The sequence below is a fragment of the Methanolobus chelungpuianus genome, from assembly GCF_024500045.1.
Classification (GTDB): domain Archaea; phylum Halobacteriota; class Methanosarcinia; order Methanosarcinales; family Methanosarcinaceae; genus Methanolobus; species Methanolobus chelungpuianus.
Map to the genome: position 1 here is coordinate 288,357 of NZ_JTEO01000006.1, position 57,671 is coordinate 346,027.

Annotated in this window: 45 protein-coding genes and 2 tRNA genes (1 of these 47 only partly in view); 31 read left to right on the forward strand and 16 right to left on the reverse strand. The window is 40.3% G+C overall.

From position 1 onward, the window contains the following. Window positions 1–21: 21 nt before the first annotated feature. Window positions 22–94, reverse strand: a tRNA-Cys gene (locus PV02_RS11725). Between the two features lie 109 nt (window positions 95–203). Next, the gene (locus tag PV02_RS11730) at window positions 204–518 is read right to left on the reverse strand and encodes a transcriptional regulator (protein ID WP_256623600.1); all 315 of its coding nucleotides are present in this window, start codon (window positions 516–518) and stop codon (window positions 204–206) included. A gap of 508 nt (window positions 519–1,026) precedes the next feature. Here PV02_RS11730 and pth2 point away from each other — a divergent pair. Then, window positions 1,027–1,395 (forward strand): aminoacyl-tRNA hydrolase, encoded by a 369-nt coding sequence (gene pth2, locus PV02_RS11735; RefSeq protein ID WP_256623601.1) that lies wholly within the window; start codon window positions 1,027–1,029, stop codon window positions 1,393–1,395. A 274-nt stretch (window positions 1,396–1,669) separates the two neighbouring features. Here pth2 and PV02_RS11740 read toward each other — a convergent pair whose 3' ends face one another. The 3 genes from PV02_RS11740 to PV02_RS11750 form a co-directional block, all read right to left on the reverse strand. After that, entirely contained in the window at window positions 1,670–2,044 is a 375-nt protein-coding gene (locus tag PV02_RS11740) for a B12-binding domain-containing protein (protein ID WP_256623602.1), read from the reverse strand. A 125-nt stretch (window positions 2,045–2,169) separates the two neighbouring features. Continuing rightward, a tRNA-Cys gene (locus PV02_RS11745) sits at window positions 2,170–2,242 on the reverse strand. A 130-nt stretch (window positions 2,243–2,372) separates the two neighbouring features. Next, complete coding sequence (locus PV02_RS11750; protein WP_256623603.1) at window positions 2,373–3,035, reverse strand: ABC transporter permease; 663 nt, start codon at window positions 3,033–3,035, stop codon at window positions 2,373–2,375. On the opposite strand from PV02_RS11750, the gene PV02_RS11755 reads away from it, so the two are divergent. Then, entirely contained in the window at window positions 3,034–3,342 is a 309-nt protein-coding gene (locus tag PV02_RS11755) for a hypothetical protein (protein WP_256623604.1), read from the forward strand. The genes PV02_RS11750 and PV02_RS11755 overlap by 2 nt on opposite strands. On the opposite strand, the gene PV02_RS11760 is transcribed toward PV02_RS11755, so the two are convergent. Together PV02_RS11760 and larE are read right to left on the reverse strand one after the other, a co-directional pair. Then, complete coding sequence (locus PV02_RS11760; RefSeq protein ID WP_256623605.1) at window positions 3,337–4,152, reverse strand: ABC transporter ATP-binding protein; 816 nt, start codon at window positions 4,150–4,152, stop codon at window positions 3,337–3,339. The two genes, PV02_RS11755 and PV02_RS11760, sit on opposite strands and share 6 nt — an antisense overlap. Before the next feature lie 257 nt (window positions 4,153–4,409). Continuing rightward, window positions 4,410–5,207: an ATP-dependent sacrificial sulfur transferase LarE gene (larE, locus tag PV02_RS11765; RefSeq protein ID WP_256623606.1), complete on the reverse strand. Its 798-nt coding sequence runs from the start codon at window positions 5,205–5,207 to the stop codon at window positions 4,410–4,412. A gap of 194 nt (window positions 5,208–5,401) precedes the next feature. On the opposite strand from larE, the gene nifS reads away from it, so the two are divergent. From nifS to PV02_RS11785, 4 genes are read left to right on the forward strand one after another with little or no spacing between them, the layout of a single operon-like run. Then, entirely contained in the window at window positions 5,402–6,574 is a 1,173-nt protein-coding gene (gene nifS, locus PV02_RS11770) for a cysteine desulfurase NifS (RefSeq protein WP_256623607.1), read from the forward strand. 43 nt (window positions 6,575–6,617) lie between these two features. Beyond that, window positions 6,618–7,421, forward strand: coding sequence for a HesA/MoeB/ThiF family protein (locus tag PV02_RS11775; protein WP_256623608.1), 804 nt, complete (start codon window positions 6,618–6,620; stop codon window positions 7,419–7,421). After that, window positions 7,412–7,687 carry a MoaD/ThiS family protein gene (locus PV02_RS11780; RefSeq protein WP_256623609.1) on the forward strand — a complete coding sequence of 92 codons (276 nt, stop codon included), beginning with the start codon at window positions 7,412–7,414 and terminating at the stop codon, window positions 7,685–7,687. The genes PV02_RS11775 and PV02_RS11780 overlap by 10 nt, the downstream gene beginning before the upstream one ends. 28 nt (window positions 7,688–7,715) lie before the next feature. Then, window positions 7,716–8,093: a molybdenum cofactor biosynthesis protein MoaE gene (locus tag PV02_RS11785; RefSeq protein ID WP_256623656.1), complete on the forward strand. Its 378-nt coding sequence runs from the start codon at window positions 7,716–7,718 to the stop codon at window positions 8,091–8,093. Window positions 8,094–8,356: 263 nt separating this feature from the next. Here the strand turns inward: PV02_RS11785 and PV02_RS11790 are convergent, their stop codons facing one another. Then, window positions 8,357–8,635: a MarR family transcriptional regulator gene (locus PV02_RS11790; RefSeq protein ID WP_342765645.1), complete on the reverse strand. Its 279-nt coding sequence runs from the start codon at window positions 8,633–8,635 to the stop codon at window positions 8,357–8,359. Window positions 8,636–11,034: 2,399 nt separating this feature from the next. Between PV02_RS11790 and PV02_RS11795 the strand changes: the two genes are divergently transcribed. The 8 genes from PV02_RS11795 to PV02_RS11830 are packed head-to-tail and all read left to right on the forward strand — an operon-like array spanning window position 11,035 to window position 20,462. After that, window positions 11,035–11,952 (forward strand): rhodanese-like domain-containing protein, encoded by a 918-nt coding sequence (locus PV02_RS11795; RefSeq protein WP_256623610.1) that lies wholly within the window; start codon window positions 11,035–11,037, stop codon window positions 11,950–11,952. A 9-nt stretch (window positions 11,953–11,961) separates the two neighbouring features. Beyond that, window positions 11,962–12,729, forward strand: coding sequence for an NYN domain-containing protein (locus PV02_RS11800; RefSeq protein WP_256623611.1), 768 nt, complete (start codon window positions 11,962–11,964; stop codon window positions 12,727–12,729). Then, the gene (locus PV02_RS11805; protein ID WP_256623612.1) at window positions 12,726–13,712 is read left to right on the forward strand and encodes an NAD-dependent epimerase/dehydratase family protein; all 987 of its coding nucleotides are present in this window, start codon (window positions 12,726–12,728) and stop codon (window positions 13,710–13,712) included. Before PV02_RS11800 ends, PV02_RS11805 begins: the two co-directional genes overlap by 4 nt. Next, entirely contained in the window at window positions 13,709–15,031 is a 1,323-nt protein-coding gene (locus PV02_RS11810; RefSeq protein WP_256623613.1) for a glycosyltransferase family 4 protein, read from the forward strand. The genes PV02_RS11805 and PV02_RS11810 overlap by 4 nt, the downstream gene beginning before the upstream one ends. Then, window positions 15,021–16,046 carry a radical SAM protein gene (locus tag PV02_RS11815; protein WP_256623614.1) on the forward strand — a complete coding sequence of 342 codons (1,026 nt, stop codon included), beginning with the start codon at window positions 15,021–15,023 and terminating at the stop codon, window positions 16,044–16,046. Before PV02_RS11810 ends, PV02_RS11815 begins: the two co-directional genes overlap by 11 nt. 13 nt (window positions 16,047–16,059) lie before the next feature. Beyond that, the gene (locus PV02_RS11820) at window positions 16,060–17,376 is read left to right on the forward strand and encodes a WG repeat-containing protein (protein ID WP_256623615.1); all 1,317 of its coding nucleotides are present in this window, start codon (window positions 16,060–16,062) and stop codon (window positions 17,374–17,376) included. 20 nt (window positions 17,377–17,396) lie between these two features. Then, window positions 17,397–18,782: a tyrosine-protein phosphatase gene (locus PV02_RS11825; protein WP_256623616.1), complete on the forward strand. Its 1,386-nt coding sequence runs from the start codon at window positions 17,397–17,399 to the stop codon at window positions 18,780–18,782. A 15-nt stretch (window positions 18,783–18,797) separates the two neighbouring features. Continuing rightward, on the forward strand, window positions 18,798–20,462 hold the full coding sequence (locus tag PV02_RS11830; protein WP_256623617.1) for a carbamoyltransferase C-terminal domain-containing protein: 1,665 nt from the start codon (window positions 18,798–18,800) through the stop codon (window positions 20,460–20,462). A 155-nt stretch (window positions 20,463–20,617) separates the two neighbouring features. Here the strand turns inward: PV02_RS11830 and PV02_RS11835 are convergent, their stop codons facing one another. Beyond that, complete coding sequence (locus tag PV02_RS11835; RefSeq protein WP_256623618.1) at window positions 20,618–21,118, reverse strand: hypothetical protein; 501 nt, start codon at window positions 21,116–21,118, stop codon at window positions 20,618–20,620. 89 nt (window positions 21,119–21,207) lie between these two features. Beyond that, window positions 21,208–21,879, reverse strand: a complete 672-nt coding sequence (locus PV02_RS11840; RefSeq protein ID WP_256623619.1) for a hypothetical protein — start codon at window positions 21,877–21,879, stop codon at window positions 21,208–21,210. Window positions 21,880–21,980: 101 nt separating this feature from the next. Between PV02_RS11840 and PV02_RS11845 the strand changes: the two genes are divergently transcribed. From PV02_RS11845 to PV02_RS11895, 11 genes are all read left to right on the forward strand, one after another. Next, entirely contained in the window at window positions 21,981–22,739 is a 759-nt protein-coding gene (locus PV02_RS11845; RefSeq protein WP_256623620.1) for a uracil-DNA glycosylase family protein, read from the forward strand. 361 nt (window positions 22,740–23,100) lie between these two features. Next, complete coding sequence (locus PV02_RS11850; protein ID WP_256623621.1) at window positions 23,101–25,662, forward strand: AAA family ATPase; 2,562 nt, start codon at window positions 23,101–23,103, stop codon at window positions 25,660–25,662. Between the two features lie 4 nt (window positions 25,663–25,666). Then, window positions 25,667–26,701 carry a 5-methylcytosine-specific restriction endonuclease system specificity protein McrC gene (gene mcrC / locus PV02_RS11855; RefSeq protein ID WP_256623622.1) on the forward strand — a complete coding sequence of 345 codons (1,035 nt, stop codon included), beginning with the start codon at window positions 25,667–25,669 and terminating at the stop codon, window positions 26,699–26,701. Between the two features lie 44 nt (window positions 26,702–26,745). Further along, window positions 26,746–27,576 (forward strand): DUF429 domain-containing protein, encoded by an 831-nt coding sequence (locus tag PV02_RS11860; RefSeq protein WP_256623623.1) that lies wholly within the window; start codon window positions 26,746–26,748, stop codon window positions 27,574–27,576. A gap of 41 nt (window positions 27,577–27,617) precedes the next feature. Beyond that, window positions 27,618–28,304, forward strand: a complete 687-nt coding sequence (locus PV02_RS11865) for a DUF7662 domain-containing protein (RefSeq protein ID WP_256623624.1) — start codon at window positions 27,618–27,620, stop codon at window positions 28,302–28,304. 58 nt (window positions 28,305–28,362) lie between these two features. Continuing rightward, window positions 28,363–28,950 (forward strand): DUF1788 domain-containing protein, encoded by a 588-nt coding sequence (locus PV02_RS11870; RefSeq protein ID WP_256623625.1) that lies wholly within the window; start codon window positions 28,363–28,365, stop codon window positions 28,948–28,950. 12 nt (window positions 28,951–28,962) lie between these two features. Next, entirely contained in the window at window positions 28,963–32,520 is a 3,558-nt protein-coding gene (gene brxC / locus PV02_RS11875; protein ID WP_256623626.1) for a BREX system P-loop protein BrxC, read from the forward strand. Window positions 32,521–32,522: 2 nt separating this feature from the next. Next, window positions 32,523–34,379 carry a BREX-1 system adenine-specific DNA-methyltransferase PglX gene (pglX, locus tag PV02_RS11880; protein WP_256623627.1) on the forward strand — a complete coding sequence of 619 codons (1,857 nt, stop codon included), beginning with the start codon at window positions 32,523–32,525 and terminating at the stop codon, window positions 34,377–34,379. Next, the gene (locus PV02_RS11885) at window positions 34,376–35,860 is read left to right on the forward strand and encodes an AlbA family DNA-binding domain-containing protein (RefSeq protein ID WP_256623628.1); all 1,485 of its coding nucleotides are present in this window, start codon (window positions 34,376–34,378) and stop codon (window positions 35,858–35,860) included. Before pglX (PV02_RS11880) ends, PV02_RS11885 begins: the two co-directional genes overlap by 4 nt. A gap of 373 nt (window positions 35,861–36,233) precedes the next feature. Next, window positions 36,234–37,910 (forward strand): BREX-1 system adenine-specific DNA-methyltransferase PglX, encoded by a 1,677-nt coding sequence (gene pglX, locus PV02_RS11890; protein ID WP_256623629.1) that lies wholly within the window; start codon window positions 36,234–36,236, stop codon window positions 37,908–37,910. Further along, a complete protein-coding gene (locus tag PV02_RS11895; RefSeq protein ID WP_256623630.1) occupies window positions 37,907–40,105 on the forward strand; it encodes an AAA family ATPase in 2,199 nt (732 codons plus the stop codon). The genes pglX (PV02_RS11890) and PV02_RS11895 overlap by 4 nt, the downstream gene beginning before the upstream one ends. A 123-nt stretch (window positions 40,106–40,228) precedes the next feature. Here the strand turns inward: PV02_RS11895 and PV02_RS11900 are convergent, their stop codons facing one another. Next, window positions 40,229–40,546, reverse strand: a complete 318-nt coding sequence (locus tag PV02_RS11900) for a hypothetical protein (protein WP_256623631.1) — start codon at window positions 40,544–40,546, stop codon at window positions 40,229–40,231. A 114-nt stretch (window positions 40,547–40,660) separates the two neighbouring features. Between PV02_RS11900 and PV02_RS11905 the strand changes: the two genes are divergently transcribed. From PV02_RS11905 to brxL, 6 genes are all read left to right on the forward strand, one after another. After that, on the forward strand, window positions 40,661–41,206 hold the full coding sequence (locus PV02_RS11905) for a winged helix-turn-helix domain-containing protein (RefSeq protein ID WP_256623632.1): 546 nt from the start codon (window positions 40,661–40,663) through the stop codon (window positions 41,204–41,206). A gap of 8 nt (window positions 41,207–41,214) precedes the next feature. Beyond that, entirely contained in the window at window positions 41,215–41,517 is a 303-nt protein-coding gene (locus PV02_RS11910; RefSeq protein ID WP_256623633.1) for a DUF3467 domain-containing protein, read from the forward strand. A gap of 215 nt (window positions 41,518–41,732) precedes the next feature. Then, entirely contained in the window at window positions 41,733–42,995 is a 1,263-nt protein-coding gene (locus PV02_RS11915) for an AAA family ATPase (protein ID WP_256623634.1), read from the forward strand. Between the two features lie 12 nt (window positions 42,996–43,007). Further along, complete coding sequence (locus PV02_RS11920) at window positions 43,008–43,622, forward strand: RloB family protein (protein ID WP_256623635.1); 615 nt, start codon at window positions 43,008–43,010, stop codon at window positions 43,620–43,622. A gap of 34 nt (window positions 43,623–43,656) precedes the next feature. After that, window positions 43,657–46,278: a BREX-1 system phosphatase PglZ type A gene (pglZ, locus tag PV02_RS11925; RefSeq protein ID WP_256623636.1), complete on the forward strand. Its 2,622-nt coding sequence runs from the start codon at window positions 43,657–43,659 to the stop codon at window positions 46,276–46,278. A gap of 19 nt (window positions 46,279–46,297) precedes the next feature. Continuing rightward, a complete protein-coding gene (gene brxL / locus PV02_RS11930) occupies window positions 46,298–48,340 on the forward strand; it encodes a protease Lon-related BREX system protein BrxL (protein ID WP_256623637.1) in 2,043 nt (680 codons plus the stop codon). A 58-nt stretch (window positions 48,341–48,398) separates the two neighbouring features. Here brxL and PV02_RS13315 read toward each other — a convergent pair whose 3' ends face one another. The 5 genes in view from PV02_RS13315 to PV02_RS11955 are tightly spaced (at most 56 nt apart) and all read right to left on the reverse strand, a layout consistent with a single transcriptional unit that may run on beyond the window. Next, on the reverse strand, window positions 48,399–49,577 hold the full coding sequence (locus PV02_RS13315; RefSeq protein ID WP_256623638.1) for a Wadjet anti-phage system protein JetD domain-containing protein: 1,179 nt from the start codon (window positions 49,575–49,577) through the stop codon (window positions 48,399–48,401). Continuing rightward, complete coding sequence (locus PV02_RS11940; RefSeq protein ID WP_256623639.1) at window positions 49,574–52,933, reverse strand: ATP-binding protein; 3,360 nt, start codon at window positions 52,931–52,933, stop codon at window positions 49,574–49,576. The genes PV02_RS13315 and PV02_RS11940 overlap by 4 nt, the downstream gene beginning before the upstream one ends. Beyond that, window positions 52,911–53,546 (reverse strand): DUF4194 domain-containing protein, encoded by a 636-nt coding sequence (locus tag PV02_RS11945; protein WP_256623640.1) that lies wholly within the window; start codon window positions 53,544–53,546, stop codon window positions 52,911–52,913. The genes PV02_RS11940 and PV02_RS11945 overlap by 23 nt, the downstream gene beginning before the upstream one ends. 2 nt (window positions 53,547–53,548) lie before the next feature. Then, window positions 53,549–54,973: a DUF3375 domain-containing protein gene (locus PV02_RS11950; RefSeq protein WP_256623641.1), complete on the reverse strand. Its 1,425-nt coding sequence runs from the start codon at window positions 54,971–54,973 to the stop codon at window positions 53,549–53,551. A gap of 56 nt (window positions 54,974–55,029) precedes the next feature. Further along, window positions 55,030–57,671: the 3' portion of an ATP-dependent helicase gene (locus tag PV02_RS11955; RefSeq protein ID WP_256623642.1), read on the reverse strand. 412 nt of this gene lie beyond the right edge of the window; the window shows 2,642 of its 3,054 coding nt (coding positions 413–3,054); its start codon lies off the right edge, out of view; the stop codon is at window positions 55,030–55,032.

Below are 57,671 nucleotides of genomic sequence, written 5' to 3' on the forward strand. Positions count from 1 at the left end.
GTATCCATAAGGCACCCTCCAAGCCAGAACCCGGAATCGAACCGGGATAAAATCGCTCTGCAGGCGATTGCGTTAGCCTTTCCGCCATCCTGGCAAGTCGATTTGCATATGGAATCTGACAATACCTTATACTCAAAGTCGATATTTAAACATCGATTTACAGGCAAAAAATGCTCAAAACAGCGATTTATTAACTCGAGCAGTTAGCAGTTATATTTACAGCCAGAATCATGATCCTGCAACATTGTGCAAATATTGCATATACACAAAGAGATGTCTTTGACTTCGCCTTTGCTCAGGTCTTGTGCAATGGACTGAATGGCTTTTTTCACATCAGCTTCAAACTCGATTTTATATCCTCTCTTTTTAGAAAGGTACTGCGAAATTGCAGATGGGGTCGTGTCCAATAAACGAGCAGTCTCTTGCTGAGTCAGCCCAAGATTCACTAGCTCCTCTGCTATTGCTGCTCTTATTGCAGGTAGCACATCCCAAACGATTGTCTGACAAGGTAATTTCATTAAACTGAATTTAGCATTACAACATTAAATCATTATGCCTATAAAATATCCTCATATTGCTTATTTACTGTAGCTATGACCGTGAGTAAGACATTTGAGAGAGGGATTCACACTTACTGCAGTATCAAGCTGAAACTTGAAAGGTTGTTCTGCATGATTTACTTTCAGGGATGCATGTATCTACCTCTTTCGGCATGGTCCTTTATTTGATTCCCATAGCCTCATGAATAGGTCATTCTTCAAAACTTATGGAAAGGTCATACGGTAGCATAGAGAGTAATTTCCTCCTCCAGAATAAGCAAGTAAGCTTCATAATCAAAATTATATATAATTTTGTTATAATATGTCTAACTAAACTTATTATTTAAATCTAGTTTTCAAGGCAAAAAGCGCCCATTAACAAACATCTATTTCACTTCAGTGACATATTGCATCATAATTCCTGTATTCTTATGGCGCAAACTACATCGTGGTTTGAAGAACATTACGCTTGTAAAGGTGGTTTTCAATGTGGGATTATAAACAGGTAATCGTTGTGAGAAAGGACATTGAGATGTCACCTGCTAAACTGGCAGTGCAGGTAGCACATGCATCAATTGGAGGGTTTATAGAATGTGTTGAGCCTGGTGACCGTGGAATAATTATGCATGAATGGTACAAGGACAGCTACCAAAAGAAAGTTGTTCTTCAGGTTCGCGATATAAACGCACTTGAAGAGTTTATTCAATTGGCACACAATCTTGGATACAGGCTTTTTCAGGTAAGAGACGCAGGAAAGACCGAGCTCGCACCTGATACCTTGACCTGCGTTGGATTTGCGCCAATGAACAATGAAAGTATTGATATTCTGACCGGGAATTTAAAGATTTACAGATGATACCTGATTATCTATCAGCTTTCTCAGACAATTGCTCTATTTTTGTTTTGCCGAGAAAGCGCATTTTACCTCCGAGCGGGGGCCACAGAGAACACAGAAAATGGGATTGCTGGGGGCAGCAAGAAGAGCACATGAAAAGAAAGCCTGTAGGTCTGTGTTCTCTGGAGTTGTATCATTATACCTGTGCTCTTTACGATGTTCCTGCAGGGTCATTTTCGATGACAGGGATTATTATGGCAAAAATTGTAAGGGAGGGAAGTCTGTACAAATTCAATCAACAACAGTAGGAAGAAGGCAATGCATCGATCATGTGTGAGATCAAAGGATATGTCGATGTGCCATCAGATGCCACGATGAGATTACCATAAGACAATGCGCTTTTATGGGAGCCGGTTATCGTTGGTCTGAGCACGTTGATTCCCAGTTCCACAACCTGATATGCTTTGAATATCTGTGATAACTGGACTTCGCCTGCTTCAAATGTGGAGCTCAGTTCTTTCATGCCTTCGATAAACCCATGTTCAACCAGGTCAAGCGGGTTGATACCGGCATCAAGAGCTTCCCGAGCTATTTTTCCAACGGCCTGTTCATCAAGATCAATGACTGCATGCCTCGCATAGTCAAAGATCTCTTTAGTTGCTGAATTCATGCTGATACCTGCTTTAATTTGCTTCTTATCTTTTCCTTTAGATAGTTTTCATCTTCTGCTCTTCCAGAGGGCTGAAGACATATAACCAAAGAGCATTTTTTGTTCTTCTTGTATATAGCCCCCGAAGCCAGAACCCGGAATCGAACCGGGATAAAATCGCTCTGCAGGCGATTGCGTTAGCCTTTCCGCCATCCTGGCAAAGTCTTATTCACATATGTGATTCGACAAGAACCTATACTCAATGAAGTTATTTAAATCTCAATTTTGAGGCAAAAAGCGCCTCAAACAAAAAGATAAGTGGCTTCGACAAGAAATCCAAGGTCTTTAGTCATGTTATGGGAGAGGAAGCGGAATCTGCCGCCTCCCCATGCACCGGATGCCAGCGCAGGAAGTACTTCTGGACACGGTCAAACAGGTACATAACTGCTATAACAATCACTGTCATCAGGATCATGCCTGCGATAACTCTGTCGTAGTTTGCAAACTGGTGGTAATACTGGATATACCAGCCAATGCCAGATGTCGCCGCAACCATTTCCGCAACAGTCAGCGTTATGAAGGATAGTATGAGTGATATCATTGCACCCGATAAAATAGACGGCATTGCTGCAGGCAGCAGTATCCTCCTTATCATCTGATAGTCCGACAGTCCCAGAGAGCGTGCGGAGTTAATCAGTCTGGAATCCACCGAGAACACACCATACACACAGCCCACAAGTATTGGCCAGAATGCTCCGATGAAGATCAGGAATACTGAAGATGCCTTGAATGTAGGAAGAAGCACAATGGAATAAGGCATATATACTGTTGCAGGTATGGGAGACAGTGTTTTAGCAACTGGGTAAGCTACATTATATATCCTTTTTTTCCAGCCCGCATAAAGCCCGATAGGAATGGCAAAGACAAGAGCAAGAGAATATCCTGCTGCAAGGATACCCAGAGAACTGACAATACCTCTTAACATCTGTTCCCAGTCTGTCCCGAATACCATGAAAACCTTTGCAGCACCCGGAAAGATAAATGAATCCAGCAGTGCCAGTTTACCAAAGAGCAGTTCCCAGAGAAATATTACTGAAGACAAGATAAGAAAGATATCAGTAGTTGCAACTACTTTCTCTCTATTAAAATGGAGCCTTGCCCCATATATGGCAATGAGCAGAAGGATAACGGCAACAAACACACTCTTATCAGTTGCTATCTGCGTGGGGGAATCCGGAACTGCCAGCGTAAGGATAATTGTGGCAATTAAAATGGAAAAAACAATCCCTGCCCTGAAACGTGAACTTGCCAAATTATGACCCCTTTGGTTTATTTTCCAGCCCTTGTGTGTCTCCAGAAGACTCTCCGTGTAATATTGAAAGCATATAAGCCTTCAGGTCAGTGTAATCCCTGCTGACACTGAGATCTTTGCGGCGTCTTGGACGGGAGAAAGGCACATCGATAATCTCTTGTATCCTTCCCGGAGAAGGCGACATCACAGCTATGCGGTCTGAAAGCAGAAGTGCCTCATCCACATCGTGTGTGACAAAAAGGACTGTCTTGTGCTGCCCTCCAGCTGACCAGAGGCGCAGAAGAAGGTCCTGCATATTGCTCCTGTTAAGCGAATCAAGCGCTCCGAACGGCTCATCCATGATAAACACTTTAGGATCGATCGAGAACATCCTTGCTATTGCAGCACGCTGGCGCATTCCTCCCGACAGGTTGTTAGGATAAGTATCTTTGAACTTCTCAAGCCCGACAAGCTCCAGGAAGCTATGTGCCTTCTCATCTATACTTTTGCGGTCCTTTGTTGTCTTTGTATGTTCGATGGCAAAGGAAATGTTCTCAAATGTGGTCATCCATGGAAAGAGCGAATAATCCTGGAACACTATACCACGGTCAGTCCCGGGTCCGTCCACCGGAACCCCGTCTACCAGAACAGAACCATATGTTGGAGATTTTAATCCTGAGAGCACATCGATTATTGTGCTTTTCCCACATCCTGAGGGGCCAATGAGCGAAACGAACTCTCCGTCCTCAATACTGAGATTCACACCTGAGAGCGCCTGATGGGCTGTACCGTTGTTCCCGTAGGAAAGGGAAATATCCTTAAGATCAATTGTTGCCATTCTCAACACCCCTCAAGATACTGAACTCAAATCCGGGGGAGATATCCGGCAAATCCTTTTCCGAGTAAGTATATATTTTATAAATATTCATTGAATACACCGGTATACAAATGGACAGAATGGATATTATATGCTGGCAACTAAGCAATAATTAGTATATTCATCCGGATTTTGATATTTCAGCGGCAAAGATAGCAAAAAACAGAAAATGAATGGAGTTAACAGGAAACAACTTTAAGACAGTAAAAAGATGAAGACTACAATACTTCATCCATGCTTCCGCTTCTGTATCCTTTGAGATCCAGGGTGATGTAGGAAAAACCATAACTTTGTAGTGACTCTACAATCCTTTCACGGACAAGAATAGCTATTTCGAGTTCATTGGCAACCAGTTCGATACGGGCTATCTTATCATGAAGACGCACTCTGAACTGGGAGAAACCCAGATCCTGCATGAAATCCTCAGCTTTCTCTATCATTTGAAGTTTTTCAATAGTTATTTCCTCACCATAGGGAAAACGTGATGAAAGGCATGCAGACGAAGGCTTGTTCCAGATGGGAATCCCACAGTCTTTAGATATTCTCCTTATGTTATCCTTCTCAAGACCTGCTGTTAGTAAAGGATGGATCAGTCCCTCTTCCTCACTTGCTTTAAGTCCCGGGCGATATTCCCTTAGGTCTGAAGCGTTAATGCCATCGGCAATATTTGAAATCCCCATTTCCTCCGCATGAGCTTTCAGGACCCTTGCTGATGCTTTTTTGCAAAGATAGCAGCGATTTACCGGGTTTTTTCGGAATTCCTCATTTTCCATAATATTAAAAGGTATGATATCACAGGACAAGCCTAGTTCCTCTGCGGTTTTCATTGCTTCCCTGACAGCTCTTCTGGGAACTATGGGCGCATCAAGGAGTATGCATCTGGTGTTTCCTGGAAGTGCTCTTTGTGCTAAGACCGCAAGCAGGGTACTGTCGATACCTCCGGAATACGAAATAAGCATATCATTATTTCCTGCAAGCTCTTTTATTAATGCATCAATCTGATTCTTCTTTTCCATGAACATCTACCAGCCGTTTATGATTTGTAATTTTATTCATGCAGTTTATCTGATGTAACCAAAAACTTTAAACTTGAAAATGTCCTTCACAATTGTGAATAAAGCCACAAAAGGCTCAATTGGTAAAATACCTTGTGCCTGCTGAAGAGTTTCAGCAAGAGCAATGCAGGATAAACGTTTAAAAGAGGAAAAGAATGACAGAAGGAAACAGAAGAGCCGTGTACGCAGATCACGCAGCAACCACTCCAACTCATCCGGATGTTCTGGAAAAGATGATGCCCTATTACTCTGTGATTTTTGGAAATCCTTCGTCGCTTTATGAACTCTCCAATGCATCCCAGCAGGCAATCGGAGAAGCCAGGAAGAATGTAGCAAAAGCGCTCGGAGCTCTGCCGGAGGAAATCTTTTTCACGTCAGGAGGAACAGAATCTGACAATTGGGCTATCAAGGGAGTCGCATATGCCAATATTGAAAGAGGCAACCATATCATAACCTCACAGATTGAGCACCATGCGGTCCTTCATACATGTGAGTATCTGGAAGAACACGGATTCTTAGTCACCTACCTTCCTGTTGACAGATACGGCCGCGTCAGCCCTGCAGACGTTGAAACTGCAATCACTGATAAGACCACACTTATCACAATAATGACCGCAAATAACGAAATAGGCACTATCCAGCCAATACGGGAGATAGGAGAGATAGCACGCAGACACAACGTGTATTTCCATACAGATGCCGTACAGGCTATTGGCGCAGTTCCAATTGATGTAGTATCGATGAACGTAGACCTTCTGTCATTATCTGGCCATAAATTCTATGGTCCGAAAGGCATTGGTGCACTGTTCATAAAAAACGGTGTCAATATCGATTCGTTCCACCACGGTGGCTCTCAGGAGAGAAAAAGAAGAGCCGGTACAGAGAATGTGCCAGGCATCGTAGGTCTGGGGAAAGCTATAGAAATGGCAACAAATGACATTGAATCCCGGAACAGGCATCTCCGAAGGCTTCAGAGCCGCCTCATAGAAAGACTGCTTTCCATCCCGCATACGATACTGAATGGTCACCCTTCGGAGCGCCTTCCAAACAATGTGAATGTCATTTTCGAATATATTGAAGGAGAATCGATCATACTGCTGCTGGATAATTACGGCATTTATGCATCCACAGGCAGTGCCTGTGCATCAGCTTCAGTGGATCCCTCGCATGTACTCCTTGCCTGTGGGTTGCCTCAAGAGATTGCACATGGTTCATTACGACTGACACTGGGAGAGGAGAATACGGATGATGATGTGGATTATCTACTTGAGGTCATTCCTATTGTTGTTGAGCAGCTTAGAAGTATGTCCCCGTTGGCAGCAAAGTAAGTGAAATCCGCATATATATCACGATTTTTTCAGCCGGTTTGAAATGAAGGACTCGAATAATGAATTTGCCAAGAAGTGTGAAACAGTGTTCAATGAAAATGAGTTGCAAAGATATCAGCGTCAGATGATGATATTTGACAGAGATGGTCAGGAACGGTTGAAACAGTCTAGGGTTTTTATCGCAGGCGCTGGGGGTCTGGGTTGTCCCATAGCCCTATATCTTGCAGCTGCCGGTGTGGGACATATCTATATCGCGGACAAGGATGTCATCGAGCAAACCAATCTGAACAGGCAGGTGCTGCACTGGGAAAAAGATGTCGGACGAACAAAAGCATCGTCCATTGAAGAAAAACTCCGAGAAATCAATCCTTATATCAATGTTATTGCCCAAAGCCTGACCATTGACGAGAAAAACATAATGGACCTTGCCAAAGATGCAGATGTAATCGTGGATGCAATGGATAGTTACAATATCAGGTATCTTCTCAATCAGGCAGCTCTCAGGGCAGGAGTACCTCTTGTCCATGGGGCCATAAGAGGCTTTGACGGCCAGGTTACCACCGTCATCCCTGGAAAGACAGCCTGCCTGAAGTGCATTTTTACCCTGGCTCCACCCCAGGAGATCTTCCCGGTGATAGGTGTGGCTCCCGGTATAATCGGACTCATCCAGGCTAACGAGGTGATCAAATGTCTGCTCAGGATAGGTGAACCCCTTGCAAACAGGCTGCTCGTATGGGACGGACTCAATGCTAACATGGAAACATTTACAGTGAAAAGACGTGATAATTGCGAAGCATGTGGTGACATGAGCGATTTAACTAAAGAGATTGGAGAATCATGCAAATAAGATTAAGGACTTTTGCTCAGGTAAAGGAGATATTAGGTGCAGACAGAATGATCGAATGTCCCTATGGAAGCTCTGTGAGATGGCTGCTCAATACGATACGCCAGAGCAGCGCTGAAGCTGATATCCTCTTTGCGGAAAATGGTGACCTGAAGGGTCATTTGATCCGGATGCTAAATAGCATAAGGATTGACAGAGAATATTTTGATAATCTCATTCTTTCAGAAGGGGATGAACTAGCACTCTTCCCGCCTGTATCCGGCGGCTGACTATCGAGGGGAAGATACTTTGATCAGCGTGACGAAGGATGATTTTGATGTTGCTTCCATGATCGAGCAGGCTAAAAAGCCGGCATCTGGAGCGATTGTGACTTTCCTTGGAATAGTCAGGGATGATGATATCGAGCGGATAGAGCTTGAAGTGTATGAGGAAGCTGCCCTTAAGTTCTTGGAGGAGATCAAGGATGTTGCAATGCAGGACTATGCCATCGAATCTGTAGATATAGTCCATCGGTATGGCCCTTTGAATATAGGGGATAACATAGTGCTAATCACTGTCAGCGCCGGGCACAGGAGGGAGGCTTTTTCGGCATGTGAGTTCATAATAGAGCAGATCAAGGAGAAAGTACCTATCTGGAAAAAGGAGGTTGGGAAAGACTTTGAGCGATGGAAATAGGACTGTCTCTAGTTATTCGTGACAAGCTTCCGGATTGAAGTTCAAATCTCCAAACGTGGTTTAAGCTATTTACGTAAATGTTTTGTTTTTATAGATCTTGTAAAGAGCTAGAATGCTGATTATTGTTCATATAAGGATCCCACACAGATTGTTAATCTATATTGCATTCCAAAAAAAGAAGAAATTAACTCCTTTACAAAGAGGAGTTAGTCACCAATGAATACACTGAAGTTTCATCCTTTTTTCAATGAGGGGTCTACACTTTATACTGCAGGAACCTCGCTTGAATAATTATTGATTTCATAAAAACTCTGTCTGGAGTCTATGAAATTGAATCTTTCCATTAATATCTGCTCATCCTTGAGCCGGCTTATCGCATATCGGACAGTTCGTGAAGGAAGTACTGTTTCACGGATTATGTCTTTCTGCGTCATCTGTCCGTTTGCTTTCAGGACATTAAAAACCAGTTTAGCCGACGGTGGCAGCTTTTCAAGCTTAATGTGTTTTATCTCAATTCCATGTGTACTATCAACAAAAACGATTCCTCATTTTGTATCTCCTTGTGTATATAATGTTCTTATTGAACTTAGTCCGCATTAAAACGGACAGTTCACGATTGTGAACTATGAGCATAAAGGAGTATAAGCAATTAAGTCTTTTGGTATTTGATTTACACATTATTTTCCGTTTAAAGTTTCGATTTTCCCGTTTCTGTAGAAAACCTGTTTCGCTCAAAAGAGGACTCTGATAACAGGGTATGGTAACTCAATCCATGCAGTTACCTGCTATTTAATTCCTTCAAAAGTTGAAAAATTGTTCATGCAGACTATTTTTAGAAACAAGGTCAGTTTGAATATGCATATTGAAGTTTTCAAATTTGGAAAAATAAGTTTAACCATAATGGGAATGAATAAATTTATGAGTAAACAATATATGGAAGCATGAGGTGAAGTTGGTGAAAAATATTACATAATGGAATCTCTCGGCAAATTAATTTACAATCAATCTTTATCATGTAACTGCTTTACGGTCAGAAAATATCTAATCTACGATTCTCATCTGCTTTCATATAGTGTTTCCCTACATTGCGTGACATTCGGGTAGAATAAGAAACCTACGATGTAAGTATCAACCTAGCTCTGCTCCAAAAATTGATTTCCTCCTCAAGAGCCCCTTTTATAATATAGGGGAAATGAAATCCGATTAAATAATGCATCAAAAGCAAATAGAGAATTCTGCAAACAGTAGATAACTATCCTTTATGCGGCAGAAATCTCTAGCATCTGCTCACTACGGAAATACTTGGGGTAGTATGATGAACTTCTGTCATTAAGATATCTCTTTCAAACAGGTGTGCCTTAAATATGAGTGCTGGCATGCAGATTTATCATATGATTTGCAAAAATCATGTGTTTCAACATCTCTATAGTCTGTTGGAATGCCCATAACTCCAGTGTTTCTGATCATCTTTTTTCATGTCCTTTCTTAAACAGTTAATGAGCCAACATCAATTACTACATCAATGCACCATCACCTCCATTCTTTATGTTCATTCGTCACCGTGACCGTGCCGAAGGCACAAACGCCTGACAATAAGCAATAGGAAAAACCGGCTTTGGATCAGAGCCAATTTAATAAAAAAGTAGTGTAATTGGGCTGTATTGACAAGAAGGAGTTAATAAGGAGTTTCCTAACTCTTTTATTATCTCCTTAATGGTGTCCAGCATTTCTTCCTTCAATAACAAACATCCATTCTTTTTGTTCTCTTCCTCACTAGGTGCCGAAGACACACATCTGCTGGCAGTAAGAATCAGGAAATTTTATTTTTATGGTTAGAGTGGCTCTATAGGAAATCTAATTTGAATAACTAATTCCTTTTTGAGAATTTGTGGTTGGTTAACATAGAACTAACCATAGCAAATTCTACAAAACTATCATTGAACCCATATCAAAATTATAAATACTATTTCTTCTAACGGTCTTATGGGGAGTTGATGGAATTCGGAGAACTCTCTGATGAACAATGGAAGTTTATAAAGCACACTTACCGCCACAACCTATTTCGGTAGAAGGAGAGTTGATGACCTTAAGGTCGCCAACGACATTCTCTTTGTCCTGATAACTGGTCGCAGGTGAGGAGATATGCCTGGTTGTTACGGTTCTCACTCAATTGCATGGGGAAGTTAAAAAGTGGTCAGAAGATGCAATCTGATATAGAATCGTGAAATCCCTTCGGGATTCCGCTTACAATGAGGGTAAGTTCTCTATGGACATTGTATGTGTTGATAGTACTTTCGTCGAAACAAAAAAGGGAGAAGATTCTGCATACAGCGGCCATAGAATAGGAAAGGTTTAAAGATCCATGCTTGTGCACGCTGTGAAGGATTTCCTTTGACCATTCGTGATTAGAAGCAACATTCCAACCAATATTAGCAATAAGAGAAAAAGGAAAAGAAGCAAATATGCAAGGTTTAACCATGAAACTTATGTTAAAAGATGAGCAATAGAAAGGTTCTTTGCATGGTTAAAGATAGGGTTTAGAAAGTTGGTAAGTAGATATGAAAGATTTGGTGTAGTGTTTAAAGGCCTATTAGATATTGCATGTTTCATGATGTTCTGGAAATAGTTCAAGCAGAATGTTGACACAGACTCTAATACACACATGTCTAAATCAATTTGTAGGTACGTGTTATTGTATGTACATTCCGTTAATAATCAGCATTTCTTTTTATAACTTATAAGAACATTCTGGATTTCTGATTGGTACGAGTCAACGATTGATACTGTAACAAGTTTTATATCTGATAAATACGTTTACCCTTTTGCATGCATATGCATGCATATGATAATACATGCGCATGCGTGAACATATAAATAGGGGTGTAGAATATGTCTAAGAAATCTCAAATGACTTCGAAGGATGCTGCAAGGATACAATCTCATGCAGATAGTACTGGAAAAAATCAAGGCTTCAAAGCAAGAGCACAATCTGCAGCATCTAAACAAAATAAATGAAGGCGGGTTTAAGAACCCACTTTCATCTTTAGAAGGGGACATTATGGACAGTAAGAAAAGAAGCTCGATTGCTATTGAAAGTGATGTTAAGGTAGTATTTGATTGGTCTATGGAAAAATTTGATTCAAAGACAACATCTAAGCATGTACAAAAACTATTGGAAATGGCTCACGATGATAGCTGGTCAAAGCTTATTGAGAAAGCGCAAAAGGCAAAACTGGTCTGCGAAAAGCACAATCTGCCATATGTGACAATATGTGTGGACTGTGACAAGCCTATGTGTCCTAAATGTGATGTAACAGCTCATATTGAGATGGGACATCGTGTCAATAGATTTTGCCGAAAACACGAAGTTGGTTATCACACAGTTTGTTTATTGTGTGAATCAGAAAAATGGACTGATGTCATCAATGTTCCTTTCATAAAACCCGTGGGCTTGAAAGAAAAATTAGAAATTGATGCTGAAAAACTTGTATTAATTGATACAAGAGGAGATTCTGAGTGGTATGAGGGTTATCTTCCAGGTTCAAAACATATCAAATGGTCGGATTTTAGAGACGAAAAGTCTGAAGGATATAATGAATTAAAGGAAATTGTAAAACAAAATCGTGACAAGCAGTTCGTTCTTATAAGCCAGGGCTACCCCAAAAAGAAAAAAGATGAAGTGAAAGGTTCTGCACGGGGATTTCTGGCAGCTGTTGAGCTGAAGACTTTCCATGGAGTTGAAGATGTTGTTGTCCTTGACGGCGGATGGACAGCATTCCATGCCTTATATCCCGAAATTGTTGAAGGGCATAAACAAAATGGAAAGTGTGGAATATGTGCTTATTATAAAAGAAGTTGAGGGTGAACAATGAGTTTTGATGTTATTATTGATGGTGCTAATATTTCCCACGTTACTTCCACAAAGATTGTGGCTGCACGTATAGAACATGCAATCGATGGACTTTCAACATTTGGGCTTGAAGCACATGCAATTCTTCCTCAGTATATGTATAATGGAAAGAACAAAAACAAAAATGTAACAGATGTTTCAGTAATCGATAGACTTCTTTCTGCAAAAAAAATAAGTTTAGTAAACGTAGATGACGATAATATTCTTATATCTGCGGCATTTGATGCAGATTCATTGATTCTTAGTAACGATTCTTTTAGTGACCACATCTCTAAGAGCTGGTGTACTCTTGAATTACGTGATTTTATTAAAGACAGAAGATTATCTTTTTGTTTTGTTGAAGACCGTTTCATCATTCCCCTTTCTGACAGGTGTAAGATAAACAAATATCATATTGAGAAGAAAGGGCATATTCTTGAACAAAATACTGAAACAAAAGTCGTGGATATACCTAACTTCAAAGAGCTTGTCGTAAAAAACCCTACTTGTTCAAGTATTCCTACAGAAAAACTTCCTGAGCCAGTCACTAAGCTACTAGGAATAGTTTCGGATAGCAAAAAGCACAGATTATCGGATGTATCTTCAAAGCTAAAGAAAGAAGCAGGTTTCTCAATAAATGATATTTTTGGCAACACAAAGCGTGCCTCCCTGTTTTTAGAAATACGTGGATTTGAGATAACAGTGAAGAACGATCAATGTTACGTAACCAGGAGTGCAACAGCATGAGAATACTTGTAACTGGCAGCAGTGGTCTGATTGGCACGAAACTTTGCGAACAACTTGAAAGATTAGGCCACTTGGTAAGGAGGTTTGACATCAATCCTTCTTTGTCTACATATTCTGCTCCTGAGGATATCCTTGATGCAGCAGCAAGAAAAGAAGCAATCAATAACATTGATGGTGTAATACATCTTGCAGCAGTGTCCAGAGTAATTGACGCAGAACTTGATTCGGAGAGATGTATCAAGGTAAATGTCAATGGAACTCAAGCACTCATAAGTGATCTGGTCAAGTCTGGTGAATATCCATGGCTCATATATGGGAGTAGCCGAGAAGTTTATGGCATTCCTGAAAAGATACCTGCAGATGAGAATTTGGAGCCCAAACCTGTTAATGTGTATGGTGAATCAAAAGTTGCTGCTGAAAGCTCTGTCAGAGAGTACAACGAGTCTACAGGAGCAACTTCTATTATTTTCCGTTTTTCAAACGTATATGGATCGGTAAACGATCATGCTACAAGAGTCATCCCAGCTTTCATTCGTTCTGCTTTGATTGAAGAGAATATACGCATAGATGGGAATGACCATGTTTTTGACTTTACCCATGTCGATGATACTGTCAACGCAATTATCAAAGCTGTTAGTATGATCGAAATGGGAGTACTCTTAGGATGTCATACACTAAATGTTTGCACAGAAAGAGGTACAAATCTGGGTGAACTTGTGAACATCATTGTTTCAATAACGCATACAAAGCCATCTATTATCCAAGGAGAGCCTCGAAAGTACGATGTCCCATATTTTATTGGCAGTTCCACAAAGTTGTCTCATGTCCTTGGAGTTAATTGCAAGATTGCACTTGAAGATGGTATTACTTTGCTTGTAGAGGATTTCAAGCAGCATTTAGAATCCAGTTCTGCAAAAGGTGTCTCTTCCAGTTCGAGTAGTGAATTGTCAACCAATTGTCCAGCTGAGGAGGGAGTGAATTGAAAATACTTGAGGTGATACATGGATATCCTCCACTTTACAATGCAGGATCTGAGATATATACTCAGACAATTTCGAGAGGGTTTATAGAAAAAGGGCATGATGTTGCGGTATTCACAAGAGAAGAAAACCCTTACAAAAAGGATTTTGACATCAGAGTCGGACATGACCAAGTTGAACCCCTTATTCGACTTTATTTTGTAAACCATGCACGTTCACGAGACAGGTATAGAAATGAAAAGATGGATGCTGCTTTTGCACAGGTGGTGGATATAGAGAAACCCGATATTGTTCACATCGGCCATCTAAATCACCTCTCTACAGGAATACCTGAGATTGCAGGTAAGCGGAGTATACCTGTTGTATTTACACTCCATGATTTTTGGCTTGCCTGTCCCAGAGGACAATTCCTCCAAATGTGTCTCGGTGAAGAGGAAACATGGAGGTTGTGTCCGGGTCAAGATAACAAAAGGTGTGCTGTTCATTGCATGTCTCGGATATGGGGTGGAGTTCCTGCCAATGAAGACGAGGACATTAAGCAGTGGACACGATGGATCGAACAAAGGATGGAACAGATACAAAGGCAGATTAATTTCATTGATCTTTTCATAGCTCCTTCCCAGCATATTATGCAGAGAATGATAGATGAGCTAAATATAGACAAAAAAAAGATTATTTTTGAACCATATGGTTTTGACCTTGGAAGACTTGAAAATAGAGTAAGGACCAAAGAGACAGATTTCTGTTTTGGATACATTGGAAGGATTGCACCTGCTAAAGGAGTAGACCTTTTGATTAAAGCCTTTGGAAAGACAAAGGGAAATGCTCAGCTTAGAATATGGGGTAGAGAGACTGCAGATGTGAAGTATCTTAAAATGATGGTAGAAGACCTGCCAGATAATAGGAAAGAGAAAGTTCAATGGATGCCTGAATACAGAAATGAAGAAATTGTAATCTCTGTATTCAATAATGTTGATGCAATCGTTGTTCCTTCCATATGGGATGAGAATTCACCTCTTGTGATTCAAGAAGCACAGCAAGCGAAAGTTCCGGTGATAACTGCTAACCATGCTGGGATGAGTGAACTTGTAAAACATGAGATAAACGGCCTTCTTTTCAAACATCGGGATGTGGAGGACCTTGCATTAAAGCTCCAATCTGCCATAGACAAATCAGAAGAATTAGTCGAAATGGGCAATTCAGGATATATCAATTCTCAGGACGGAACTATCCATTCAATTGAAAAACATATCAACATATTGAACGACCTGTTTGCCAATCTGGTAAAGACAAGATCAGAGGTGTGTTCGCATGGAGAATGATAATTCAGGTCCATGGCGAATCACTTTTGATATGAATCCTGATGATTGCAATCTCAACTGCATAATGTGTGAGGAACATAGTTCCTTCAACAAGGCTAAGAACAGTTCTATGAAAAGAAGGATGGATATTGATGTTATTCGAAAGACGGTTGTACAGTTATCAAAAAGAGGCTTGATCGAAATAATCCCCTCAACAATGGGAGAGCCATTACTTTATCGACATTTTGATGAGATAATCAAAATTGCCCGTGAGAATGAAGTTATGATCAATCTCACAACAAATGGTACATGGCCAGGAAAAGGAGCCGAAATATGGGCCAGAGAATTGTGTCCAGTATGTAGTGACATTAAGGTTTCATGGAATGGAGCTACTCGGGAAACCCAGGAGTCAATTATGAAGGGATCAAACTTTTATAAAGGACTCGAAGAACTTAGATCTTTCATAAAAATAAGGGATGATATCGCGGAATCAGGGGATAATAGATGTCGATTAACACTACAATGCACATTTATGGAAGCAAATCTGATTGAACTCCCGGCACTTGTTAAGATGGCTGCAGAACTTGGAATAGATAGGGTAAAAGGTCACCATATATGGGTGCATTATCCAGAGACAAGTAAATTGGATTTGCGTAGATCAAAAGAATCTCGCCTGCGATGGAATAAAATTGTAGACAAATGTGTGGAGGTATCTGAAAGATACAATCTTCCAAGTGGGAAACATGTAATTCTTGAGAACTTTGTACATTTGCCTGAAGCCGAAGATTCAACCTTGCCAACTGAATGGAATTGCCCATTTTTAGGGAAAGAAGCTTGGGTTAATCATGAAGGAAGATTTGACCCATGCTGTGCCCCAGACCCAGAAAGGAAGAAACTTGGTGAATTCGGTTTTGTAACCCAGAAAGGTGGTTTGGAATATATTTGGCATGGTCCAAAATATACCGAATTGGTAACGGGATACAAAACTTATCCTGTATGTGAGATATGCAACATGCGAAGACCTGCAACAATATGAAGGAGGAGTAATTGTGCAAAAATCGAATTCACGGTCAAGTTTGAAAGATTCTTGTAAACCCAATACTGTTGAATCATGGAAAAATTCACGCATATCTATCGACCGTACGCATCATGTTTTAGCAAAAAGTTCTCTGTACGATGCTAGATTTGACGAAGTACTTGCATTCCATCCTCCCGGATTTGCTCCTGTTAGAAAAGCAGAGGAATGGTTTTACATAAACCCTAATGGAGAAACGGTCTTTGGTAGGAAGTTCACAAGAGCATTCGGTTTTTATGAAGGCAGAGCTAGTGTAAAAATGGATAATGATTGGTACCATATCGATGAAAACGGTAATCCTGCATATGAGAGAAAATTTGCTTGGTGTGGGAATTTTCAATATGGACGTTGTACCGTTAGAGAAAATGATCTCATATATCACCACATAACTGTAGATGGCGATGATGCTTATCCCGAAAGATATTGTTACGCAGGAGATTTTAGGGAAGGTTCAGCTGCAGTTAAGCTGGCTAATGGCCTTTGTACTCATATTGATGAAGATGGGAAGACCATTCATGGAGAGTACTATCTTGAACTTGATGTCTATCACAAAGGATTTGCCAGAGCACGGGACGAAAAAGGGTGGTGTCACGTTGATTATTCAGGTAAGCCTGTATATCAAAGACGATTCCAATCAGTTGAACCCTTTTATAATGGTCAGTCTCTATGCAAAGACAGCAATGGTAAATTTGTTATCATTGATGAGAATGGTTCAGAAATCATGGAGCTTCCTTCCGAATCATCAAAATCAAAACTTAGTGGTCCAAAGATATTAATCATTGGAACTCTTGGTGCTGGCAAGACCACTATTGCAAAAATGATGGCTGAACACGTGGGATTGTCTTTTGTTAGTATAGATGGTTTCAGGCAATTATTTGGAGACGGAACTGTTACAGGAGAATATAAAGCATGGGAAAGTTTCATTGAAACATGTGAAAGGCCTGAAGGATCTGTTCTTGAATTCTCAGGTGCAGGACCTCATACTTACGCCGTGCGTGAAGCACTTTTGAATTCAGGAATGCCTGTTATTTTGATCTGGCTTGACACTCCTCCGAAGATTAGTACCATGAGGATTTTAGATCGAACCAATAAGGTTCCGACACCTTTCCCATGGGGCGACCTCCATGAATCTGCAGATTCCATCTACAAAGGAATTGAAATGACATGGTCAGAAATATGGACTGCAAAAAAAGAGATACAGGCAGCTATATTTGAAAATGATGGTACAAAGTCAATTGAAAGCATCTATGATGAATTGGTGGGATTTGTGGATGGTGAACTGAAATGTTAACTCACGATGTAATCAATCATATGAAAGAATTCGCCAGGAATAATGATGATATTGAAGGTCTTGCAATCTTGGGTTCCCATGCAAGAGGGGATGCCGGACCAAAAGCTGATATTGATCTTGTTCTTTTTGTCCCCAAAGCAATGCCTGAAAAGATTCTGAGTGAGGCTATGGATTTTCTCTTTCCATTTAATGAATTTGTTATTAAACCCGATACTAAAAAATGGATAATCTTTCTTGGAAGTGAATTCCTGAGGGTTGATTTGAATGCAATTCAGGAAATTTCAGATATCAAAGTGATGTATCAAGGTTCACTAATAGACAATCCTGATAAAGCAGTCCTGATAGATAAAAAAGGATTTTTGATCAATACTTTCAGGGAATGGAAAGATGAAACAATTAAAGGAAAAATTGACCTTTTCTCTCTTGTAAATGTAGAAGTAGAGAAGTTTTTGGATGCTTTTGAAACCGCATCAAGATATGCTAACCAAGGCGACGTCTTCAGATTTTACTTTAGTTATAACCTGGCATTTACAAGATATGCTCGCCTTGTGCAACTAGAAAAAGGGAATGATTCATTTTTATACACACCAAGAAGATTCCTGGAAGACATGAGTACTGATCGGCAAAGATCCACAGAAAGACTTGCTTCTACATTGAAACTATCAGACATCCCTCCCAAATTGGAGCATATGACCGCAGAATTCTTACTGACCTATGGTCATCTTTACGCAAAATATCCCGAACTTCCAAGAAATCCACGAGAAATATTCACATTCATAAGAAGTGTCCTAAACAGGGATATGGTGTGGAATTTAAGGGATGTAGCTTGGGTAGCTCCTGATATCTTACAGAAAGGAAAACTATATCGATCATCCACACTTTCCAGGTTTGAATCAAGAAGGGAGTATGAGTTATTGATCAAGCAGCTGGGAATTGAAAGGATTGTAGATCTTCGTCTTGAGCATGAAATTTCCCGGTATCCCTATACAAAATATACCTATGAACTGCTTGATGTCCAGCATTTAGGTATGAATACAAAATTAAGCGCTCCTTTCGTTTTTGGACCATTGACAAGTTCTTTACATGCAGACCTACTGAACAACACGGATGTGATTAAGCAATTCTTTGCATTTCTTGCGAAGAAAGTCCCAACTCTCGTGCACTGCCATTCCGGTAAAGATAGAACTGGTGTGTTGATTGCTCTTGCAGAACTTATTGCAGGGGTTCCTGAGGAATTAGCAAAAAAGGATTTTCTAGCAACAGGAATGGATTTGAAAGTAAAGGATGCAGATAATCTGTTTGGAAGAATAGAAGAACTTGGCGGGGTTCATAGCATACTGCAACAAATCGGAGTGCCTCAGGAACATGTCATGGCTGTAAGGCAATGGCTCGGAAATGAATGCTAAACTACAGAGGATAAAATGCTTACGATTGGCATATACGGAATCACTGACACTACCTACTACGAAGAAAGACCTACTTATGCACATGACCATTCCATTGTGATTATGAAGAATGGAGAAGTTGTAAGTGCGGTTCAACTGGAAAGGTACACAGGAATTAAACATGATAACAAATTATCTCTAAGCATAACATCAATCATTGAAAAATATGCTGATATTAGTGAAGATATCAGAATAGTATCTGTGAATTCATTTTTGGGTAATTCTTTTATTTCTTCCGATGGCAATCTGAGAATTGAACCTCTTTCAAAGATGAATGTAGAGGACATCATTGTACCTGCATATTGCAAATACTATTTTGATGGCCTGAATGAAAAAAAGGTAAAAGCATATGTGATGTGTCATGAATTTGCCCACGTTGCATCATGCCTGCCTTTTATCGGAAAATTGAAGAGTAATAGTCTGATGGTCCATATAGATGGAGGAGCCTATAATTCCAGCTCTTCTGTTTGGTACTATGATGGTAAATGCATTCAATGCTTGGATTACAATTGGAATGAACTAAAAGATGTGATGAATAATTTTAATTCAAATCCACTTGTATGCTTTATTCTAGGGCATGAACTCAAAGACCATCTATCAATTCCAGGGAAGCTGATGGGATACAGCTCATATGGAGAAGCAAATCCAGAAATTATGGACTGGCTTCAGGAAAACTCTTTCTTTTTAGATTTTCAAGGAAACGAAGATGAATTGCTTGATATTATAAACATACATTTCAAGACCGATTTTAAACGATTCGACATTCACAATTTATTTTTCATGGATATTGCTGCATGTATCCAAAAGGATTTCCAGGAAAAGATATTTACCTTTATTGAAAAATGGTCCAACAAAACAGGAGTTGAATACCTTTACTATTCCGGAGGTGCAGCACTCAATATTATAACGAATTCAATGATTGAAGGTAGTGGTTTGTTCAAGGAAATATTTGTACCTCCAGCTGCAAGTGACTGTGGTCTAGCATTGGGGGCAGCGGCATATCTGGAATACCTTGATCATAGTGAAATAAAAAAGCAATCACCGTTTTTAAATAATTTTGACGTACCTTCATATTCAGAACTGTCGGAAATCGATCTTGAAGAAGTGGCAGAACATCTCCAGGAAGGAAAAATCATAGGGATATGTATGGGAGCAAGTGAGATAGGTCCCAGGGCCCTTGGTCATCGAAGCATAATTGCAAGAGCTGATGATATTGGAATCCGAAAAAAAGTAAGTGAGGATATTAAGAAACGTGAATGGTATAGACCTATAGCTCCTATTGTAGCAGATTTTGTTGCTAAGGAAATTTTCACCAGGGACATTTGTGAAAGCAATCTAGCAGCCTATATGCTTGGACAATATATCGTGAAGGAAGAATATAGGTCCTATCTTAAAGGGGTAATTCATGTAGATGGGAGTGTAAGGGTGCAGGTAATAAAAGCAGGTGATGAAGGAAACAAGAACCTTTATTGTCTGCTAGAATTAATGTACCAGAAATTCGGAACTTTGGGTTTGATCAATACTTCTTTCAACGTAAATGGAAGCCCAATTGTACACTTTCATGAAGATGCCTATTCATCTGCAAAAAAAATGGGACTCGATGGAGTTGTGGTTAGTGATCGTTTTTATAAGTTTGAATAGAGCAACATTGCGTTCGTAATAGTTTGTGTTCAGAAGGTTGAATTTTTGTATCCATTGCTTTAATTCTTACATATTTGAGTTACTCATCAACCCTGCAAGAATAGATACATCTGCTTTATTGAATCTACATAGACTTAACTAATGCATAATATGAACTATTTGCTATGTCGAGCATACAATAAATCTGACAACTGATGTTTGAAGTCAGGATCGTATTTGGAAGAATTTTCCTGCTCAAATTTTTTAGCTAGCAGAATTAGGAATTCTTTAAAAACCGATGCTGGGATATTTGACTTAATTTGATTTACGATATTTAAGCAAACTGCAAGCTCCTCTCCTTTTATACCGTAGCCATATGATGGATTCAAATGATCAAAAGTCAAATCAAAAGCGTGCCATAAACCACTGTTATCAGACTTAAATCCTGTCTCTACATCGCAAGGAACTCCTGTATAATAGCAAAGAAAGTGATGATTTCCAGTTGGATCAATGAATGATGCTTTTTTTAATGCTTTTTTCACTTCTCTAGAATTGAAGTTCTTTTTTTTCTTATTAAGATCGACTATTTCTTTACATCTTCTACAAAGTATGTCATCACCAGATTTAGGTAATTCTTCTGAAAAAGAGACTCCACAAATACTACATGGTTTTTCCACATTGTCACCTATCTCAAAATTAAATGTTGGTATTTTCGACTGATTGGCACCTCATCTTAAGGATTAATCTTTTTTGTTTAATCTCAATCTTATACTGAATCGAAAAACTTCACCGCAAAATTACAAAAATCAATTATAACATCTTTATCTAATTCGAATTCCTCTCTATTACCTAGATAATTATGGCATGTTGGAGTAATCTCTTTGCCATTTTTAAGTTCTTCATATGAAATGCATTTTATGTGCTTTTTTGACACGATAACGAAATAACAATTTTCATATGGATAATCTTCAGGTAGCTCCTCGAACTTAAACTCTTCACTTTTTCTGAATTTGACTTCAATAAAAAAGACTTTGTCGTTTTTTTGAATTACAAAATCTGGCATGCGCCTTATATTAGTTGCCACATCACTTCTTACTCCTTTTAAAAGCTTCATTATTCCTGGAACTGTGTTTTCCATGCCATACCTGAAAACAGAATAATCAAGAGATAAAAAGAGTTCTTCAACTAAAGTTTCAGCAATCCTGCCTTTAATCATGCTTTCTTTGTAGTAATGTTCTCTTTTTGATAAACCATTCTGAGAATTTCTTTCAAAATCTTTTGTATTGCTTGAATCATCATCGGGTTTTTTAATTTGACTGTTGGAAGCTATGAAATCCTTTTGGTGTTTTCGGCATAAGGCACAATTGTAATTATTCATTGAATAATCATATTCTCTTGGAGTAATCACTTCTTTGCATTTGGAACAAAAATAATCCATAAATTCACCTATAATTGCTTTATTCTATATAATTAGCAATTATATTTAAATTGAATGAATAACTTTAGTTAAGTGAGAATATCTGTTGTGAGAAGGATAATATGAAAGGTGACACTAAGTACACTAAAGATTCTCTTAAAAATGAAGCAATGCAAGATATAATAAAAGAAATCAGAACCTGTGATCTTGCCTGCTACACAGACAGATACACCTTTCCATTAAATAGTCGTATAAACGGAAAGCAGCGCCAGATCAGCGTTGATGAATTGATAAATGGCAGTCCCTTGGTTGATGATTGGAGAGGTCAACCTGTACTATTCGTTTCGCAGGCACCATCCAAGCAAGCCTGGGTAGATAATGAACTAAGCTCCCAAAATAACTCGTTCCTAACCGATTTTCTACTTCCTAAGATATATCCTAATCAGAATTTGAGTGAAGCACTTGAACACTGGAAACAATTGGTCTTCTGGGTGCACACTGCGAACTGTTATCCTTTTGTGCACACCACTGGTAGAAGCAAGGGCAGGGACAAGGCCCCTGATTTAAGGTGTGCCAACAAATATCTTGACCGTGTGGTCAATAACATGAAACCTGAATTGATCATCCTGATGGGTGGAAGTTCAACCAAGTTCTTCTCAAGTTCAATACGATTGCTTACCGAGAATCGAAAGCATTACCCTCCTCTAAAAGATGTCTTGGAATGGCAATATTCCAACGGAAACAAACTGATGATAAGTTCTAAAAATGGAAGCAAAGAATACAGGTCGATTGTTATTCCACATGCTGCTAATTGGGACCAGTTGAATGAGAACGAGAAGTACGCTTATGATCTGGTGTTCCAATCTTTGAAGGATATTTAAAAACAATTTTAAGACTACGAGTGTTTTTATTAACACATGTTCAGAATTTGAGATTCAATTTAAGAAAAGTGCAGATAATCTATTAACCTAACCTTTAGAAAGAGTATTCTGGATTCATCCCCTGTCAACCAGCAGTAGCAGTGGTCAGAGAAATAGTGGCGGTTCGTATATACAAACAATCTACGACAGGTTATCCATGAAATAGATAACAAAGGAACTGATGAAATCAGCAGTGAATATTTTATCCAAAAGTATTTGTCTTATTAAACTAATATATATATATATACAAAAAATAAAATATTTATATAAGTCATATTAATAATTAAAATTACTTCGTCAACTTTTTAGTGTAGGTGTAAGAATGCAAGAATCTATCAACCTTATCCAAGCACATGCTACTAAACTAAGAAAACTGGAAGAAAATGAAAAATCTCTTTTTGAACAATTAAACAACCTCGACGCTGAGACTATAAGCAAGCTAATCGATATTTTTGAAATTCAATACTTTCAGCCAGTTAATCTCCTGCGCTTTGAAATATTGCAACATATAAAAGATAAAAAGGTAGTGACACCTAAATTAGTCGAAGAGATTAAGGATAAGATAGTAGCAAAAGATAAAGTTTATTTTTCAAAATATGGTGATGAATTAGTAGATGGGTTGTTGAATTATCCTGAGAAAAAGAAGACACCCTTTGTGAACTGGAAAAAATATTTCAGTGTATGCTTCCCCTTCTTTTATCTTCCAAAGGATAAAATAGAAGTTGATAGTGCTCTTGCGAAAATTGCAAATAATCTAATTAAGACTTTAGAGTTAAAGCAATACAAAACTCATATAATAGGATTTGAAGGAGCCCAAAATTATGGTGCTTCATTTTGCTGGATTGCTCTATTTCCAAATAAAAGAGTATCTCATAGAAAAGCCTACCAGTTGTTTTTACGTATAAATAGTCTGACAATGGAAGCTGGCATTGTTCCTGGTTGGGATATAAATGATCCATCCTCGAATAGTGTTGATGAGTTTAATAACGTAGAAGAGGTTCTTGAAAAACTTCGAAATTCAAGAGAAATTACTCAAAGTAAAAATGATTCACTTATTGATTATTGGAAATTTGCGCCTGGAGAAAATGGCAATCATTGGGATGATTTTTACAATGAAGGTATAATGGCCATGGGTTGGGATAATTTAGATAACTTCAATAATTATACAACCGAAGAACTTGCTGATGTCTTGAATGTTACTAACTCCTCCACTTCTAATTACATTTCGAATATTGAAAATTTTAGAGATGCCAGTATTGGCGATGTAGTTATCGCAAATAAGGGAAGAAGTAAGTGCTTGGGGATTGGTGTAATTGAAGGAGAATATATCTTTGACGGCAAGAGAACCGAATTTAAGCATGTTAGAAAGATAAAGTGGCTTATAAACGAACTTATTGACTTTGAAAAGCCTATTTTTAGACCAGATACTTTTTCACCAACTCTAAAATGGGAATATATTAAAGAAAAATACATCACTGCTAAGAGTTCGTATGAAAGATTATTCTCCAATCTTGAGGCTGAGAAAGTTGTTTTGCCTCCTGCAAAAGTGCTGCCAAATGATTCTGGAGCACAAAACTATTGGTGGTTGAATGCAAATCCAAAGATATGGAGAGTTGACAGTTTTGAGTTAGGCGATATTCAGTCATACACATCCCATAATGCTAAAGGAAATAAAAGACGCGTATACAAGTATTTTGAAAAAGTAAAGCCCGGAGATCTGGTAATTGGCTACGAAAGTACTCCTGTTAAACAAATAAAAGGAATATTTGAAATCACAGAAGAATTACACTATGATGATTCTGAAGGAGAGACCATTAGTTTTGAAATAAAGGAGCTGATTAAGAGCACTATTACATGGGATGACCTGAAAGAAACTAAAGGTTTAGAAAACTGTGAAGTATTCGTCAACAATCAGGGCAGTTTATTCAAATTGACTTCTGAAGAGTTCGAAATAATAAGAGATCTTATTGACGAACGGAATATAATTGATGAAAAGGAAAAAGCAGAGCTGAACATCAAAGAATACTCCTTTTTTTCAGATAAAGATAAACCCTTTATTGAGGAATCTGAGCTAATCGATATAATAGATTCTCTCGAAGCCAAAAAGAACGTTGTATTACAAGGTCCTCCAGGCGTAGGAAAAACGTTTGTTGCGAAAAAAATAGCTTATGAAATGATGAAGAAGAACGACGATACAAAGATAGAAATGGTCCAGTTCCATCAATCTTATTCATATGAAGATTTTATCCAGGGCATTAGGCCATCTGATGAATCATTTAAGGTGAAAAGCGGCATTTTTTATAATTTCTGCAGAAACGCGGAATCAGATCCTGAAAATAAATACTTTTTCATAATTGACGAGATCAACAGAGGCAATCTCAGCAAAATTTTTGGAGAGCTGATGATGTTGATAGAAACTGATAAACGGGGAAAATACAAAGTGCATCTTACTTATTCTGAAAAAGATGATTCTCCCTTCTCTGTTCCGGCAAATCTCTATTTGATTGGTACGATGAACACTGCTGATCGTTCATTGGCTATAGTCGATTATGCTTTGAGAAGAAGGTTCAGGTTCATCCCATTAAAACCAAAGTTCAATGGAAAATTTGTTGAACTATTAAGTTCACAGGGTTTTTCAAATGATTTTATACATGGTATAATCGCCAAAATCAGTTCATTGAACGACAAAATAGAGTCAGATAAGAACCTTGGTAAAGGTTTCCAGATCGGTCATAGCTTTTTCTGTGCAAACAAGAAAAGTAAACCTGAAAAAGAATGGTTTGAGGATATTGTAAAATATGAAATTGCACCTCTTTTAGAGGAGTATTGGTTTGATGACATAGAAAAATCTCAAACTGAAGTAAAACTGCTATTATCTGAGTAAATCCATGTCAATTCCAATTCAAAATATATACTATCTTTTGTGCTATGCTTGGAACAAGCTTGATGAAAGCGATATTGTAGATGTCAGAGCTATTAGTATTACTGAGTTTGTTGATCTATTTGCAAAAATATTAGCAAATAGTACCTCCAGATTGTTAAAACAAGGTTTGGATCGCTATTATGTTGAACATGAATACGTTGTTAATGGAATTAAGGGAAAACTAGACCTTACTGCTTCTGTAAAAAGGAATCTTCTTCTTTCAAATAGAACTGCTTGCCTTTACGATGAATTTGATTATGATATTTTACATAATCAAATTTTGAAAACAACAATTTTCAAACTTATTAGGACGAATGGCCTTAATTCTGAGTTAAGAGATGAACTACACCGAATCTTAATAAAACTCCCCCCTATTTCTGAAATTTCTGTTCGACAATCTAATTTTAAACAAATTAGGTTACACAGGAATAATTACAATTATGATTTCCCATTAAAAGTATGCCAAATAATCAATGAAAATCTCTTTATTGATGAATCTTCAGGACAATACAAGTTCAAGGATTTCTTACGTGAAGAAAAAGCAATGGCAAGATTATTTGAGGCATTTGTTAGAAACTTCTATAAAATTGAGCAGTCAGAATTTAAAGTGGGAAGAGAAGATATAAATTGGAAGTTTGAAGCTAACAATGAAATGTCTATGTCGATGTTGCCTATCATGTCCACTGATATTTCTCTGCAATCGCCCACAAGGAAAATAATAATCGATACTAAATTCTACAAAGAAGCCTTTAAGGCAAGATTTGACAAGGATAAAATAAATTCCAACAATCTATACCAATTATTTTCTTATTTAATAAATCAGGAATCAGAAATGGACGCCAAAACCCACAGCTGTGAAGGAATCTTATTATACCCTGCTGTTGAAAAAGGTTTTGATTACTGTTATAAATTTAAAAATCATAAAGTTCGGGTAATGTCACTAAACCTTAATCAAGAGTGGTATGATATCAGAAAGGATTTGCTGCAAATATTAACATGAGAAAAAACAAATAAATTTATACATAAAATACACTTCTGTTTTTTATGAAAACTTCTTTTGGATTGGATTTGGCTGGATATTCTACAGGAAAATCTGGATTTGCCCGTGCAGATTTAGATGAAGATTCAATAGAAATCACTGTATATCAAAACCATGTCTTTTCAAAGAAACATTGTGCAAGTATGCCAATTTCAGAAATCATAGGACAAGAAGTGGATATCTTCAAAGCTTGTTGTAGAAATTCGTTTTTGTTTGTTGATGTCCCTATTGATTTGCAAAATTTACCTTTCATAAAGAATGCTGTGTATTCGTGGCAACTTTCAAAGAGACCTGTAGATTATGCTTTTAATGCCTTGCCTCCTTTTGCAGATCGTATTGGAGCAACAGTTGTTAGATTCTCTAACATAAATTCCATTATTAATGACGATATTGGAAACCAATGTGGAACCAGAATATTTGAGACATATCCTGCCGCTTCCTTGAAGCAAATAGGACTTAATAATTCAAATTATAAAAACTCGATAATCTCTTTTGAAGATAATGAATGGAAAGGAGACATAAAACTAGCAGCAATTGCTCAAGGTTTAGGTTTTGTATCAAATAAACAAATTTCACTTAATGATGATGAAATAGATGCTTCAATCTGTGCATTGACAGGTGTTCTAAGTAGTATTAATCTACTCAAAGACAATGAACTAGGAATAAAGATTAAAACTGAAATCGAGACGAAGATTGGAAGTAATCCTTTTGAAAATACCAATTTTGAACCTCCTAAGGGTTATGTCTTAATAAAAAGTCTACCTGAAGTTGAAATTACTTTGAAAAAGAAAGTGTGCACTTCGCACAAAAATATGCTTCAAGAAATACTAAGGTAACTCTCAAAGTTAAATACCGTCTACATAAAGAGGTTTTAGATATGGGTAAGTACAGCAAGTTAGGCGACTATCTAAAAAGCAACAGTTCAAACAAGTTGACTTTAAGATTCACAGATGTCGAGAGCATTCTGGGCTTCTCTCTCCCTAAATCAGCAAGGGAATATCAAGCATGGTGGGCAAATAATGGCGATTCACATACACATGCAGTAGATGGTTGGTTAGCCATGGGATGGCGAACAGAGGTTGATTTAAGTAACCAAGTAGTTGTTTTAGCTCGAAGAGAGCATCTTGAAAAAACACAATCAAATGAAGTTAATACATCATCTGGAACAGCAGATAATGCTTCAGAATTTGAAGAAAAAGCCCGCACCTTCATGTCAAAATACTATTCAACACCCTTATATGCTGGCAAGCATCCGACTGTTCTTAAAATCTTCGATATGACATCTGACAACTATGAGATTGTGGGAGATGCCAAATATTATACAATGGTGCGTGGAGAGTCCTTGCCACCAGCAAAGTTCGCGATCATCGCAGAACACGTATGGCTTTTAGAGAAAACAGGAGCCAAGCACAAGTTCCTGATATTTGGCAACGATAAGCGTGTTCCACAAGAATGGCTGAAGAGGTATGGTGAGCTTGTGGATGGAGTTGACTTCTTTTTCTATGAGATTGGTGAGGATAAGATTGAACGCCTGAATACACCTGCAAACAAAGATTATTTTTGAAGCCCTCCAAATAAAAAGACCATCTTTAAATAATTCAAGAGATTATTAGTTGACAACTATGAAACTCGAAGAGAGACTGGAGCTTTTAAAAGAGGAACTGCAAAAAGAGGAATTCTTGAAGTCAAAGGGCCTTGGTAATGAGGTTCCCTTCTGGATATTTGACTATCCTCCTGAAAAAGAATTACTCGTCCGAGATGCTATCACTAAGATAATACCGGCTTTAGAAAAAAGATCAATTCAAGTTCTGGAGATCGATCTTTATGAGGTATGCCTTGAGATAATAGAAAAGAAAATATCTGCAGAAAAGATCAGTGCTTTTGAAGAGAGCAAAGGCTCAGACGAGTTGCTTAAAAAGCTGAAGCTTATGTTAAAGTCAGACATTTTGAAAAACGCCATCCAGCAAAAAATGAACGAGAATGGTGGTTTCCAGCTGATCTTTTTAACCGGGGTTGGTAAAGCATGGCCAATGGTTCGCTCTCACAGTATTCTAAATAACTTGCAGCCTCTTCTTGGCAATATACCTCTTGTTACGTTCTATCCCGGCAGGTACAGTGGTTTTGATCTGAGTCTCTTCGGGAAATTCAGAGATGCAAACTACTATCGTGCTTTCAGGTTAATCAATACGGATAATGCTTCTCAAAGTTAAGGGTTTGAGCAAATGACGAATGAAATAAAAATTAAGGACCTCTTTCTGAAGGACATAAAAAGGGAGATCAATGGGGTCATCAAGGTCGATCAGGAAGACGAAGAGAACGTATATACTGAACTTGATGAGTATGTGGTCACCAGAGAAACACTAAAACATCTGGACCTTTTCTTTGAAAGATATTCTAACGCCCTGGAAAACCCTACTGATAAGGTAGGTGTCTGGGTATCTGGCTTCTTTGGTTCGGGTAAGTCTCATTTCATCAAGATGTTATCCTATCTCTTGGCGAACAGGGTCGTGAGGGGGAAATCGGCACTCGAGTTCTTCAGGGAAAAAATAGATGACACACAGTTATTTGCTACAATTGAGAAAGCTGTCAATTTTGGGACGAGGGATGTCATTCTTTTTAACATCGACTCAAAATCGAATACCTTAAACCGCAGTGATGAACTCATAGTGAATATCCTGATGAGGGTTTTCAATGAGAATAGGGGGTTTTTCGGGGATGTTCTCTGGCTTGCTGAGATGGAAGAAGATCTGGTTAACAAAGGCCTTTATGAGAAATTCAAGGAAGAGTTCAGGCGCATCAATGGGGATTCCTGGGAAGAGAAAAGGAATACTTATGCTTTTGAGCAGGATAATATTATTGATGCTCTTGCAAACTGTGAGTACCAGAGCAGGGAGTCTCTTGCAAGGCTGTTCGAAACCGACGGAAGCAGCTATCACTTCAGCGTTGAGAAGTTTTCCGAAAAAGTGAAGAAGTACTGTGATTCAAAGGGTAAAGATCACCAGGTAATATTCCTTATTGATGAGGTCGGTCAGTATATTGGTGAGAATAGCGATCTGATGCTCAACCTCCAGACGGTTGTTGAGGAACTGGGGACAAAGCTTGCAGGCAAGGCTTGGGTCGTTGTTACATCACAGGCAGATATTGACACGGTCACGAAAGACCAGGTCAAAGGATACGACTTCTCCAAGATTCAGGGGCGTTTCGATACGCGTTTGAGCCTTTCCAGCGCCAATGTCGATGAGGTTATCAAGAAAAGGATACTGGCAAAGAAACAAGTGTATGTGGAGTCACTGACGTCGTACTATTCAGACAAAAAGACGATACTGAAAAACCTGTTGACCTTCTCTCCGGGGGGTGCTGAGATGAAGTTGTACAAAGGTGATGAGGATTTCGTTAATGTGTATCCCTTTGTGCCTTACCAGTTCTTTGTGCTGCAGAAGGTATTTGATAAGATAAGGCAGACTGGTTTTACAGGGAAGCACCTTGCAAAGGGTGAGCGTTCCATGCTCAGTGCTTTTAAGGAGGCGACCGAGAAGTATGCCGAAGACGAGCTTGGTGTGCTTGTGCCGTTCTCTACGTTCTATAACACAATAGAGAGCTTCCTTGACCCTATTATTACTCGCACCATTGAGCAGGCAAAGGATAACGGTCTTCTTGAGGATGAGGATTGTGAGGTACTAAAGATACTTTTCATGATTCGGCATGTGAGTGTGCTGCAACCAAGCCTGGATAACCTTGTGGTGCTTTCCATATCCAATGTCGATGAAGATAAGAGAAAGCTGAAAGAAAGGGTTGCTGCTTCACTGCAGCGTCTTGAGGCACAGACACTTATCCAGAAGTCAGGGGACAAGTACTATTTCCTGACCAATGAGGAACAGGAGATCAACCGCGAGATAAAGAGCATCATGATCGAGAAGCACAGGATACTCGATGAGATGTTCTCTTATATCTTTGATGAGGTTTGTCCCGCTAAGTACAAAGATTATAAGTTCCACAAATCCATTGACGATAAGAACAAGCCTACTGCAGGCGCGGATCTGACCATCAAGTTCCTGACGCCTCTGTCTGATGATATTGTCAGAGGAAGCGGGCAGAGGTCACTGAATGGGGAGAACCTGAGCAATGTGGATTCAACCGATACCCTCCTTTTCGTTTTCCCGCAGGATGCTGAGTTTGTTGAGCATATACGCAATTACCTGAGGATAAACAAATATCTGACACAGAACACTTCCAACACGAATATTGGAGAGGTCAAGGAGATCCTCAGCGCTAAAAGGACCGATGAGGAAAGGTACAGGGAAGCTGCAAAGAAGTCTATGGAAGAGGGAGTTTCCGAAGCCAGAGTATTCGTTGACGGAAAAGAAGTCACAAGCATCGAAAAGAAGAATCCGAAGGAAAGGATCAAGGATGGTCTGGACCTCCTTTTTGAGAATGTCTATAAGAAAGCCGGCTATGTGACCATGGATTTTGCCAGTGACAGCGATATCCTGAGGATACTCAAGGCAGATGACCTTGAGAGGTTTGGTGCTGGGGCATCACAGACCAACCAGCTTGCACTTAGAGAAATAATGGACTATCTGAACATAAAGCACCAGAAGAATGATGTTGTAGTGCTCCAGGAGATCAAGGACAGGTTCAGACGTAAACCATATGGCTGGAACGAAATGACGATATCCGGTCTAGTAGCTACGCTCTTTGCAAAGGATGAGATCAAGCTCAGATACCAGAAAACATACCTGATCCTTAAGAAAGAGAATGCTGAAGAAATTGTAAGGTATCTGACAAGGAAAGATTCCGCAGAGAAGCTTATGCTTGAGATCAGGGAAAAGACCAATATTGAAGTCATCAAAGGTGTCAGGTCTGTGCTGAGGGATTTGTTCGAGAAGACGAATATCCCCGAGAAGGAGAATGAGCTCTTCGAATTCACGCATGATCTGTTTACCAAGGAGCATAATAATCTTGAGCAGATAGAGGGCAGGTATAAAGAGGAGCCGAGGTTCCCTGGCAGGCCGAAGGTAAAAGAGTATGCATCTTTCCTGAACGATGTTCTTAATATAACCGATCCATCAGCCCTCCTACAGAAAGTTGCTGCTGAAAAGAATGAGTTGATACGATTGCGTGATGAGGTAGAGCCTGTAATCTCATTCTTTGGCAGCAATAAGGTGGAGATATTCAGAAGAGTGCTTAGGAAAGTTGATGTCTTCAAGAGGGACCTGCAATTTATGGATGAAGGAACAAAATTCAAGGTGCAGGAAATTGAAGTTATTCTTGAGTCACATGAGCCTTATTCTGAGATTAAATCACTACCACCTTTAGAAAGTAACATAGAAATTTCTCTTTCAGAAAGTCTCTCTAACCTTAAGGAAGATACTTTCAGACAAATAGTGAATATAACTGCAGAACTGGAAAAGGAGATGGAGGCACATCCTGAGCTTGAACAGAATTTCATGGATTTAGTACTCCAACCTTTCTACAATCTTAAGACACGTGTTTCGGAAGCCAATGATTGTGTGTTTGTACAGGCTCAGTCCACAACTCTAGACAAGCTTCAAACTGAAGCCTATAGCAAAATCAATCATCAGTTGAACACCATCAGAAAACGAACAGTTGGCGGTGGCGATGAAATTATTCATGGAAGGGGTATGGAGTCCATAAAAGTACCTTCTATATTCAAATGCGAAGAAAAAATTACTTCTAAAGAAGAGCTTGACACATACCTCAAAGAACTGCGTGCATCGCTGCTTAAGTTACTTGAAGAAAACGATATCAGGTTGTTCTGAACATGGATAAGGCAAAAGTCATCAAATTCTCGGATACGGTGCGTGAAAAACTCCTGCACGAAGTGAAAGAGAGGGCTGCATTCTACGGCATCCGTCCGAAAGACTTGCTCCCTGTCGATTCGGAGCACTCGGATTCCATTGTCATTGGTGGCAAGGTCTTCAACAGGAAGATCAAAGACCAGCGTGAGCATCTGGTCAGAGAGGTTAAACTCAAGGGCTATGAGCGGGTAATGGATGAAGTCACATATACTTGGTTCAACCGTTTTGTTGCCCTGAAGTTCATGGAAGTTAACGATTATATTCAGGTTAAGGTGTTCACTTCAGATAATGCTGAGAGGACAGAGCCTGGCATCATCACACATGCCTTAGAGCTGGACTTCCTGGATCTCGACTCTAACCAAGTGCTTGACATGAAGGCTGAGAGTAAGGATGAGGAGCTGTACAAGTTCCTGATACTGAGGTTGTGCAATTACCTGAACAGGACTATGCCTTTCATGTTCGAGAAGATCGAGGACTATACTGAGCTCCTGTTCCCTGAGAATTTGCTGCATATCGATTCCATTGTGAAGGATATCAATGAGATTATCCCCGAGGACGACTGGAGGGAAGTTGAGATCATCGGGTGGATATATCAGGATTATATTGCTCCCAAGAAGGATAAGGTATTCAAGGACCTGCAGAAGAATATCAAGATCAGCAAGGAGAATATTCCTGCAGCGACCCAGTTGTTCACACCTCACTGGATCGTCCGCTACCTTGTGGAGAACTCACTAGGTCGCTTGTGGATGCTGAACCGACCCGGTTCCAAGCTGTATGAGCGGATGGACTATTACATCAGGCCAGAACAATCCGAAACGGATTTCCTGAAGGTCAGCTCCCCGGAGGACATCCGGGTGTGCGATCCTGCCTGCGGCTCAGGACATATGCTGGTCTATGCCTTTGACCTGCTGTATGCTATCTACGAGGAGGAGGGTTATGACCATGCAGAGATTCCGGAGATGATACTGACCCGCAATCTTTATGGTGTAGAGATAGACGAGCGTGCAGGAGAGCTGGCGGCCTTTGCGCTTGCCATGAAGGCCAGGAGAAAGAACCGCAAGTTCTTCCAGAATCCTGTCCATCCTAATATATGCGTGCTCAAGAGCGTATCCTTTGAGGAGGGCGAACTCAATGCTTACACGAGTGCTGTGGGGCGTGAACTGTTCACCAACGACATCCGGGCTACACTGCTCCAGTTCAACGAGGCTGATAATTTTGGTTCTCTTATCCGCCCGAAGGCTGAGGATGTTTCAGGGATCCTGAAGCTACTGAAATCGAAGAACCTCTCTGAAAATCTAACCCTTCTAAGTACACACCAGAAGGTTTTGCAGGCGCTGAAGCAGGCAGATTGTCTTAGCCCGAAGTACCATGTTGTGGTTGCCAATCCACCGTATATGGGTGGCAAGGGGATGAATGCGAGACTGAAGGACTTTGCACAGGATAATTATCCCAACAGCAAATCCGATTTCTTTGCTATGTTCATCGAACGCAACCTTTACCTTGCAATGAAGAAGGGCATGGTGGCGATGATAACTATGCAGAGCTGGATGTTCCTTTCATCATTTGAGAAACTCCGGGGGAGTATTCTGGATGAGCGTACCATACTGTCTCTGGCACATCTTGGGCCACGGGCCTTTGACAGCATTGGCGGCGAGGTTGTTTCTACTACAGCTTTTGTTATTGAGAATGCTCAGCGTCCTGAGTATAAGGGAGCATATATCCGGCTTGTTGATGGCAACTGTGAAGCTGAGAAGGATGCATGGCTACGTGAGGCGGTCATGCAGGTGAGAATTGTTGCTCAACAAATGGAGGCTCAATGAACACTCCCATTTCCCAGCTCATCACAATGCCTGAGGGGAAGACGCTGGAGTTCAAGCGTGATATCTCCTCGCCAAAGAACATTATCAAGACGCTTGTGGCGTTTGCCAACACTGCCGGAGGGCGTTTGGTGATTGGGGTGGAGGACGACACCAGAGAGGTGCGGGGTGTGGTGAATCCCCTTGATGAGGAGGAGCGACTGTGCGATCTTATTGCTGATGGTATAGCGCCACGCCTGGTGCCTAATGTGGAACTGATGTCCATTGAGGATAAGACCCTGCTAAGCGTGGAAGTGTATCCGAGCGGGCAGCGTCCTCATTGGGTGAAGAAGGAAGGACATGATGAGGGTGTTTATGTACGGCTGGGTTCCACTAACAGGAAAGCTGACCGGGAGCTTATTGCAGAGCTGAAGCGTACCTCAGCAGGTACTTCTTTTGATGAATTGCCTTTGCCTGATCTTAGTGTGGAAGCACTGGATATAGTAGCAGCAAAGGAGTTGTTTAAGGGGAAGCGTGAGTTGGGTGAGCGAGAGATAGTATCTTTGAAAATGCTCGCAGAGGAACAGGGACACCTGGTTCCAACTATTGGTGGAGTGTTGCTTTTTGGGAAGGAGCGTGAAGAACGCTTTCCCGATGTATGGATACAGTGCGGCCGTTTTGAGGGCACTACAAAAAGCGTGATCTTTGATCATATCGAGATACATGAACATTTGCCAATAGCTGTTGAACATGTCATAGATTTTATTAAGAAACATTCCATGCGAGGTGCGGATCTCTCACAGATCAAGCGGCGGGATGTGTGGAGCATTCCTCTTGACATTGTGCGTGAAGCTGTTATTAATGCGATAGTGCATTCTGATTATTCTCAGATAGGTGCTCCGTTGAGGGTTGCCATCTATGATGACAGAGTGGAAATAGAGAATCCTGGTATCCTTGTGCCAGGCATGACCGTTGAGGATGTCAAGCAAGGTGTGTCCAAGATACGCAACCGTGTTATTGCCCGTGTTTTCAGAGAACTGGGCCTTGTGGAACAATGGGGCAGTGGTGTTCCCCGTATCTTTGAAGAGGCAGAGTCTTTGCAATTGCCAGAACCTAAGATCGAAGAAATAGGAATGAGAGTTCGCTTTACTATCTACCTGAAGGAGTCAGCGATCAGGTCCCTATCTAAGGGACCAAGTGGGAATCAAGTAGGGACTAAGTCGGGACCAAGTAGGGACCAAGTAGGGACCAAGTTTGGATTAACTACAGAGCAGATCAAGGTCTTGCATGCCTGCGTTGAAGATTCCGGGATACTGGAACTGATGAGCGTTACCGAGCGCAGTAACAGGACCAAGTTCAGGAATAATGTCCTGATCCCATTATTGTCGAATGGTTTCATTGAAATGACCATCCCCGAAAAACCCACAAGCAGCAAGCAGAAATACCGCCTGACGCCCAATGGCCGTGCATTCTTAACCAGGGAAAAGAAGGTGAAGAAAGAATGACTTCCCGGCACCAGGTTAGTGAACTTGATTCCATTAATGGGACGAACTCACGGCCCAAGTCACAGCCTAAGTCACGGCCCGAGTCGGGACCAAGCTGGGACCATGTAGGGACTAAGTCAGGACCAAGTGGGGACCAAGTAATATCCAAATCACCGACTCAGTTAGCGACCCAGTTGCATAAGATTTCCTCTTCGAACTATTATATCAGACTTGTTACCGATCAAGTAGTCAATCAAGTAGGCGAACAAGTAACCGCTACAAACCACAAAGAGCACAGAGGACACGGAGATCTTGCGGCTGAAATTAAATCTACAGCTAAAGTAGCGGCTAGAGTTACAGCGAAAGTCACTACTTATCTAGGAGCCAGCAAAACATGACCAATAACACTCCATCAACCACCCCTGTCCCAAATTTCTACCGCGCCTCTGCGGCTGATTTCAAGAAGATTCCCGGAAGTCCGATTGCATACTGGCTAAGCGATAGATTCCGAATGTTGTTTTATAATTCAGATATATTTGAGTCACATTTTGATATTAAGGCTGGAATGTGTACAGGTAAAAATGAAGTTTTTATCCTTTCGTGGTTCGAAATTAGTTTTGACTTGATACGAAATAACGATGCTGAAACTTACGTATATACTCCTCACAATAAAGGCGGAGAGTTTAGAAAATGGATGGGAAATTGGGATTCAGTCCTTAAATATTCTCGAAAGCATTTAAAGGATATGGAAAAAAATCCAGGTTTCAGGCATGATGGAAGGGATTACTATTTCAGAGCACACATAGGATGGTCGAAAGTAACATCCTCTAAGTCTAGTTTTCGCTATTATCCAGAAGGTTTTTCGTTTGATTCAGCTGGCCTTGCTCTCTTCTCCAATAGTGAGGAACGTCTGTTAGAAGCAATGGGGTTTCTAAATTCTAAAGTAGCTGCAAATCTCATTCAAGTTTTGAATCCAACTCTTAATGTAACTCCACAAATAGTTAAGAAAATGCCATTAACTAGTGTTAATTTCGGTAATATTTATGGCGCATTATGCCAGCACTCAAAGTCAGATTGGAACTCTTACGAAACATCATGGGATTTCACCACTCTCCCCCTCCTTCAACCCGAATACCACCACCCAACCCTCCGTGAAACCTACATCAAACTCCGCGCCCACTGGAAAGAAATGACACTGGAGATGCAGCAGCTGGAGGAAGAGAACAACTGTATTTTTATCGAAGCCTATGGCTTGCAGGATGAACTTACACCTGAAGTGCCGCTTTCAGAGATCACACTGACATGCAATCCATATTATCGCTATAATGGGGACAGAAATGAGGAAGAGCTGGAAGCATTGCTGCTTACGGATACGATTAAAGAGTTCATCTCCTACGCTGCGGGATGCATGTTCGGGCGGTATTCGCTGGACAAGCCGGGGCTGGTGCTTGCAAACCAGGGTGATAAGATAGGAGATTATCTGGAACAAGTGCCGGAGCCGAGCTTCATGCCAGATGCTGACAACATCATACCCATACTTGAAGATGAGTATTTTGAAGATGATATTATCGGTAGGTTCAAGGAGTTCCTCAAGGTGACTTTTGGAGAGGACACTCTTTCGGAGAATCTGGATTTCATTGCGGAGGCTCTGGGTGGTAATGGTAAGAAGTCCTCTGAGGCTGTGATAAGGGACTATTTCCTGAAGTCGTTCTACAAGGACCATTTGAAAATGTACAAGAAGAGGCCAATCTACTGGCTGTTCAGTTCGGGGAAAGGCAGGGCTTTCAATGCGCTTGTTTACATGCACAGGTACAACAAGGAGACACTGGCTCTGATGAGGACAGATTATCTGCTGGAGCTGGAAGGAAAGCTGGATGCTAAGAGGGAGATGATCAAGTCGGATATAGGGAAGGATGCTCAGGAGAAGGCGCGGTTGGGTAAGATGATCGAGGAGCTCATGGCTTATGATGAAGTGCTGAAGAATAAGGCGGATGAGTATATTGAGATTGATCTGGATGATGGGGTTGTAGTGAATTATGCGAGATTTGAGGGGTTGGTGGAGAAGATATGATTAAAAGAATAAATAAAATAAGAAGTTTTGGAATTTACAAGGATTTAACCTTTTGTGCTCCTGAATTTAAAAAGTACAATTTAATCTACGGATGGAATTATTCTGGAAAAACTACTCTGTCTAGACTATTCAGATGCATCGAATTGCAAAAGATTCATATGGATTTTCCTGATGCAGAATTCGAACTTATAGATAATGAGAATAATAATATAAAACATAATAAATTAGATGGTTCTAGATATCAATTCCGAGTTTTCAATACAGACTTCATAAATGATAATCTTTACTGGGAAAATCAAGAAGCTAATCCTATATTTGTTTTAGGTGAAGAAAATATTGAATTGCAGCAGCAGATAGAGGTATTGGATGAAACTATTGGTGATTTAGAGGAAGATAAGACAGAGCTAGAGCAACAAAGAAATGATATAGAGACGGATTTAGAGAAAAAGTTAACCGATAAAGCTAGGGAACTAAACAGGATTAAGTCACCTTATAACAAAGCCAAATTAAAGAAAACTTTGGAATATCATCAAGCAAACCTTGATAAATACTTTTTAAGCGAAAATAATCTTAGTATATTACGAGAAACAATAAATGCTCCTTCAAAAGAGAAACTATCCATCATTCACTTAGAATTCTTAAACCAAAGTAAATTGGAGCAAATTGAGGAGATATTAGAGAAGACAGTAATATCGGAAACTATTGAGAAACTTAAAAATAATCCAGAACTCAATAACTGGGTTCAAAGAGGACTAGAGCTGCATAGAGGAAAGAAACATTGTGACTTTTGCGGTAATCAACTGACAAGTGATTTACTACATACATACGAAAAGCATTTTTCAAAAGAATATGAGAAAATATTGATGGAGTTGAATCGACAAGCTCGAGATTTAAATATTTTTAAAATATCAATACCTTTTCCTGATGACAAAAGACTCTATCCACAAGTAGAAAACGACTACAGAATATCTAAATCTAAATTCAATAAATGTATAAGTGAATACAATGAAACGATTGAAAAACTAATCAGCCTTTTAAATGAAAAAATAAAAAATCCTTTTAATAAGTATGCAGGAAAAGCTTTTCTGATGGAAATAACCGTCATTATTGATAGTCTCAATGAATACAATGAAGTTATTACTAGACACAATAAAATATGTGATAACTTTGAGAACGAACAATCAGGAGCATTCCAAAAAATAGAGCTGCATTATGCAGCTGAGTTTAACAAAGACAATAATTATATTCTCAATATCACTGAACTGAAAAAGTTGGATACAGAAATAAGTACTATAAACAAGAAGATTGCAGAATGTAAAGCGCTTGTACATCAAAAAGAATCAAAATTATCGGATGTAGGTAAAGCTGCAGATAAGATCAGTGCAGAACTACAGAGTATTTTTGGTAGAGGTCACATTAAGTTAGAAGCTGTCGAAAATAATAAGTTTAGAATATTGCGTGATGGGAGAGAAGCCAAAAACTTAAGTGAAGGAGAAAAGACGGCAATTGCATTCTCTTATTTCTTAACTCGCCTTGAAGATCAAGAAACAGACCTCTCAAAAGCCATCGTTTTTATAGATGATCCGATCTCTAGTTTAGATTCAAATCACTTGTACAATACATTTTCAATAATAAAAGCCAAATTGGAGAATTGTAATCAATTATTTGTATCTACACATAACTTTGAGTTTTTTAATTTAATGAAAGACTGGTTTTCAGATATGAAGAAGAAGAAGTGTTGCTATTATCTCATTGAAAGGACAGTGAAGGAAGCAAACGAAGTCTCAAACATAAGTGAATTGCCTTTGTTCTTACTCAACTATAAATCTGAATATCATTATCTCTTTTATAAAATTAAATCTTTTGATTCTAATCCTACTACGGACTTTGAAAATTTATATCAGTTACCAAACATAATAAGAAGATTTTTAGAGGCATTTGTTGGATTCAAGTATGCAGTTGGAGTCAAAAGAGGACTTGAGATATTAATAGCCAATGAGAGTGAAAGAATTAAAATCGATAAATTTGTTAATAATTTTTCTCATCAATCTGGTTTGTCCAGATCTTTAGTGTTAACTGACGTTAATGAATGTAAGAGTATTGTACACATCGTTTTAGAAGCAGTGAAAAATAAGGACAGCGAGCATTATACCTGTTTAGAAGAAATTTACAACACTACTATAACTGCGTTATAGTAAAATATCTGTTAAGGTTAATGATAATCATGCAAAACCCGAAAAAACCACCCTGCACATACTTAATCTTCTTGAATCATCTGGTATGTGAACATCATCCCTTATAAAAGATAAAAGAGTGGTTCAGGAGATATATTCCAGGTACTTGATAAAAGAATATTGCTTCTCATATCTCCTCAGGATTTTAATTGCGTCATCTCTGTTCTTTTTCGGGATACAGCAATCATCCCTTCCGTCGGAATTGTAGTGCTGTAAAAGGTTGATCTTGAGCAGGTCCTGCAGAGCTTTTTTTGCATTACCTTTATTATGTGTGGGAATGCCGTTCAATAGATGAAGTTGGTTTATGTGTTTAGGGCACCAGCGGCTTTGCCTGCATATATTGTACAATATGCGCAGTTCATATTCTGAATAGTCCCTTGCAAGAAAGTCTGTTCCAACCATCAGCATAAAGAAATTATCTCAACTGATATAAACGTACTGTAAAATGCATTTGACAGCTAACCACTATCTTTAAGTAAATAGTAGGTATTATTCTTCATATAGGAGGATTCAAAGTTGGCATTAGAAGATTTTCTCGGAAAAACTTCTGAAATTAAGATCATTGATTTTCTATCCGGGAACTCGGACATAGCTTATAACCAGTCGGAGATAAGCGAATGCACGGGAGTTTCCAGGCAAACTGTGAATCATAAGATTCCCATGCTCATATATAATGGGATTATCGAGATTAAAGAAAAGAAGAAAAACGTTAGTTACTATCAGCTGGCTGATAACAAAATCGTAAAAGCATTAATAGGGTCGGTGTTTGCAAACAGCTTCTTTGTTGCCGGATATGAAGATGACGAAGAAGATGTCATCGAGGACATAAGAAAGGAAACAGGTCCCATTGTTTATGAAGAGAACGCATGTTTCTCCTATGTGCCTGAAACCGGGATGTCCAGGACATTGAACTGGAAATCTTTAAAATGCGGAAGCATAACTTTTGAAGTGCGTGAGAAACATGCTATTCGATGGTCAGAAGAGCGTGGAATTAAAGCGTTAAAAGAAACGCCATACGCACGGCAGGCAATGACCGTAAACCAGCCCCTTGCTTCTGCCTGAGGGATACTATGGAAGATATTGAAGAGCAGCAGGAAAACAAAGAGATACAGGTTGTAAGGACACCACTTTTTGGCAGAACCTACGCCACAAATGCATTGGTTGCAATAACCGACTGTGATGTAAGAATTGAACTGATGAATGAAAAATTCCAGCATGAGGATAAATGGATATATCACAGCGATCACATGGCAATCTTAACCATGCAGGCAGCTAAAAAACTGTTACTTGATCTGAATAAGAAAATATCAAAGTATGAAGAGGAAAACGGCGAGATCGAAGTTAATTCAGACCGCCTGAATGTCGACAACTAACTCTCATACACTGATTTTTTTTAATTTTTAAAACGCATTTGATCTTATGTTACTTTTCCTATGAGGGCCGGACCAGCCCTGAGTAGCAATTCCTGTATAAATGAAGTTCCCCTTCATCTCAGCAATTAATTTAAATATAATCATGTTTTATCTTTAATATACACGCAAGATTCACGAAAATAGCAATCAAATCTGCATAATAGGGTGCTATCAACATGTTAATCGAATTCAAAGCTGAGAATTTCCGTTCGATAAGGAATGAGATCACCTTTAGTTTACTGGCATCATCTGACAGGGCGCTTGAAGAGAACCTGATTGAGCTGGATGCATTGAAGAAGAATGACAGGCTGCTGAAAAGTGCCGCTATTTATGGGGCTAATGCATCTGGAAAGAGCAATATTCTTTTAGCAATGTTCAACCTGCAGAACCTGGTGATGACATCCATAAGGAACCAGGACGGGGACCTACTGCCATTCGAGCCGTTTAAGCTGACACCGGAGTGTATGTCAAAGCCCAGCAGATTCAGTGTGTTTTTTATCAAGAATAATGTCAGGTACAGGTATGCTGTGTCATTTGACAGGACAAAGATAATTGATGAAGAATTGTACTATTACCCGAACAACAGGGAAGCACTGGTCTTTGAAAGAAGGAACACCATCGAGTTCAAATTCACAACCGATAAAAGGATCCAGAATGACATCTCAAAGAGAACTTTGAGCAATGTTCTTTATCTATCCAACTCCGCACAGCAGAATTACGATAAGACCCTGGAAGCCTTCAAATGGTTCAGGGAAGACCTGAGAATAATAGGTGCAAGGACATTATCAGAACAGGGTGAGTATACGATAAAAATGCTCAATCAGGACAATACGTCTAAAAAAGCCATTTTAAAATCACTTGAAAGAGCAGACTTGGGTCTTGTGGATATAATAGCAAGTATAGAGGATGTGGATCTGGCTAACTTACCTATTGAAATATTGAACCAGATACCTCGCATAATTAATACCAACATTGGAAAATGGCAAAAGATCGATATCAATTCGTTCCACCTTGCCAAAGATAAAGATGGCAAGGAACACAATATCTTATTTGATTTCAACACCGAAGAATCCGAAGGTACAAAGAGATTCTTCTCTTTGATAGGACCCTGGCTCAACGCACTTAATAAAGGGCAGGTCCTGTTTGTAGATGAACTGGAACTAAAGTTGCATCCAATGCTTAGTGAACACCTGGTCAAACTCTTCCACGACAAGGATTATAACACGAACAACGCCCAGTTGATAATAACAACCCACAACACCAACCTGCTAAACGATGAGCTCTTCAGGAGGGACCAGATCTGGTTCACTGAAAAAGATGCAGATGTGGGTAACACAAATCTCTACTCGTTGCTGGAATTCCAAGTTCGCAAAGACCAGAATATCCTTAAAGGCTACCTGATGGGAAGATACGGAGCATTACCCTTCATCTCAACCTGAGAGGTCTTTGACATGCCAGACTACAGTCGCAGAAAACGCGGTCAAAGACCCACACGGAATAAAATGCTCATAATCTGTGAAGGTGAGAAGACCGAACCTATGTATTTTGGGAATTACCGGACACCACAGAACAACGTTGATGTCATCCCGATCCCATCAAGCCGTAAAGATGTTGGCAGCATTGTTGAATTTGCTAAAAAGAAGTTGCAAGATTTGGATATCAAAGGCGGTGATTTAATCTGGTGTGTCTTTGACTGCGATGATAACACAGATGATAAAATCTCAACCGCATATAAAAATGCCGGAAAATCTATCAATATATGTCTATCAAACCCTTCATTTGAACTCTGGTTCCTTCTGCATTTCAGTTACATAGAAACCTCACTTCAAAATGATGGTTTGATAGAACTTTTAAAAAGGCAGATACCAGAATATTGTAAGAACATCGATTGCTATCAAATACTTGAGCCTCTTACAGATACAGCGATAAAAAACTCTAAAAAACTGGAACAACTGCATATTAATAACGGAACAGAAATAAATAGCACCAAAAGCAATCCATCAACACAAGTTTATAAAATCATTGAAGTGATTAAACAATTCAATAACGTACCTGAAACAAAGTAACTTTCCTATTAACTGTAACTATGGACGTCCAACCATGTTAAACCCCGAAAAGACCACCCAGAGCATACTTAAGAAATTCGAGACACTCGGCGATTTCGAGAAGAGGAAGATTGTCTTCTGGTATGATAAGGACGGGACCGCCGATGAGGAAGGGCTGGCACAGATAGGTGAGGCTCTGGGGGAGAAAGGGATAAAGCTGCATGTGCTGAACAAAAATTTCTTTGCCACCAAGAAGCTGCTGGAGAAGGATGATACGGAATCCAGTTATCTGATCTATTCGGGCGAGACCGAGAGGGAACCGGAATTGAACTGGCTGCTGGATATTCAGTTGTATTCGGGGAGGTTCGAGAACAGCAGGATATCGGACATCAAGAGCGAGTTCGGGATCGAAGGATATGACCTGGACAGATTTCTGGAAAAACACCAGCAGTTCTTTGCAGGCAAGAAGAGGGTCGTGCCGCTTAAGAGGATGTACCAAAGCAACTGGAGGGACGAGGAGTTCATACTGGGCTTCCTGGGAGTTCTTTCCGGCTCATCTACCACGGATCTCAAGGAGATTATCAGGAAGATACTCATCAACTCGCTGGATGAAGGCTCCAACACCGTATGGGAGGAAATCGTCAGGTTCGAGCTGGTGGAAGAGTTCTGGGATATGATGAACAGGTACTTTGGCTACCGGTCCGAGGAACCCACATTGAAAAAGCTCTTCCTGAGCTTTATCGTCACACACATTTCAAGGAACACCAATATCGACCTCAAGAAGTACAAGGCCTACAGCAACTCCCTCAGCAATGAATGTGAGATCTTCATCAGGGGCTGGATGGACAACTCCAAAGACTCAGGGATTTTTGATGATTATTGCAGGTTGATCCTTGAAGATAACAACGGCCAGTTTAACAAGTATCTCAACACCGAGATCAAAAAGTACGATGTCAACGACTATATCGAGGCCGAATCCCTGGCGCTGTTCGACAAGCACATCATCCGTAAGATAGTCGACGAGCTCGATAACGGCAAAGAGGACTTTGACAATTATCTTGAATGGATAGCCAGCAGGAAGACAAAACACTGGTACCCAGACTTCGAGAACATCTACAATGCCCTGGAATATGCCGTGAGACTGCACCTGTTTGCAAAGGAGTTCAACGAAGAGAACCTCAGCGACCAGAACCTCAACCGCTTCTTCAGGAACTACGCGGAACGCTACTACCTGATGGACTACTATTACCGCAAGTTCTACTATCACTACGATAAGGACAGCCAGAAGGACGACCTCAAAACAACAAGAGAGGACGTCGAAAAGCTCTACAACAACCGGCTCCTTGACAGACTGCTCACCAGGTGGAGCGAGCTCATATCCCAGGAAATGAACGGACGCTGGAACATTGAACTCATCGACTGTCAGGATGAGTTCTACAAGCTCTACATAAAGAACATTATTAACCGCAACGACAAGGACAAGATAGCGGTCGTTATCTCCGATGCCATGCGCTATGAGGTTGCTGCAGAGCTTCAGGACGTCCTTAACAAGGACACAAGGGGTACAGTTGAACTTAAGTATATGACAGGTTCCCTGCCGTCTTATACCAAGCTGGGAATGGCCAGCCTGCTCCCGCATGAAAGGCTGGAATATAGAAGTCAGAATGTCTTTGCAGACGGCATTAGCACTGAGGGGACAGAGAATCGAGGTAAGATACTGGAGAAGATGACGCCTGATTCTATAGCTCTGAGTTATGAAGAACTAATGAACATAACAAGGGACAAGGCTCGTGAACAATTCAAAGGAATCAGATTATTCTACATATATCATGATAAGATCGATGCTACAGGTGACCATTCAGCATCTGAACATGGAGTCTTTAATGCGGCTGAAGAGACTATTGCAGATGTGAAGAAGATAATTGAGAAACTCACCAATTTCCAGATCCTCAATAATCTCATCGTTACAGCGGATCACGGTTTCATCTACCAGAGAGATGCGTTGGAGAGTTGCGATAAGGTTGAAACAGGCAGTTTTGACAAGGAAAAAGTAGTAGCTTCAAGCAAACGTTTCATCCTTAGTGAAGAAAGCATTGATCTAATGAACGTGCATAAATTCAGCATGAACTACATGATCAAGTCCGAAGCCCAAAAGGAAATGTTTGCATATGTTCCGCAGGCAGATCTCAGGTTCAGGATGCAGGGTGCTAATAAGAACTTTGTTCATGGTGGAGCTGCTCCCCAGGAAATAGTCGTACCTGTTCTCAAATACACATATAACAGGACAACAGATCTTGACAGAAAAGGCATAAAATACGGAAAAGTAGGCTTGGCTGTTATCAATGCAAGCAGGAAAATAACAAGCAGCCCGTTCTCAATTAACATCCTTCAGACAGAGAAGGTGACTGAGAAACTGCTCCCAAGAAGGTTCAAGGTAGCCCTGTGGGATATGGATGGCGATGAGTTCAAGGTTAGCGATGAGAAGCTGATTATTGCAGAAAGCGCATCCGATGAAGCCTCGGACCGGCAATACAAGGTTGCCCTTACATTGACCGGTGAGGTTGAGAACAAGGTATATTATATACGATTGATAGATGAAGACCCAACAGAGATCAACAAGGATATCATAGACCCGATGCCCTTTGAAGTTGACCTATTGATAGTGGATGATTTTTAAAACACGTTGAGTGGATATCATGCTGACAGAAGAAGCAAACATTGGAACGGACGAGAAACTGAACTTATACTTCCAGGGAAGAGTTGTCAGGAAGGATCTGACAAAACTGGTTAAGGTAGGCCATAACGTTCCTGTCTATGTCCTGGAATACCTGCTGGGAGCAAACTGCGCCACCAATGACGAGGAACTGATAGAGCAGGGTGTCAAGAAGGTCAAAAGCATTCTGTCAGATAACTATGTCCGTCCCGATGAAGCCGAGAAGATAAAATCAAAGATCAGAGAGACAGGCTATTACACCATTATCGATAAGGTCACCGTAAAGCTCAACGAAAAAAGGGACATGTATGAGGCTCTCTTCTCCAACTTGGGCCTGTCTAAGGTGCAAATTGACTCAGAATATGTCACAAAATATGATAAGCTACTGGGAGGTGGCATTTGGTGCATAATCAAAATGGAATATAGCGCTGAAATGGTGCCATCACCTTTTGTTATAGCAAGCCTGAAACCCATACAGATCCCAAATATCAACATCGCTGAAGTCATCGAGCAGCGCAAGAACTTCACCAAGGACGAATGGATAGATGTCCTTCTCAGGTCCATAGGCATGGAACCAACACAGCTGGAAAATGCTGCCAAGTGGCACCTGATTGAACGCATGGTCCCGCTCGTGGAAAATAACTACAACCTCTGTGAACTCGGTCCCCGCAGCACAGGAAAATCTCATGTCTATAAGGAAATCTCCCCCAACTCCATACTGATATCTGGCGGGCAGACAACCGTTGCAAACCTCTTCTATAACATGAGCACACGCCAGGTAGGTCTTGTAGGACTCTGGGATGTTGTGGCTTTTGATGAAGTAGCAGGCATTCGCTTCAAGGACAAAGATGGCATTCAGATCCTGAAGGACTACATGGCATCCGGCTCCTTTGCAAGGGGCAAGGACCAGATCAATGCCAACGCATCCGTTGCTTTTGTCGGTAACGTGAATCAGAGTATATCATCCTTACTTAAGACATCACACCTTTTCTCCCCATTCCCTGAGGCCATGAACAACGACAGTGCATTCTTTGACAGGATACACTATTACCTGCCAGGGTGGGAAGTTCCTAAGTTCAGGCCAGAACATTTCACTGACAAATATGGTTTTATCGTGGATTACCTGGCAGAATTCCTGAGAGAAATGCGAAAACGTTCCTACAGTGATGTGATATTCAAGTACTACACTCTCGGTAACAACCTCAACCAGAGGGACGTAATCGCGGTCAAAAAGACCTTTTCAGGTCTTGCAAAGCTCATCTATCCGGACGAGAATATCTCTAAAGAAGATGCCCAGGAAATACTAGAATACGCTCTTGTAGGAAGACGAAGGGTCAAAGAGCAACTCAAGAAGATTGGCGGCATGGAATTCTTCGATGTGAACTTCTCCTACATAGACAGCGAAGACATGGAAGAGCACTTTGTCAATGTCCCTGAAAGCGGAGGAAATAAGATAATACCGCCCGGCCTTACAAAACCCGGTCAGGTCTATGCAGTGGCTGCAACAGAGTCAGGTAAGCTCGGTATATATAAGACAGAGCTTCAGGTAGTGTCAGGTTCAGGCAAATATGAAGCATCCGGCCTCAATTCGAATGCAAAAGCAAAAGAGTCAGTAAAAACAGCAATTAATTATTTCAAGGCTAACGCTAAGTCAATAAGCCAGTCGATTTCCACTAAGGAAAGAGATTATTTCATGAATATGCAGGACGTCTATGGAGTTGGCATATCCGATGGCCTGTCACTGGCTGCTTTTATAAGCCTTTGCTCAGGAGCACTTGAAAAGCCTGTACAGGAGCAAACAGCAATCATTGGGACGATGACAATAGGTGGTTCTATTTTGAATATCGAGAACCTCTCCGACTTGCTGCAAGTTGCTCTTGATGCCGGAGCTAAGAAAGCACTGATTCCTGCATCTGCTACCTCGAAACTGGGTTCTGTACCATCTGATCTGCTAAGCAAGTTCCAGCTGGCGTTTTATGCTGATCCGATTGATGCGGTGCACAAGGCTTTATTCTTTTCATCATGATTCAAGGTAAAATACTTTATGTAGAGTTAGTTTAAAACTCAAATGACAATTTTGAATATCATACGTCCACAGTTTCATATATCTTTTTTAAAACATATCTATGGTGAATCTTTTCCTGTTCCAGGCGGTTATTTGTCTCCAGACTGCAGAGGTGGTTGAATAGCAAGTGTTCTTCTGGAGTCAGATGTTCAAGCTCTGTCACATCCGTACAGGCACCTGTTGTAGCCAACTCCTCGAATTCCCTGAAGGTATCAAGGTCCATCATGCATGACCTTGTTTGCGGGAAATATCCTCGTATCTGGGATAATATCTGGAAACCGTGAGGGTCGATATCTCCCCAATAGATTATCTGCTTGTTAGCAAGCCATGCTGCGCCCTTCAGGGTCCCAACGCCAAATCCTTTCCCGAATATGGCCATAGAATCTCCCATTGAAGGGATGGTAAGGAAATTAAGTACGTTGATTTTATTCTCAAGGACGAACACTCTCTTGCAGGGAATGTCCAGCTGATTGAACTGGCTTTGAGGAATGCTGAGGTCATCGATCCCACTGAAAAATTCCTGGGCAATACCGGGATCAAGGATTCTTACTCTGATTAATGGCTCATCATATTTCAGATTGAACCTTTTTCTGAAATCGTTCTCATCCCTGTTGACATGCTCCTCGATGATAATGTCAAGGAGAGCTCTGATAATGGGTGTGTTCTCTTCAATGAACTTAGTGGATATGTCCAGTGGGATCTCGCGGATGTAGATATTAGGCCTAGGATTTTCAAGGAAGTACTTGCACACTTTGATCAGGTCGTCCCATTTCCCGAGGTTATCAATGACTTTCATAGGATTGGACTTGGCCCAAGGTAACAACTGAGGAAGGTCATTGGTCAGTTTCTGTACTACGATAATGAAATGTTCGTATTCTTTTTCTTTCCTGAAGAACTTGAGATAATCGTCAAGGGTTTCAAAGAATATCTTATCAGGGAAGTTTTGTGTGCCTATTTTCTGGTCATTTCGCTGAATGAACTCTATAGTGTAGCCATACCCTTTCTTATCCTTTGACTCGTTTATCAGAACCTCTATTCCGTCCCGGATCAGGGGGAAGTTATCAAGGGTATCTTTTGCTTTCACTTTGCCAAATGATATGAATCTGGGAAACTCCGGTGTATCACGCACTGAAGAGGCCAGAATATCCTTATACCAACGAGAGGCCTTTGTCCATATCTCCTCAGGCTGGATTATCACATCATCACTTCCATTCGTATCCTTTCTTTGTTTTCCTTATATTCCTGTATCGTTGTATTGAGTATTTTCGAGTAATCGAAGTTAGCCGTATTTGATATGACATGAATGAAATTGACATAGTCCGCAATAACGTCGATGCTTCTTGATGGAGTGACAACTAATACTTGAAGGTTCAATTTCCTGAACAACTCAAGGCCATATCGAACGGTTTCATCTGAGGCTCTTGGAAAGGCCTCATCGAGTATAACAAATCGGAACGAGGTGGACTCAGGATTGTTTCCTCCTGGTCCGAATCTATATGCAAGGGCAGATGCCAGAATTGTACACGCCAGCTTCCCTTTCTGGCCACCAGATGATCCGTCTGAATCACTGTAATCGCGAACATGACGATCATCTTCACAGGATCTTTCCTCTGCTGCATATGTCAGCCAGTTCCTGACATCTGTCACTGTATTTGTCCAACTGTTATTGGGCGTATCTGCTTCTTTGAACTTGTCCAATAAGAGTTTTACTTTCTGGAACTTTTCTTCGTTATTGTTGTCCTGGGCAGCAAAGCTGCCTTCCAAGCAACTTTTTAGTTCTTTCTGGAATTCTCTGATTATCTGACTGGTTGTTTTTTCAGTTGTTAATTTGAAATATGTATTGGGATTGTAGTCTAACCCACGAAGGTACTTGTTGATTATATCGATGTCCTTTTTGATTTTATCCGCTCTGTAATAGAGCTCTCTGTGGAAATTGGCGATTGAAGTATTTGTGTCCTTTCGTAGTTTCTCTTCGAATTCTTTTTCGTGTTTTGGCAGGTCATCTTTCATTAATCTCGTGTAGATCTCACTATAAGCAGGAATATCTGCCATTTCGGTGCCTAATTCGAACGTTTCATCGGAATAGGTTTTTTTGTAGGTTGCCATATCTGATGCAATGCTGCCTTTTAGATCTCCGATCTTCCTTTCTTTTCTTGAGATTTCAGTAGTCAGCTTTTCTTTTGTATCACGATGCATTTCATCAATTGAATTGAGAGAGAGATCCTGTATTCTCAGATAAGCTGATATATCTGGCTTGTCTTCATGTCCTTTATATGGATTTATCTCGAGTTCTTTTATGCATTTATCAAGCTCTGCTTTTCTTATTTTAATACTATCTTTTTTACGAGTTTCTTCACTTCTAAGGTTCCTTTCCTCGTTTTCCTTGATACTTATTTTTCCTTGTAATTCAGATAGTCTCTCCCCCAGGATTTTCAAGTGGTCTGAACTTTGATCGAGTTCTGTTATCTCTTCCTGGCATTGATTGATCATTTTAACTACCGATTGCCAGTCGATACTCTCAAAACGTTGAATGGACAGGATACTGTTGAGTGCTTTTTTCTGATCATCTAATTTTGTCTGATCTGCTTTGAATTGGTTTTGTTCTTTGATACATTCCTGTATTTGTTGATACATGGTTTCTTTTTGTTTTTCTATAAGTCTGATCTTTTCTTTATTGTCCCAGCCAAGGACATAGTTCTTTCTGTCTAAAAGGCTCCGCCTATCATCTTTTTCATGTTTGCCTCCACTACCCTTTATCTGTCCTTTTCTGGTGATTGCTTTAGGTTCCCTCTGGAAATCCTCCATACTGTTACAGCAGACGAGATCAAACTTTGTTATAAGTTCGTTGTATATCCATCCATAGAACCTTGAATCTTTCTTGGGTTCTATTTTGTCAATGACCATGTTTTCTTTGGTGTCACTTCTTGGAGATTGTGTGAAGTTATCCGGAACTCTGAAGTATACCAGACGGCCTTTCAAATCGGTTCGGTTAACGTATTCACTAATCGTTTTATAATGTTCTTCCGGGACAAGGAGACTTAATCCGAAATTGTGGAGGAGTCTTTCCAGTGCTCCTTCCAATTCGCTCTCGTTGGACTTGACCTTTATAAGTTCTCCTACAAAAGGCAGTTCTACTCCTTCGAGGGAACAGCTCTTACTGATTTCATTACGGATTTCCAAGTTTTTAGCCGGTATCTGGGTAGTCCTTGATTTCAATGATCGGAGTTCTTCTTCCAGAATGCCTAATTCTTTGTCCAGATCTTTTTTATTAGAGAAGGCTTCGCTTATTCCATCCGTATATTTGTCCCATTCATCCTTTATTCGTTCTAATCGTTCTTCAGCGATATTTATCGTGTTCTTGAAGGCGACTTCGTTATGTGGAGGAGCTATTCCAACAGAAGTACATTGTCTAACATATTCTTCCTGTTTCTCTTTTTTCTCTTCTTTATCAATTTCCAGTTTTTCAATGTCTTTTTGCAGCTGTTGTATCCTCTGGCCGGCACTGTCCTGTCTTATTGCTAGATCCACTTCAGTTGCGTGCTCTCTTAATTTTTTAATTTCGTGTTCTTTATTCTGGATATTGATCTCAAGTTCATCAAGGGCAGCCTCCGTGAATTCAATGAACTGGATGAGCATATCATATTTTCTTTCTTCGATGTAGTATGGCAGGTATCCTTTGCAATCATATAGCTTTTCGATCTCCAAAAGAATTGCTTGATATTTTTGGATGTTTGCCATCATTGGTTCAAGCATAGATATCTGTCTTTTGTCTTTTTGGATGGAGTCGTATATATTTGTGAGATGCCTGTAACCATTCAACATTTCTTTGATCATATCCTTGAAATCAACTTCTTCAAGCATGTGATTCCGCATGAATGGAGTTAGATCATTAATGTTTTTCATTGAGACAGTCTGGAAAAAGAGGTCCAATACCTTTTCAGACTTAATGCCAAAATATTGTTGAAACGACAGAGCGTACTCTCGGTGTGAATCAAAAACAGAAGTATTTGGCAAATCCTTAATGCGTTTCTTTAGGGCAAATATATCTGTTTCATCATCCTTAAGCGCGAAGTGTTTCTGGATAGACAGTTCTTCTTTGGATGTAACAAATAATTTTTTAACATTGCCTCCATCTACCGAAAATACCTGTGCTAATGTCATGCCCTTCTTAAGCCCTCGATTATAGAAGTAGCACAATAAGACAGAGTAGTTGCCTTCGTCACGCAGGTTGACGGGTTTTGAGTTGTTATAGTTGTCTTTTTCGTTTTTGTAACTTCCAAGTATATAGGATTTGAGGGATCTTTCATTTTTGTGTGCATCAGCTGCTTGATTATACACTGTTTTCAGAGGAGGGACCAGTAGTGTGATTATCGCATCGACAAGTGTTGACTTTCCTGATCCGTTAGCACCGGTTATAAGTGAATTGAATCCCTGGGGGTTAATCGTCCAAAGCCTCTGGTTAAAAGTACCCCAGTTGAAAACTTCAAGTTGGTGCAGCCTGAAACCTTTGAGGTTATCATCGTCCAGGTAATCAACTAGTAGATTCTGGGTCATGTTCTGTTCCGTCCTCTGTATCATTATTGTTATTCATCTCTTTTGCATGTTCAAGCAACTTGTTCTTGATCTCGTGAACGATTTCATTGTCTATTAAAGCAAAAAGTATTGTCCGTATTTCAAATGTATCTCTGTCTGTACTCAATTCTCTTAAAAATCCATATTCTTTGACCTTATTAATTAGAGTGTTAATGTCCCTTTCGATTTTTGCTTCGTTAGAGGAGCTTGGCATGAACGGTTTCATCATGTTTATTATGGTCTTTCTGTCTATAGAACAAAAAGGTGATTCGTTGCCTGTTGCTCTTTGATCTTCGTACAATCTCTCTACAAGGAATGCACAGAGCAGGGTCATGTGATAGGAAAGTTGTCTTTTACTTATCAAAGAGGGTAGTGTTTGTTCAAATTGTTCCTCACGTTCTTTTTGTCTCAGGAAGGCATATCCATTGTCTTCATGAATAAATAGTTCAATGCCTATACTTGAAAAATAGTTCTTGAGTGCTGGTTTGTACTGGATGATGTTGTCCCATACATCTGCATCGCTTTTGAATACATTTCCTTTGAGTAGTTTTATCACCGATATGGCATAGGGAAGTTGATTATTGTTTTCGGTCATATTTAGCTCCGGCAGAATATTATTTGGGGCATTTGTATCCAAAATCGTTTTTGACTGATCGTGTTCGAGATTATCATTATTTCAGAGAGATCCTCGTTTATAACGGCCTTTTTATCATTTGAGGCTATTTCGATGTAGGCTAATATTTCGTCAATACCTTTTTTCACGGGATGCGTTTCTATGATCTTTCTAAGTGATATCTGGGAGTGGGTCTCAAGCAATTCCTGTATTCGTCCTTCGAGTTCCCTTTTATCAACACTGAATTGGTTATACAGGATCAAAGCATCACTGTCATCAGGTGAGCCGAGCACAATCTCTTCTTTTCGTAGGTTTGTCATTGTTTTTGGGGTCCATAGTGATCTGTTCATCACCATCTCTATCTCAGCCTTACTGCTGATCTCAAGGAAATTCGCTTCAGTGGGTGGAGTATCTTTTATCTCAAATGCTATTGATTTGATGTCACTGAGGATATCCATTATCCTCTTGTTTTCTAGGTATGTTCTGTTATCGAGGAACCTGCTCAGCTGTTCAGCGAGCGAATGATTGACCTTTTGCACCTTAACTCCTGCTCTGCTGAGTTTGATCACCATGTCTTCAAGCGTGAAGCTTTGTTGTTTGACTTCCTGTATTTGTTGAATTGTAAGTGTCATTTCAATTAGCTTGTCGAGCTCGTCTAGTTGTTCTTGGGATTGGAGCAGGTTCCAGAATGCTTCGAGGCTTTTTCCTTGATCGGAGTTCCGGATATCGTCTTCAGTTGAGACCACTTCATCAAGTATTTCGCCTTTCTGGATATCCTTTTGGATGAGCTTTTTTCTGGTTTCCATATCAAGCAAGCGGAAATTATGTTCGATTTCCTTGAAATCTGTTAACATGTCATCTAAGGTCTTGCAGATATCAGAATAGCGTTCTCTGATCTGTGTATCAGTTAAAGGATCTGTGATGCCTGCTTCAGCTTTTTCGATTTCAAGTTCGATTTCTTGCTTTTGCTTTTTGAGTTCGTTCAATCTCTCGGTTGGATTATTGGTATTCTTGTAGGCCAATTCTTTAAGAGTATTGATTATTGTAAGGAGACGGGATTCAGTACCAACAAATTTTCTGGTCTCGATGAGGTTCTTTACCCAATAGAGTGCCTTTTCTGTATGATGTGTCAACTCATAGTAGATTACATCATTTGTTGAATAACGGGACCTTAGATATTCAGAATTCGTCCAGTCTTCCAGATATTCGGCTGGTTGTCTTGGATATTCTATACCTTCTTGTGTTTTTAAGTAGTAAAGGTAATTTGATAGATTTGATTCCAAATCATCTTTCGACAATTCAAGGGTGTTTTTCTCTTTGAACTGTTGATAAAGAAAACTAATTATTAATGGACTATTATCGGCATTTAAGAGTTTAATAGAAGGGTCTCCTTCTTTCAGTTTTTTCACTTTTAGATAGTCCATTTATTTCTCCTCAGATTATAACAAAAACAGTTAGTTACTTTTCAATTTCTGTCACATATCCCCTTATAATCACAGAACCGACAGTTCGGCTCCTCCCTGACCTCAAAATCTTCCCCCATTATCCGACCCGCCATCTCTTTGATCCTCCCAGCCACAGTTTCAACACCCTCCTCACTCACATCCACTAACCTCAATTCCGCAATGTCAGGATTGACATACATGTGGCCTGCCTGCATCGGAAGTTTTCCGTACTTTTCCTTTACAGCAAGACAATAAACAGCTATCTGGACGTCCTCTTTCAGCTGATTCTTAGTATAGGGAGTCTTGTTGGTCTTGTAGTCTATGACAATAAAATCCCCATCCGGTGTCCTGTCCAGGCGGTCTATGTAACCCCCGAACCTTGCCCCGTCAAGGTTAAGGTCAAATCCTTCCTCTACCTCCACGGTCTCGTTAGGATTGCTTTTTTCAAATCCTACCCAGAAATCCAGCATTTTCTGCATTCTGGAGTATTCCTGCTGCTCCTGCGTTTTTGAATCAAATACATAGGGATTCCATGTACCGTTAAGCAGCTTTTTGGCCTTTGATATATCAGCAACCTCCCCCTGCATCTTCAACCTGGACATCTGTTCGAAAACTGAATGAACATCAGTGCCAACCTGGAAGAAAGTCTTCTGTGGAGTTGGTATCCTGAGCACGTAGGCGTACTTGAACTTCAGCGGGCAGTCCTCGTACATGCGGATAGCAGATGCTGAGAAACGCATATCCTTGTCAACTAGAGGCGGAAGCCTGCCATCAACCAAAGCCTCCAACTCCGCCGGGGGCATGGGACTGACCCGCAGGAAATCTGAAACATCAAAGGCCTGCAGGTTTCCTTTAAGCTCCAGTTCCCGGATCTGTGCGACAACCACCAGCGACTCTACAGCCTGTTTAAGTTGGCCTTGGTTGGTATATATTCTGACAAGCCTCTCAAACTCGTCTCTTTTTCGCTTGAGATTGGAATCCTCCACTACTTCGCATCTCTCCTCGCATAGAGGGGCTTCAATGAACTCAACCAGAGGATTCTTCGCATAATCGATCTGCTCAAGGAACTCACTTGGTTTCACGCCGCGTTTGTTGCCCTCGTATATCTCGGGAAACACGAGGTATAACTTTTCCTTTGCACGGGTCATTGCCACATAGGCAAGTCTCCGTTCTTCTTCAACATGCAATACCTTCTCATCCGCATCTCTTTGGACGCCCTTTGCAAGTTCTGCAGGTACTGTGAACTTCTTGCGGGTATGCTGCAAAGGTAGGTGTTTGGCAGCCATATCGCACACAAAGACAACCTTTGCCTCCTTTCCCTTGGACTGGTGGATGGTCATCACCTTGACGGTATTGTCATCTGTGGACTCGCCATCCTCAATATCCAGGTTGAATACAAGGTCCAAGTGTTCAACAACAGCCTCAAACTCTGACCCACCGTCAACAAGCTCAAGATCCTCCACCATGCCGACAAGTGAATTAAGTATCCTAATGTTCTTCCGGGACTGTGGCGTATCCTCATGCAGCTGGGAGTGGTAGATATCTGTTGCATCCATCAGCAGGTGCTTGACAGTATCAGATGGACGATGGCTCTTCTTGTAGCTGATGAGTTCCTCCACCCGCCGGACAAAGGATCTTACAAGTGGCTCCTGGGTAACGCCGGTATCTGCGAGATGATGCAGCAGGACTGAGTAGATGCCATCACCCTGCGTTGCATCCTCACGGCTTAGCCTGCGGGCAAGCACATTAATTCTCTGCAGGTTATGCTCGCTCAATCCCTCCCTGCCAAATATTCTTGCAAAGGCCACACCGTTATTGAAAGGATCTGCTACTAATTGCATATAGGCAATGGCTTCCTGAATAATGGGGAACTGGTTCAGTTGCAATGCGCCCACGTACTCCACAGGTAACAGGTATTTTCGAAGGGCATCACTGAACTTCCTGCCATCTGCACGCTTCCTGGTGAGAATATAGATATCCTTTGGCTCAAGACCTTCTTCAGTTACCAGCCTGTTGACCTCCGATGCCACCCACTCAGCCTCACTTGCATCATCAGGCGCTCTTACAACCTTCACCTTTGAACCACTGCCATTGGCTGAGAGTATCTCTTTATCTTCTCTCTCAGGGTTAAAGCCAATGAGCTGCCTTGAAAGTTCAACTATTTGGGAGGTGGAGCGGTAATTGACTCCGAGAGCTATCTTCTCTAGGTTTTGGTAATATTCCTGCAACTGTCGAATGTTGGAAAGATAAGCACCTCGGAACCTGTAGATACACTGGTCATCATCTGCCACGCAGGTCAGGTTACTGCCATCTGCCAGAAGATTAACAAGATACAATTGGGAATAGTTGGTATCCTGGAATTCGTCAACAAGAAGGTAATCGTAACGGCTTTTCACTTTGTTCCTGACCACATTGTTGCTTTCAAGAAGCCGACATGCCATGGAGATCATGTCATCGTAATCAAGAAAGCCGTTATTATGCTTGTACTGCCTGTAATGCTCGTAAAACCTGGCAAGGTCTTGCAGTTTCAGGAGAGTGTCAATTTTATCGTCAGCTAGCTCTGCCCCTGAGGACAGCTGGGATTCAACATAACCATGAATATCTGAAGACAGGACAAGGTGGTCCTGGAGCTGTGAGACACCTTCAAGCAGGCTGTCTATAA

Bases quoted from the DNA above. Each gene is read 5' to 3' on its own strand.
- PV02_RS11730 (WP_256623600.1), bottom strand. From the start codon at position 518: ATGAAATTACCTTGTCAGACAATCGTTTGGGATGTGCTACCTGCAATA.
- pth2 (WP_256623601.1), top strand. From the start codon at position 1,027: ATGTGGGATTATAAACAGGTAATCGTTGTGAGAAAGGACATTGAGATG.
- PV02_RS11740 (WP_256623602.1), bottom strand. From the start codon at position 2,044: ATGAATTCAGCAACTAAAGAGATCTTTGACTATGCGAGGCATGCAGTC.
- PV02_RS11755 (WP_256623604.1), top strand. From the start codon at position 3,034: ATGAAAACCTTTGCAGCACCCGGAAAGATAAATGAATCCAGCAGTGCC.
- PV02_RS11750 (WP_256623603.1), bottom strand. From the start codon at position 3,035: ATGGTATTCGGGACAGACTGGGAACAGATGTTAAGAGGTATTGTCAGT.
- PV02_RS11760 (WP_256623605.1), bottom strand. From the start codon at position 4,152: ATGGCAACAATTGATCTTAAGGATATTTCCCTTTCCTACGGGAACAAC.
- larE (WP_256623606.1), bottom strand. From the start codon at position 5,207: ATGGAAAAGAAGAATCAGATTGATGCATTAATAAAAGAGCTTGCAGGA.
- nifS (WP_256623607.1), top strand. From the start codon at position 5,402: ATGACAGAAGGAAACAGAAGAGCCGTGTACGCAGATCACGCAGCAACC.
- PV02_RS11775 (WP_256623608.1), top strand. From the start codon at position 6,618: ATGAAGGACTCGAATAATGAATTTGCCAAGAAGTGTGAAACAGTGTTC.
- PV02_RS11780 (WP_256623609.1), top strand. From the start codon at position 7,412: ATGCAAATAAGATTAAGGACTTTTGCTCAGGTAAAGGAGATATTAGGT.
- PV02_RS11795 (WP_256623610.1), top strand. From the start codon at position 11,035: ATGCAGATAGTACTGGAAAAAATCAAGGCTTCAAAGCAAGAGCACAAT.
- PV02_RS11800 (WP_256623611.1), top strand. From the start codon at position 11,962: ATGAGTTTTGATGTTATTATTGATGGTGCTAATATTTCCCACGTTACT.
- PV02_RS11805 (WP_256623612.1), top strand. From the start codon at position 12,726: ATGAGAATACTTGTAACTGGCAGCAGTGGTCTGATTGGCACGAAACTT.
- PV02_RS11815 (WP_256623614.1), top strand. From the start codon at position 15,021: ATGGAGAATGATAATTCAGGTCCATGGCGAATCACTTTTGATATGAAT.
- PV02_RS11825 (WP_256623616.1), top strand. From the start codon at position 17,397: ATGAAAGAATTCGCCAGGAATAATGATGATATTGAAGGTCTTGCAATC.
- PV02_RS11830 (WP_256623617.1), top strand. From the start codon at position 18,798: ATGCTTACGATTGGCATATACGGAATCACTGACACTACCTACTACGAA.
- PV02_RS11840 (WP_256623619.1), bottom strand. From the start codon at position 21,879: ATGGATTATTTTTGTTCCAAATGCAAAGAAGTGATTACTCCAAGAGAA.
- PV02_RS11845 (WP_256623620.1), top strand. From the start codon at position 21,981: ATGAAAGGTGACACTAAGTACACTAAAGATTCTCTTAAAAATGAAGCA.
- PV02_RS11850 (WP_256623621.1), top strand. From the start codon at position 23,101: ATGCAAGAATCTATCAACCTTATCCAAGCACATGCTACTAAACTAAGA.
- mcrC (WP_256623622.1), top strand. From the start codon at position 25,667: ATGTCAATTCCAATTCAAAATATATACTATCTTTTGTGCTATGCTTGG.
- PV02_RS11860 (WP_256623623.1), top strand. From the start codon at position 26,746: ATGAAAACTTCTTTTGGATTGGATTTGGCTGGATATTCTACAGGAAAA.
- PV02_RS11865 (WP_256623624.1), top strand. From the start codon at position 27,618: ATGGGTAAGTACAGCAAGTTAGGCGACTATCTAAAAAGCAACAGTTCA.
- PV02_RS11870 (WP_256623625.1), top strand. From the start codon at position 28,363: ATGAAACTCGAAGAGAGACTGGAGCTTTTAAAAGAGGAACTGCAAAAA.
- brxC (WP_256623626.1), top strand. From the start codon at position 28,963: ATGACGAATGAAATAAAAATTAAGGACCTCTTTCTGAAGGACATAAAA.
- pglX (WP_256623627.1), top strand. From the start codon at position 32,523: ATGGATAAGGCAAAAGTCATCAAATTCTCGGATACGGTGCGTGAAAAA.
- PV02_RS11885 (WP_256623628.1), top strand. From the start codon at position 34,376: ATGAACACTCCCATTTCCCAGCTCATCACAATGCCTGAGGGGAAGACG.
- pglX (WP_256623629.1), top strand. From the start codon at position 36,234: ATGACCAATAACACTCCATCAACCACCCCTGTCCCAAATTTCTACCGC.
- PV02_RS11895 (WP_256623630.1), top strand. From the start codon at position 37,907: ATGATTAAAAGAATAAATAAAATAAGAAGTTTTGGAATTTACAAGGAT.
- PV02_RS11900 (WP_256623631.1), bottom strand. From the start codon at position 40,546: ATGGTTGGAACAGACTTTCTTGCAAGGGACTATTCAGAATATGAACTG.
- PV02_RS11910 (WP_256623633.1), top strand. From the start codon at position 41,215: ATGGAAGATATTGAAGAGCAGCAGGAAAACAAAGAGATACAGGTTGTA.
- PV02_RS11915 (WP_256623634.1), top strand. From the start codon at position 41,733: ATGTTAATCGAATTCAAAGCTGAGAATTTCCGTTCGATAAGGAATGAG.
- PV02_RS11920 (WP_256623635.1), top strand. From the start codon at position 43,008: ATGCCAGACTACAGTCGCAGAAAACGCGGTCAAAGACCCACACGGAAT.
- pglZ (WP_256623636.1), top strand. From the start codon at position 43,657: ATGTTAAACCCCGAAAAGACCACCCAGAGCATACTTAAGAAATTCGAG.
- brxL (WP_256623637.1), top strand. From the start codon at position 46,298: ATGCTGACAGAAGAAGCAAACATTGGAACGGACGAGAAACTGAACTTA.
- PV02_RS11940 (WP_256623639.1), bottom strand. From the start codon at position 52,933: ATGACCCAGAATCTACTAGTTGATTACCTGGACGATGATAACCTCAAA.
- PV02_RS11945 (WP_256623640.1), bottom strand. From the start codon at position 53,546: ATGACCGAAAACAATAATCAACTTCCCTATGCCATATCGGTGATAAAA.